The sequence below is a fragment of the Bradyrhizobium sp. LVM 105 genome (assembly GCF_003957705.1).
Classification (GTDB): Bacteria; Pseudomonadota; Alphaproteobacteria; order Rhizobiales; family Xanthobacteraceae; genus Bradyrhizobium; species Bradyrhizobium frederickii.
Genome location: NZ_QZMV01000010.1, coordinates 226,403 through 275,640 on the forward strand (window position 1 = coordinate 226,403; position 49,238 = coordinate 275,640).

Annotated in this window: 46 protein-coding genes (1 of these 46 cut by a window edge); 26 read left to right on the forward strand and 20 right to left on the reverse strand. The window is 65.1% G+C overall.

Annotation, left to right across the window (positions count from 1 at the left end):
- From D6B98_RS26060 to D6B98_RS26070, 3 genes are all read left to right on the forward strand, one after another.
- Nucleotides 1-655, forward strand: partial view of an urease accessory protein UreF gene (locus D6B98_RS26060; protein ID WP_126259811.1) — the 3' portion only. It extends 74 nt beyond the left edge of the window; the window shows 655 of its 729 coding nt (coding positions 75-729); its start codon lies beyond the left edge, outside the window; it ends in the stop codon at nucleotides 653-655.
- A gap of 42 nt (nucleotides 656-697) precedes the next feature.
- Entirely contained in the window at nucleotides 698-1,321 is a 624-nt protein-coding gene (ureG, locus tag D6B98_RS26065; protein WP_126259745.1) for an urease accessory protein UreG, read from the forward strand.
- Nucleotides 1,322-1,616: 295 nt separating this feature from the next.
- Nucleotides 1,617-3,278: a CHASE domain-containing protein gene (locus tag D6B98_RS26070; RefSeq protein WP_126259746.1), complete on the forward strand. Its 1,662-nt coding sequence runs from the start codon at nucleotides 1,617-1,619 to the stop codon at nucleotides 3,276-3,278.
- A 97-nt stretch (nucleotides 3,279-3,375) separates the two neighbouring features.
- Here the strand turns inward: D6B98_RS26070 and D6B98_RS26075 are convergent, their stop codons facing one another.
- The 5 genes from D6B98_RS26075 to D6B98_RS26095 all read right to left on the reverse strand — a co-directional run bounded on the left by D6B98_RS26075 (nucleotide 3,376) and on the right by D6B98_RS26095 (nucleotide 7,500).
- Nucleotides 3,376-3,990 carry a TetR/AcrR family transcriptional regulator gene (locus D6B98_RS26075; protein WP_126259747.1) on the reverse strand — a complete coding sequence of 205 codons (615 nt, stop codon included), beginning with the start codon at nucleotides 3,988-3,990 and terminating at the stop codon, nucleotides 3,376-3,378.
- A gap of 77 nt (nucleotides 3,991-4,067) precedes the next feature.
- Complete coding sequence (locus D6B98_RS26080) at nucleotides 4,068-5,210, reverse strand: OpgC domain-containing protein (RefSeq protein ID WP_126259748.1); 1,143 nt, start codon at nucleotides 5,208-5,210, stop codon at nucleotides 4,068-4,070.
- Nucleotides 5,211-5,387: 177 nt separating this feature from the next.
- Nucleotides 5,388-5,843, reverse strand: coding sequence for a hypothetical protein (locus tag D6B98_RS26085; protein ID WP_126259749.1), 456 nt, complete (start codon nucleotides 5,841-5,843; stop codon nucleotides 5,388-5,390).
- A 94-nt stretch (nucleotides 5,844-5,937) separates the two neighbouring features.
- The gene (locus D6B98_RS26090) at nucleotides 5,938-6,309 is read right to left on the reverse strand and encodes an ElaB/YgaM/YqjD family protein (protein WP_126259750.1); all 372 of its coding nucleotides are present in this window, start codon (nucleotides 6,307-6,309) and stop codon (nucleotides 5,938-5,940) included.
- Nucleotides 6,310-6,387: 78 nt separating this feature from the next.
- A complete protein-coding gene (locus D6B98_RS26095) occupies nucleotides 6,388-7,500 on the reverse strand; it encodes an AI-2E family transporter (protein WP_126259751.1) in 1,113 nt (370 codons plus the stop codon).
- Between the two features lie 208 nt (nucleotides 7,501-7,708).
- Here D6B98_RS26095 and D6B98_RS26100 point away from each other — a divergent pair, with 208 nt between their 5' ends.
- From D6B98_RS26100 to D6B98_RS26110, 3 genes are all read left to right on the forward strand, one after another.
- Nucleotides 7,709-8,488: a L,D-transpeptidase gene (locus tag D6B98_RS26100; RefSeq protein WP_126259752.1), complete on the forward strand. Its 780-nt coding sequence runs from the start codon at nucleotides 7,709-7,711 to the stop codon at nucleotides 8,486-8,488.
- A gap of 17 nt (nucleotides 8,489-8,505) precedes the next feature.
- Nucleotides 8,506-9,156 carry a DUF2865 domain-containing protein gene (locus D6B98_RS26105; RefSeq protein ID WP_126259753.1) on the forward strand — a complete coding sequence of 217 codons (651 nt, stop codon included), beginning with the start codon at nucleotides 8,506-8,508 and terminating at the stop codon, nucleotides 9,154-9,156.
- 214 nt (nucleotides 9,157-9,370) lie between these two features.
- The gene (locus D6B98_RS26110; RefSeq protein ID WP_007599832.1) at nucleotides 9,371-9,526 is read left to right on the forward strand and encodes a Thivi_2564 family membrane protein; all 156 of its coding nucleotides are present in this window, start codon (nucleotides 9,371-9,373) and stop codon (nucleotides 9,524-9,526) included.
- Nucleotides 9,527-9,662: 136 nt separating this feature from the next.
- On the opposite strand, the gene D6B98_RS26115 is transcribed toward D6B98_RS26110, so the two are convergent.
- From D6B98_RS26115 to cysD, 4 genes are all read right to left on the reverse strand, one after another.
- Nucleotides 9,663-9,863 carry a CsbD family protein gene (locus D6B98_RS26115; RefSeq protein WP_164718867.1) on the reverse strand — a complete coding sequence of 67 codons (201 nt, stop codon included), beginning with the start codon at nucleotides 9,861-9,863 and terminating at the stop codon, nucleotides 9,663-9,665.
- A gap of 163 nt (nucleotides 9,864-10,026) precedes the next feature.
- Complete coding sequence (locus tag D6B98_RS26120) at nucleotides 10,027-12,192, reverse strand: malate synthase G (protein ID WP_126259755.1); 2,166 nt, start codon at nucleotides 12,190-12,192, stop codon at nucleotides 10,027-10,029.
- Nucleotides 12,193-12,607: 415 nt separating this feature from the next.
- Nucleotides 12,608-14,524, reverse strand: coding sequence for an adenylyl-sulfate kinase (gene cysC, locus D6B98_RS26125; RefSeq protein ID WP_126259756.1), 1,917 nt, complete (start codon nucleotides 14,522-14,524; stop codon nucleotides 12,608-12,610).
- 21 nt (nucleotides 14,525-14,545) lie between these two features.
- Entirely contained in the window at nucleotides 14,546-15,340 is a 795-nt protein-coding gene (gene cysD / locus D6B98_RS26130; protein WP_126259757.1) for a sulfate adenylyltransferase subunit CysD, read from the reverse strand.
- Between the two features lie 245 nt (nucleotides 15,341-15,585).
- Between cysD and cysG the strand changes: the two genes are divergently transcribed.
- From cysG to D6B98_RS26190, 12 genes are all read left to right on the forward strand, one after another.
- Nucleotides 15,586-17,010, forward strand: a complete 1,425-nt coding sequence (gene cysG, locus D6B98_RS26135; protein WP_126259758.1) for a siroheme synthase CysG — start codon at nucleotides 15,586-15,588, stop codon at nucleotides 17,008-17,010.
- A complete protein-coding gene (locus D6B98_RS26140) occupies nucleotides 17,007-17,324 on the forward strand; it encodes a DUF2849 domain-containing protein (protein WP_126259759.1) in 318 nt (105 codons plus the stop codon). Before cysG ends, D6B98_RS26140 begins: the two co-directional genes overlap by 4 nt.
- A gap of 11 nt (nucleotides 17,325-17,335) precedes the next feature.
- Nucleotides 17,336-18,991, forward strand: coding sequence for a nitrite/sulfite reductase (locus D6B98_RS26145; protein WP_126259760.1), 1,656 nt, complete (start codon nucleotides 17,336-17,338; stop codon nucleotides 18,989-18,991).
- Nucleotides 18,978-19,493 (forward strand): DUF934 domain-containing protein, encoded by a 516-nt coding sequence (locus D6B98_RS26150; protein WP_126259761.1) that lies wholly within the window; start codon nucleotides 18,978-18,980, stop codon nucleotides 19,491-19,493. The genes D6B98_RS26145 and D6B98_RS26150 overlap by 14 nt, the downstream gene beginning before the upstream one ends.
- Nucleotides 19,490-20,221, forward strand: coding sequence for a phosphoadenylyl-sulfate reductase (locus tag D6B98_RS26155; RefSeq protein WP_126259762.1), 732 nt, complete (start codon nucleotides 19,490-19,492; stop codon nucleotides 20,219-20,221). Before D6B98_RS26150 ends, D6B98_RS26155 begins: the two co-directional genes overlap by 4 nt.
- A gap of 120 nt (nucleotides 20,222-20,341) precedes the next feature.
- Nucleotides 20,342-21,343: a sulfate ABC transporter substrate-binding protein gene (locus D6B98_RS26160; protein ID WP_164718868.1), complete on the forward strand. Its 1,002-nt coding sequence runs from the start codon at nucleotides 20,342-20,344 to the stop codon at nucleotides 21,341-21,343.
- Between the two features lie 37 nt (nucleotides 21,344-21,380).
- A complete protein-coding gene (gene cysT / locus D6B98_RS26165; RefSeq protein WP_164718869.1) occupies nucleotides 21,381-22,217 on the forward strand; it encodes a sulfate ABC transporter permease subunit CysT in 837 nt (278 codons plus the stop codon).
- Between the two features lie 9 nt (nucleotides 22,218-22,226).
- Nucleotides 22,227-23,150 carry a sulfate ABC transporter permease subunit CysW gene (gene cysW / locus D6B98_RS26170; protein ID WP_126259765.1) on the forward strand — a complete coding sequence of 308 codons (924 nt, stop codon included), beginning with the start codon at nucleotides 22,227-22,229 and terminating at the stop codon, nucleotides 23,148-23,150.
- Nucleotides 23,140-24,174 (forward strand): sulfate/molybdate ABC transporter ATP-binding protein, encoded by a 1,035-nt coding sequence (locus D6B98_RS26175; protein WP_126259766.1) that lies wholly within the window; start codon nucleotides 23,140-23,142, stop codon nucleotides 24,172-24,174. The genes cysW and D6B98_RS26175 overlap by 11 nt, the downstream gene beginning before the upstream one ends.
- A gap of 178 nt (nucleotides 24,175-24,352) precedes the next feature.
- Nucleotides 24,353-24,853 (forward strand): CAP domain-containing protein, encoded by a 501-nt coding sequence (locus D6B98_RS26180; protein ID WP_126259767.1) that lies wholly within the window; start codon nucleotides 24,353-24,355, stop codon nucleotides 24,851-24,853.
- A gap of 77 nt (nucleotides 24,854-24,930) precedes the next feature.
- Entirely contained in the window at nucleotides 24,931-26,115 is a 1,185-nt protein-coding gene (locus D6B98_RS26185) for a DUF3734 domain-containing protein (protein ID WP_126259768.1), read from the forward strand.
- On the forward strand, nucleotides 26,108-26,896 hold the full coding sequence (locus D6B98_RS26190; protein ID WP_126259769.1) for a 3-hydroxybutyrate dehydrogenase: 789 nt from the start codon (nucleotides 26,108-26,110) through the stop codon (nucleotides 26,894-26,896). The genes D6B98_RS26185 and D6B98_RS26190 overlap by 8 nt, the downstream gene beginning before the upstream one ends.
- A gap of 125 nt (nucleotides 26,897-27,021) precedes the next feature.
- Here the strand turns inward: D6B98_RS26190 and D6B98_RS26195 are convergent, their stop codons facing one another.
- The 3 genes from D6B98_RS26195 to D6B98_RS26205 form a co-directional block, all read right to left on the reverse strand.
- Nucleotides 27,022-27,846 carry a sulfite exporter TauE/SafE family protein gene (locus tag D6B98_RS26195; protein WP_126259770.1) on the reverse strand — a complete coding sequence of 275 codons (825 nt, stop codon included), beginning with the start codon at nucleotides 27,844-27,846 and terminating at the stop codon, nucleotides 27,022-27,024.
- 196 nt (nucleotides 27,847-28,042) lie between these two features.
- Nucleotides 28,043-29,410: an oligosaccharide flippase family protein gene (locus D6B98_RS26200; RefSeq protein WP_430644611.1), complete on the reverse strand. Its 1,368-nt coding sequence runs from the start codon at nucleotides 29,408-29,410 to the stop codon at nucleotides 28,043-28,045.
- 276 nt (nucleotides 29,411-29,686) lie between these two features.
- A complete protein-coding gene (locus D6B98_RS26205) occupies nucleotides 29,687-30,526 on the reverse strand; it encodes a protein-disulfide reductase DsbD domain-containing protein (protein ID WP_126259772.1) in 840 nt (279 codons plus the stop codon).
- A 142-nt stretch (nucleotides 30,527-30,668) separates the two neighbouring features.
- Here D6B98_RS26205 and D6B98_RS26210 point away from each other — a divergent pair, with 142 nt between their 5' ends.
- Nucleotides 30,669-31,313, forward strand: a complete 645-nt coding sequence (locus tag D6B98_RS26210; RefSeq protein ID WP_126259773.1) for a YqgE/AlgH family protein — start codon at nucleotides 30,669-30,671, stop codon at nucleotides 31,311-31,313.
- 159 nt (nucleotides 31,314-31,472) lie between these two features.
- On the opposite strand, the gene D6B98_RS26215 is transcribed toward D6B98_RS26210, so the two are convergent.
- Both D6B98_RS26215 and D6B98_RS26220 read right to left on the reverse strand, forming a co-directional pair.
- A complete protein-coding gene (locus D6B98_RS26215) occupies nucleotides 31,473-32,360 on the reverse strand; it encodes a TauD/TfdA dioxygenase family protein (RefSeq protein ID WP_126259774.1) in 888 nt (295 codons plus the stop codon).
- A gap of 98 nt (nucleotides 32,361-32,458) precedes the next feature.
- On the reverse strand, nucleotides 32,459-33,238 hold the full coding sequence (locus tag D6B98_RS26220) for an SDR family NAD(P)-dependent oxidoreductase (RefSeq protein ID WP_126259775.1): 780 nt from the start codon (nucleotides 33,236-33,238) through the stop codon (nucleotides 32,459-32,461).
- 98 nt (nucleotides 33,239-33,336) lie between these two features.
- On the opposite strand from D6B98_RS26220, the gene D6B98_RS26225 reads away from it, so the two are divergent.
- Entirely contained in the window at nucleotides 33,337-34,074 is a 738-nt protein-coding gene (locus D6B98_RS26225; protein ID WP_126259776.1) for an SDR family NAD(P)-dependent oxidoreductase, read from the forward strand.
- 83 nt (nucleotides 34,075-34,157) lie between these two features.
- The gene (locus tag D6B98_RS26230) at nucleotides 34,158-34,529 is read left to right on the forward strand and encodes a CsbD family protein (RefSeq protein ID WP_126259777.1); all 372 of its coding nucleotides are present in this window, start codon (nucleotides 34,158-34,160) and stop codon (nucleotides 34,527-34,529) included.
- Nucleotides 34,530-34,693: 164 nt separating this feature from the next.
- On the opposite strand, the gene D6B98_RS26235 is transcribed toward D6B98_RS26230, so the two are convergent.
- Both D6B98_RS26235 and D6B98_RS26240 read right to left on the reverse strand, forming a co-directional pair.
- Entirely contained in the window at nucleotides 34,694-36,400 is a 1,707-nt protein-coding gene (locus D6B98_RS26235) for an SGNH/GDSL hydrolase family protein (RefSeq protein WP_126259778.1), read from the reverse strand.
- 170 nt (nucleotides 36,401-36,570) lie between these two features.
- Entirely contained in the window at nucleotides 36,571-37,953 is a 1,383-nt protein-coding gene (locus D6B98_RS26240; protein WP_126259813.1) for a lytic murein transglycosylase, read from the reverse strand.
- Nucleotides 37,954-38,163: 210 nt separating this feature from the next.
- Here D6B98_RS26240 and D6B98_RS26245 point away from each other — a divergent pair, with 210 nt between their 5' ends.
- Entirely contained in the window at nucleotides 38,164-39,039 is an 876-nt protein-coding gene (locus D6B98_RS26245) for a UTP--glucose-1-phosphate uridylyltransferase (protein ID WP_126259780.1), read from the forward strand.
- A 107-nt stretch (nucleotides 39,040-39,146) separates the two neighbouring features.
- On the opposite strand, the gene D6B98_RS26250 is transcribed toward D6B98_RS26245, so the two are convergent.
- The gene (locus tag D6B98_RS26250) at nucleotides 39,147-40,643 is read right to left on the reverse strand and encodes a sensor domain-containing diguanylate cyclase (RefSeq protein ID WP_126259782.1); all 1,497 of its coding nucleotides are present in this window, start codon (nucleotides 40,641-40,643) and stop codon (nucleotides 39,147-39,149) included.
- 154 nt (nucleotides 40,644-40,797) lie between these two features.
- Between D6B98_RS26250 and D6B98_RS26255 the strand changes: the two genes are divergently transcribed.
- Nucleotides 40,798-41,061, forward strand: coding sequence for a DUF7662 domain-containing protein (locus D6B98_RS26255; RefSeq protein WP_126259784.1), 264 nt, complete (start codon nucleotides 40,798-40,800; stop codon nucleotides 41,059-41,061).
- Between the two features lie 179 nt (nucleotides 41,062-41,240).
- Here D6B98_RS26255 and D6B98_RS26260 read toward each other — a convergent pair whose 3' ends face one another.
- Together D6B98_RS26260 and D6B98_RS26265 are read right to left on the reverse strand one after the other, a co-directional pair.
- Nucleotides 41,241-44,117, reverse strand: a complete 2,877-nt coding sequence (locus D6B98_RS26260; RefSeq protein ID WP_164718870.1) for an EAL domain-containing protein — start codon at nucleotides 44,115-44,117, stop codon at nucleotides 41,241-41,243.
- Nucleotides 44,118-44,256: 139 nt separating this feature from the next.
- A complete protein-coding gene (locus D6B98_RS26265; RefSeq protein ID WP_126259786.1) occupies nucleotides 44,257-45,255 on the reverse strand; it encodes an NAD(P)H-quinone oxidoreductase in 999 nt (332 codons plus the stop codon).
- Between the two features lie 115 nt (nucleotides 45,256-45,370).
- Between D6B98_RS26265 and D6B98_RS26270 the strand changes: the two genes are divergently transcribed.
- Both D6B98_RS26270 and rcdA read left to right on the forward strand, forming a co-directional pair.
- Nucleotides 45,371-45,562, forward strand: coding sequence for a DUF1192 domain-containing protein (locus D6B98_RS26270; RefSeq protein WP_028138474.1), 192 nt, complete (start codon nucleotides 45,371-45,373; stop codon nucleotides 45,560-45,562).
- A gap of 545 nt (nucleotides 45,563-46,107) precedes the next feature.
- On the forward strand, nucleotides 46,108-46,617 hold the full coding sequence (gene rcdA / locus D6B98_RS26280) for a protease adaptor protein RcdA (RefSeq protein WP_126259787.1): 510 nt from the start codon (nucleotides 46,108-46,110) through the stop codon (nucleotides 46,615-46,617).
- Nucleotides 46,618-46,842: 225 nt separating this feature from the next.
- Here rcdA and rpmE read toward each other — a convergent pair whose 3' ends face one another.
- Complete coding sequence (gene rpmE / locus D6B98_RS26285) at nucleotides 46,843-47,070, reverse strand: 50S ribosomal protein L31 (RefSeq protein ID WP_011084323.1); 228 nt, start codon at nucleotides 47,068-47,070, stop codon at nucleotides 46,843-46,845.
- 197 nt (nucleotides 47,071-47,267) lie between these two features.
- Between rpmE and D6B98_RS26290 the strand changes: the two genes are divergently transcribed.
- Nucleotides 47,268-49,118: an ABC transporter ATP-binding protein/permease gene (locus tag D6B98_RS26290; protein ID WP_126259789.1), complete on the forward strand. Its 1,851-nt coding sequence runs from the start codon at nucleotides 47,268-47,270 to the stop codon at nucleotides 49,116-49,118.
- Nucleotides 49,119-49,238: the final 120 nt, after the last annotated feature.

Below are 49,238 nucleotides of genomic sequence, written 5' to 3' on the forward strand. Positions count from 1 at the left end.
GATGACCTGGCTGTCGCCGGCATTCCCGGTCGGCGGCTTTTCCTATTCCAGCGGCATCGAATGGGCGGTGGAGGCGGGCGATATCGTCGATATTGCAACGCTGGCCGACTGGCTCGACGCGATGCTCGGTGACGGTTCCGGCTTTTGCGACGCGACGTTTCTGGTCCACGCCTATCGCGCGGCGGAGGCGGGCGACCAGGCCGTTTTGAACGATATCGCCGAGCTTGCCGCGGCCTTCGTGCCCTCGCGTGAGCGGCAGCTGGAGACGAGCTCGCAAGGCCGTGCCTTCATCGACATCACCCGTGCCGCGTGGAATGCCGACGGGCTGGATGCCATGGTTGCAGCATGCCGCACGCCGATGGTCTATCCTGTCGCCGTCGGCGTCGTCGCAGCTCAGCACGGCGTTCCGCTGGCGCCGACGCTGCACGCGTTCCTGCATGCGCTGGTCTCGAACTGGATTTCTGCGGCCAGCCGGCTCATTCCGCTCGGCCAGACCGACAGCCAGCGCGTGCTGGTGAGGCTGGAAGCCGCCGTGACCGCGACTGCCGATCGCGCGCTGAACGCGACATTGGACGATCTTGGCAGCGCGACCTTCCGCGCCGATCTCGCCAGCCTGCGCCACGAGACACAATATACGCGGCTGTTCCGGTCGTGAGAGCGCGGCGTCTTTAACCCCCATCGAGAGAGAGCGAGTTGCATGTCGAAATCTCACGGCCCCTTGCGTGTCGGCGTCGGCGGTCCGGTCGGATCGGGCAAGACCCAGCTGATGGACCTGCTCTGCAAGGCCATGCGCGAGCGCTATGACATCGCCGCGATCACCAACGACATCTACACCAAATGGGATGCGGAATTCCTGGTGCGTTCGGGCTCGCTGACGCCGGACCGCATCGCCGGTGTCGAGACCGGCGGCTGTCCGCACACCGCGATTCGCGAAGATGCCTCGATGAATCTGGCTGCTGTCGCGGACATGCGCGCCAAATTTCCCGGGCTCGATCTCGTGCTGATCGAGTCCGGCGGCGACAATCTCGCTGCCACTTTTTCCCCGGAGCTGGCCGACCTCACCATTTATGTGATCGACGTCGCCGCCGGGGACAAGATCCCCTCCAAGGGCGGCCCCGGCATCACCCGGTCCGATCTTCTGGTCATCAACAAGATCGACCTCGCCCCCCATGTCGGCGCCTCCCTGGAGAAGATGGACACGGACGCCAGGCGCATGCGCGGCGAGCGTCCTTTCGTCATGACCAACCTGAAGAAGAGCCAGGGGCTCGAGCGCATCGTCGACTTCATTGAAGCCAAGGGCGGCTTGAACCGGGCTGGCTGACGGCGCGACCACTTGGCGCACGCGTTTTTCGCCGTTAACCTTGGGGTCGAGCCGCAACTACGGAACAAATTTCGGACACGGCGATTGGTTACCTCCGGCGCCCCGGGCAATCCATCCTGGCCGGACCATCGGCCGGGCCGATTAAGCTTGTCAGGCGACCTACGTTGCGTACCGATGTCTCCTCCTTCATTATCTCTGCCACTGGGGTCCACCCTGTTTCGGCACATGGCCGTTCGAGCGGCGTTCATATGCTCCCTGTTCGTTGCCGACCTCCCGCTTTGGCCTGAGTAGTCGCGTGGTCCGGCTGGGTTTCATCATCGGTTTCATCGCACTGCTTGGAGCCCTGCTCTCCGGGCTTGCAGCCTATCGCGTCCACGACCAGGAACTGGCGCTGGACCGGATCGCGCTCGCGCGCGCGATCGACGTTCATGCCAGCCTGGTCCAGGACCGGCTCACCGAGCGCGAACTGCTCGCGCGCGTCGCCTCAGGCCTGTTCCGCAGGCCGTCCGTGATCAAGCCGAACATGCTGGAGCCGCTGCGCTCGGCCATCTACGCCTTCAAGACGGATTTCGTGGTGGCCGGCTGGATCGGCCGGCTGAAGCCGGACGAGCTGACCGCGGCGCAGGAGGCCATTGAGGGCGCCGGCTTCCCGAATCCGACAATCCGCAGCTATGACGACAAGCCGATCAATCCGGCCGAGATCACCGCGCCGATCGACGTGCTGCTGGATCTCGAGCCGCGCAGCGACGAGACCAAGGCTCTGCCGGGCCGCAGTTACGACCAGGACCCGGTTCACAGCGCCATGCTGACGCGCGCCCGGACCGAGAAAAAGTCGGTGGCTTCGGACCCGCTTCCGCTGCTACACGGACACGGGCCCGTCGGCATCATCGTGGCTGCGCCCGTCATTCCCGAAGGGGCGACCGAGCCGGCCGGTTTCATCACGTTCTCCTACGAGCTGGCCTCGCTGATGTTGACCAACGACGACATGTCGTTGTTCTCGGTCGCGCTCAGGGATCCGCGCAAAGAAGGCGGCGAGCTGATCGCCAACGACCAAGGCGTGGTCTCGACGCGCAGCGTGGCGGCGGACGGACCGGCGCCGTCGGCGATGCGCACGGTGAGCTTCGGTGGCCGCGATTGGCAGCTCGGCTATTACGCCAAGACCAACTCGGTGCGCCGTGCCGAGCAGACCGCGATCATCGTGGCGGCCATCGGCTTTGCGATCACTGCGATGGTGTGCGGTCTGTTCGGCTATGTTGCCTACAACAATCTGCGGCTCAGTCGGGAAATCCAGGTCAGAATCGGCTTCGAGCGCCGACTGACGGCGGTGATCGACGAGCTCAACCACCGGGTCAAGAACATCCTGGCGGTGATCCAGTCGATCGTGACGCGGACCTTGCGCCATGGCGCGGACATCGACGTCGCCCGCGAGCTCCTGATCGGGCGCATCCACGCCATGTCCAACGTGGTCTCGCTGCTCAGCGAGAGCCAGTGGCAGGGCGTGAAGCTGAAGGGCCTGTTCGAGGCGCGTGCCATCCCGCATGCCGACCGCATCGCTGTCACCGGCCCCGATATCGCGGTCAGCGCGCGCGCGGCGCAGAGCCTGTCGCTGCTGTTCTTCGAGCTCGCCTCGCATTCCGACGAAGGCCTGTCGCTGGTTGGAAAGCATCCGCACATCACCGCGAACTGGACGGTGACGGGCGAGGGGAGCGAGGAGATCTTCCATTTTCGCTGGGAGGAGTTCAACACCAGCGAGGCGACCCGCCGCCCCGATTCCGATTTCGGCCTGATCCTGCTCGACCGTGTCGCCCCCGAGGCGCTCGGCGGCACCGCCAAGCGCTATTTCACCGACGTCTCCTACGTCTATGAGCTGACCGCGCCGATGGAGACGGTGGTCGACATGTCCGAACGCGATCGCACGGACAAGATCTCGGCTCCGGTGCGGCCTGCCCGTGGCTAAAGCATGATCCGGAAAAGTGCGCAGCGGTTTTCCGAAAAGATCATGCTTAAACAACAACCTAAAGCGCGATGACGATTCATCCTAATCGCATCGCGCTTTAAGCTTTCGGCCGCAAGATCAGATCGACCAGATTGCGCGCGTAGGTTGGCGTGATCGGCGCGATGCCGAAGACGTAGCGGTAGAACAGGCTGCCGTAGATCGCGTCGTAGAGATCCTCGGCCGGGCCTTCGGCCAGGATGCTGCCGTCGTTCTGGCCCGCCGCGATCATCTCCACCAGCGCGTCGCGACGGAATTGCAGATAGCGGGCGTAGAACAGTTCGGCCGAGCCGGTCTTGGAAATGCATTCGGAGATGACGGCGAGTTGCACCTTGCCGAACTCGCCCTGGAGCGCCTCGGCATAGGCCGCGGCATGACGGCGCGCGCGCGCCGCGGGGCTGCCGGAGCTCGCCGGGGGCAGCGGCAGCATCTGCGCCGCATGTCGAAGAAAGGCGTCGATCAAGAGCGCCTCGCGCGACGGCCACCATTTGTAGATCGTCATCTTGGAGACGCCGGAGTGGCGGGCGACGGCGTCGATGGTGGTGGCCGCAAGGCCGGTGGACGCCATCAGCGCATAGGCGCTTTCGAGAATGGCGTTGCTGGTCTCGATCGATCGCGGTCGGCCGCGCCGGGGGGCGCTGTCGGCCCCGTCACCCCCGCCATTCGCCGTCACCACGCCCGGTCTCCTCGCGCACCCGCTCCAGCTTCGGGATAGCGCAGCCGCGGCAGCCGGCCTAGGAAAATCGCGTCGCGCTAGGCCTGCTGCCGCAAGGCCTTGGGCAGGTCCTGCCACTTCGACCAGGCGACGTAATAGGCCACCGCGGTCATCGCGGCGAATCCGGCGAGGCTCACCAAGATCTGCATCGCGACCAGATTGGCGCTGGTGATCAGGATGAGATGCCCGGCAAAGGACAGGAACACTCCGACGCAGAACACGGCAAGCCATTCCTCGCCGCATCTGATGACCGCCTGGAGCGGCTTCAAACTCAGGCCGGGGTGATCGGCCGGAATGAGATGAGTCGCGAGGAAGGCGAGTGCGAGGAAGTGAACCACGCGATAGGGCGCGAGGTTTTCCTTGTCGGTCGGCGCGATGCTGTTGAGGAGAAGGTCCGGCAAGTAATGGGACAATTGCGGCGAATGGCGCAGCAAGGTGACGGCCATCGCGAATACCAGATAGGTCCCGGCGAGTATCCGTAGCCAAGGCATGTCGCGTAGCGCGCGCCCCGATGCGCCTGTCACGGCGAACCAGCCTCCGAGCACCATCAGCATCTGCCAGCAGAGCGGATTGAAGGTCCATTCCTGATCCGGATAGACCCGAAAATTCCAGTCGAACCAGCGCGCGGCAAGATACAGCGCGACCGATGCCGCCAGCGTCACGTTCGGCCGCCGCAACAGGCCCCACAGGGCGAAGGGAAAGAAGGCCATCAGCGGGATCATCAATTGCAGGAGGTCGAGGTTCAGCGGCTCCTCCTGCAGCACGAGGCCGCGGACCAGGATGCGCAGCGGGTGATCGAGGATCCCCGAGATGTTGTATTCGTGGATGATCTCCGGCGCCATCGACTGCTTGGCGACGTAGGCGATGGTATCGATGTAAAGCACGAACAGCACGACATAGGCGGCATAGAGCCGCCAGACGCGATGGAAGATGCGCGTTGCGGCGACGAGATAGCCGCGCTCCAGCGCCATCCGGCCGTGGATGACCGCGACGCCATAACCGACCACGAATACGAACAGGTCGGCGGCGCCGCTGAAGCCGAAGTTGCGCAGCGTCAGCAGGTTGACGATGTTATTCGGGATGTGGTCGACGAAAATCGACCAGTTGGCGATGCCGAGCGTCAAATACAGCCTGGCGTCATGACGGAATGCGGCAAGGTTTGCCTGGACGGACAGTTTCATTGAGTAAATTAGCTTTGAGAATCAGGTTGACGCTTTTAGCGGCAACCGGCTGCCCATCCGAGTAGCGTTTGCGTGAGTGATGGTCGGGCGCTCAAAATCATGCAAAATCGGGCAAATAAGTACCGCCGCGGGCCCGCGCCCGTCTTGCGACGAAACTTTCTTGGCGTGGTCCCGTGCTTACTCGGCCGGTTCGGCCGATACCTCGTCGGGCATGCCGCCGCGGCTCGCGAGGATGCCGAGGGCGACACCGCCGATCGCCAGGATCGGCAACAGCCGCTTGACGCCGATGGCGCGAACGATCTGGAGCCCGGTGGCGAGCAGCATGGGGTCCGCGAGCATGCTCGAGGCCGCCGACTTCGCGGCGCGCTCGGCCGCGATCTGGGCTTGCTTGCGCAGCTCGCGCTTGTAGGCCCAGTAGCTCACTGCTGCGGCCAGGGTCAGGAGGAAGAAAACGCCGGCCCCCGCGAGGCAGGCCTGCACCGGACCATATGTGTTGAGCACGGAGATGAATGCCGCCGCGCACAGGAAGCACGTGGTGATGAACAGCGCGAACGCCGCGCCTGCGGCCAGGGAGGTCAGCCGCACAGTCGTGCCCGTGGATGCGCTGATCCCGTCGATGATGCGCTGAAACATGGCCCTTGCTCCTCAAATCCCCACAAGCCTATCCGTCCACAAGCCGGCATCGGCGGCGCGGTCGCGCCGCCGTTCCAATGCCCCCTCGCGCATTCTACCGGCGCCAGGCGACGCCGATCAGGAAGCCGATCCCGAGCGCGAGTCCGACGGTCACGAGCGGCCGCTGCGTGATCGCGTCTTCGAGCGTCTCCTCGATCGATCCGTAGGCCTCCTGGGCCGCGTCCATCATTGCACTGCCGCGCTCCGACATGTCGTCCATCGCGGTGTCGACATTCTCGCGCGCCTGGCGGTAGCCGCGGCGGGCCTGCTTGCTGGTGGAATTGGCAAAGGTGTTGAGCGCGTCGGTGATCTGGTCGGTAAGGGCGGCGATATCGCTTTTCACGGCTGCTACATCCTTTTCGAGGCGTTCTCTGGTGGCTTTGTCGGTCCAGTCTTTCATCCCGGCTTCGGCACTGGTCGTGGACATCGGGAGCTCCGAACTGTTGACGGCTGCGATAGCCGGAAAACGTTTCGTCACCGGGGAAGTTCCGTTCGCGGAAACCGGTCAGTCCTGCGGCAGCTGCGGCGAATCCGCCGGCAACAGGTGCTCCTTGAGGATCAGCGCGACGATCAGGAGCGGCGACGACAGGAACGCGCCCATCGGACCCCACATCCAGGTCCAGAATGCCAGCGCGAGCAGGACTGCAAGTGCATTCAGCGCGAGCCGCCTGCCGATGATGGTCGGGGTGATGAAGTGCCCTTCCAGAAAGGTAAGCCCGCCGAAGGCCAGTGCCGCCATCAGGCCGCCGCCGATGGTCGGGAAGGCAACCAACCCGACCAGGACCAGCACCACGAACATCGCGACCGGCCCGATGATCGGGATGAAGTTGAGCGTTGCCGCGAGCGCACCGAGTCCGGCTGGATTGGGCATGCCGGTGAGCGCGCAGATGAGACCGGTGGCGACGCCGACGCCGACGTTGATGAGGGTCACGGTCAGGAGATAATTGCCGAGATGCTCCTCGATCTCGTTGAGAATCCGGAGCGTGCGAAGCCGCGCGTCATGATCGCCGAAGTTCATGATCATGGCCCGTCGCAGGTCGCGCCAGCTGGCGATGAACAGGATCAGGGTGACGAAGAACAGCAGAAATTCGGTGAAGGTCGGTGACAGGAATTCCAGCGTCGGCTGCACCCACTCGACCTTCGGCATATGGAAGCTCGGCAACCCTTCGGAGCCGCCGAGCATGGCTTGCATCTCTCGCCACAGCGAAAGCGGCCGGTCGAACACGTGCAGCTTGTCCTTCAGTCGCGCGCCGAGCTCCGGCAGGCGCGTGCTCCACTCGAATACCGGCGAGGCGATCAGCGCCACGACGAAGGCGACGACTGCGGTCCCGACGACCACGATCAGAACGGCACCGACCGCGCGCGGGACCTTGTACCGCTCCAGGAAGCCCGCCGCGGGCGACAGCATGGTGCCGGTGACAAAGGCCATCACCACAGGCAGGAAGAACGCCCTTCCGACGTAGAGCACGGTGACGACGGCAATCAGCAGCAGGCCTGCGAGCGCAAAGGCGACGAACTCGGTGCGGCGGATCACCGGCGGCAGCTCGACACGGCTGTCGGGAAGCGGGTCGCCTGCGCTGTTGCCGGGAATCAAACTTTCACTCGGAAGGACGCGCACAATCTCTCTCCCGCACGGAAGCCTCGCACCGCGCGCCCATTAGTGTCGAATAATGCGCGAGCCGTACGCCGGTTCCATCGCGGCTTCGTGAAGCGGTGCTCGCTTGACTGTGACAAGGATGCCGCGCGCCGCGCTGGAACTTGCGCCGCCCCCGCGGAGTTCAAGGGAAGGCGCATCACCCTGGTGCACACATCCCACGGGGCAGCACATGACAAAGTTCTCTGCAGTCCGTCGCAGCTCTTCGCCGCGCGTCGTCACCGCATTCGCCATCGCAACCGTTCTGCTCGGGGTGCCGTTCGGCGGCGCGAGCGCACAGACGTTCGGTTATAGCCCGATGCAGCTGCAATCGTACCCGCAGGATCAAGGCTACTCGCAGGGTTACGTCAACGAGGCGCCGCAGGCGGCCGACGACGAAGATGCCCAGCTGCCCGATCGCCTGCGCAGGCAGATCGTCGGCTTCGACCGCAGCGAGCCGGCCGGCACCATCGTGATCGACACCAATAATACCTATCTCTACTACGTGCTCGGCAACGGCCGCGCCATTCGCTATGGCGTCGGCGTCGGCCGCGAAGGCTTTACCTGGTCCGGCGTGCAGAACGTCAGCCGCAAGGCGGAGTGGCCGGACTGGCATCCGCCGGCCGAGATGATCGCGCGTCAGCCTTATCTGCCGCGCTTCGTCGCCGGCGGCCCCGGCAACCCGCTCGGGGCACGTGCGATGTATCTCGGCTCCAGCCAATACCGCATCCACGGCACCAACGATCCCTCCACGATCGGCAAGTTCGTCTCCTCCGGCTGCATCCGCATGACCAACGAGGACGTCATCGACCTGTTCAGCCGCGTCAATGTCGGCGCCAAGGTCGTGGTGCTGCCGAAGAATGCGCCGCTGATGGCCAGGGGCGGCGACCCCGTGCGCAAGCGTCCGGCCGTGACGACGCTGCCTTCGGGCAGGCACGCGCTGAATATCTCGGCGTCCTCGGCGGTGAATTAGGGCTTGAGCGAGGTGACATGAGCAGAGGTATGAACGGCAAGCTGGCTGCCGGTCTGGCAATCCTGGTGATTGCTGCCGCCGGCGTGGCTCAGACACCGTCGGCGCATGCGGAGGATTTCTTCTCGGCCCTGTTCGGCGGCTTCCGGATGCGGCCGCCGCCCGAGATCCGGATGCCGTTCCCGAACGACGACATGCCGCGCTATGACGCACCGCGCCAGCGCGCCTTCTATGGTGGCGGCACAGCCTATTGCGTGCGCGCTTGCGATGGTCGCTACTTCCCGGCGCAAGGCAATGATGCCGAGAGCAAGGCGCAATCCTGCAAGAGCTTCTGCCCGGCGTCCGAGACCTCGCTGGTCTATGGCGGCAACATCGACGACGCCACCACCGACAAGGGAAAATCCTATTCCGAATTGCCCAATGCGTACCGCTATCGCAACGAGATCGTCTCCGGCTGCACCTGCAACGGCAAGGATTCCGTCGGGCTGGCGCAGGTCAAGGTCGAGGACGATCCGACGCTGCGCAAGGGCGACATCGTTGCCGGCGCCGATGGTCTCGTGGTCGCCAGCCGCAACGCCAACGACCGCCGCGGCGTCGCGATGAACTTCTCGCCGCTGCCGGACTCGGTGCGCGCCAGATTTCGCCAGGTGCCGGTTGTGGCGAAGGAGTAGGCGGGACGGTGGCGCGCCGAAGCCTGGCGCCGCTCCAGCACGGTGGCGATCGGCGCGGCGATTTCGTTGACCTCGCCGATGATGTGGTGGATCGCGCCGAAGCTAGCGGGGAGGTGCATATTTTCTAGAAATTACAACGGGTTGCACAGATGGAACCAGCGCAAGGGTCAGGCGTTAGGATACTGGTCGCAATTTGCCTGAAGGGGGTCTCGCGATGCTGGTGGGCGTGCTCGTCACTTTTCTCGTCGTCATTCTCGTCCTTTATCTCATCAACATGCTGCCGATGGATGGTCGCGCCAAGCAGATTGCGCGCGTGGTCGTCATCATCATCGGCATCGTGTCCTTGTTGAAATATCTCGCGGTATTCTAGCCAAGGTATCGTAGCCCGGATGAGCGGAGCGATATCCGGGAAGGCGCAACAAAGGTCCCGGATATCGCTTCGCTCATCCGGGCTACACCTCAAAACAAAAGCCCCGGCGTGAGCCGGGGCTTCGTTTGCGTCCGCTTCAGTGCAGCGATTTGAGCCAGTCGTCGACGTCCTGCCGAACCTGGTCCTTGGCCTTGCCGTAGCGTTCCTGGAGCCGGCCCTCGAGCTGCTCGCGGCGGCCCTCGATCAAGCTGAGGTCGTCGTCAGTGAGCTTGCCCCATTTCTCCTTGGCCGAGCCCTTGAACTGCTTCCAGTTTCCTTCGATCCGATTCCAGTCCATGACCATCTCCCGTGGGGTTGATGGCCTGACAACGCGGGCGCCGCGCGGCCTGTTCCGCGGCCCGCCGCGACGTTTCGCCCGACAAAAAAGCCCCGGCGAGGCCGGGGCTTTTGACGCTTCTGTGACTTCGCTCAGCCGCGCGCCTTGTTATCCAAGAGCCTTGTTATCCAAGCGCCTTGGCCTCGCGGCGGCGCGCGGTGAGGATGTATTCGGTGTAGCCGTTCGGCTGCTCGCGCCCCTTGAAGATGAGGTCGCATGCGGCTTTGAAGGCGACGCCGTCGAAGGCGGGCGCCATCGGCCTGTAGATCGGATCGCCGGCGTTCTGCTTGTCGACGACGACTGCCATGCGCTTCAGCGATTCCATCACCTGCGCCTCGGTGATCACGCCCTGGTGCAGCCAGTTGGCGAGATGCTGGCTGGAGATGCGCAAGGTGGCGCGGTCCTCCATCAGCCCGACATCGTGGATGTCGGGGACCTTGGAGCAGCCGACGCCCTGATCGATCCAGCGCACGACATAACCGAGAATGCCCTGGCAGTTGTTGTCGATCTCCTGCTTGACGTCGTCGGGTGCCCAGTTCGACTTCGACACCGGAATGGTGAGGATGTCCGAGAGCTTTGCGCGCGGCCCGCCCTTGGTAAGCTCCTCCTGCCGCGCGGTCACGTTGACCTGGTGGTAGTGCAGCGCGTGCAGCGTCGCAGCGGTCGGCGAGGGTACCCAGGCGGTGGTGGCGCCGGCCTGCGGATGGCCAAGCTTCTGCGCCAGCATGTCCGCCATCTTGTCGGGCGCGGCCCACATGCCCTTGCCGATCTGGGCATGGCCGGGCAGGCCGCAGGTCAGACCCATGTCGACGTTCCAGTCCTCATAGGCCTTGATCCAGGCCTGCGCCTTCATCTCGTTCTTGCGGATCATCGGGCCCGCTTCCATCGAGGTATGGATCTCGTCGCCGGTGCGGTCGAGGAAGCCGGTGTTGATGAACATGATGCGCTTGGAAGCGCGCTGGATGCAGGCCTTGAGGTTGACGGTGGTGCGCCGCTCCTCGTCCATGATGCCGACCTTGAGCGTGTTCTCGGGCAGGCCCAGCATCTTCTCGACGCGGTCGAAGATCTCGCAGGTCAGCGACACCTCGTCCGGGCCGTGCATCTTCGGCTTGACGATATAGGCCGAGCCGGTGCGGCTGTTCTTGACCTTGGAATTGCCCTTGAGGTCGTGGATGGCGAGCAGGCCGGAGACGGCGGCATCGAGCAGGCCTTCCGGAATCTCCTCGCCCTTCTCGTCCAGCACCGCGTCGGTGAACATGTGGTGACCGCAATTGCGCATCAACAGCAGGCTGCGGCCGTGCAGCTTGAGCTCACCCTTGCCGTCGGGCGTCTTGTACAGGCGGTCGGCGTTGAGCGAGCGCGTCAGCGTCTTGCCGCCCTTCTCGAAGTCGGCCGACAGCGTGCCGTTCATCAGGCCCAGCGTATTGCGATAGACCAGCACCTTGTCCTCGGCATCGACAGCGGCAACTGAGTCCTCCATGTCGAGGATGGTGGAGACCGCGGCCTCCATGATCATGTCGGCGACGCCGGCCGGATCGTCCTTGCCGATCGCGCTGCTGCGGTCGATCCTGACCTCGACATGCAGGCCGTTGTTGACGAGCAGCACCGCGCTCGGGGAAGCCGCATCGCCCTGGAAGCCGGCGAACTGCGCGGCGTTCTTCAGCGCGGTGGCGTTGCCGCTCTTCAGCTTCACCGCGAGCTGGCCCGCGACGACGCTGTAGGCGGTGACGTCGGTGTGGCTGCCGGTCGCGAGCGGCACGGCGGTGTCGAGGAACGCCTTGGCCTTGGCGATCACCTTGTCGCCGCGCGCCTTGTTGTAGCCCTTGCCGCCTTCGGACGGATCGTGCGGGATCGCGTCGGTGCCGTAGAAGGCGTCATAGAGCGAGCCCCAGCGCGCGTTTGCAGCGTTCAGCGCATAGCGCGCATTGGTGAGCGGCACGACGAGCTGCGGGCCGCAGATCTTGCCGATCTCCTCGTCGACATTGGCGGTCTCGACCGTCTGGGTCGCCGGCTCCGGGACGAGATAGCCGATCTCCTTCAGGAAAGCGGTATAGGCGTTGAGGTCGAAAGCCTTGCCCTTGTTGGCGCGGTGCCAGTCGTCGATCTTGGCCTGCAGCGTGTCGCGGACCGCGAGCAGCGCACGGTTCTTCGGCCCCAGGTCCCTGACGATGGCGGCAAGTCCGGCCCAGAACGCATCCGGTGCGATCCCCGTTTTCGGGGCCGCTTCCTTGGCGATGAAATCAAACAGGACAGGGGCGATCTTCAATCCGTGGGCATCGACGCGTTTCATGATGGGCTTTCTTGTTGGAAATGGCTGTTTTTGGCTGCTTTTGACCCGACAGCAGCAAAATGCGCCCACCAGGGGCGGCTTTCGGGGCCCTATTAGCCCCAAAACCGGGGCGGTGAGAAGACCCCAAGGCGTTTGTCAAAATGTCAAGAAGGTCGGTGGTATGCCGCGTTTGACGAACCGATCGAGCCCCGCTTCACGCCGCGCGCGCAACTGCGCTCCCTCCCCCCCTTGCGGGGGAGGGCGGGGGAGAGCGGGGGAGAGGGGTGGCCCAGGAAAAGGTGTGTGGGAATGACGTTGGGATCAGCGGGAGAGATTCCCCGTGTGAACCCCTCTCCCTAACCCCCCCCCCCGCAAGGGGGGAGGGAATGCACTGTCTGCGTGGTGACAGGGAGCGCGCCAACAAACAGCTTACGCTTCAAATATTCGCGGCGAGGTCTAGGGCCTCGTCGAACAGCACGCCTGTCCTCTTCAGCATCTGCTCGATCTCATCCGCCGCTTCCGCAACCGTCCGCTTCGAGGTGTCAATCACCAGCTCGGCCGCTTGCGGCGCCTCGTAGTCGTTGCCGATGCCGGTGAACGAGGCCAGCGCGCCGGCGCGCGCCTTCTTGTAATGGCCCTTGGGATCGCGCTCCTCGCATACTTGGGCAGGCGTCGCGACGTGGATCTCGCGGAAGACGGTGTCGGCGATGCGGCGCGCGGTCGCGCGGTCCTCGCGGGCCGGCGAGACCGCGGCGACGATGGCGATGTGGCCGTTACGCGCCAGATGCGTCGCGACTTCCGCGAGGCGGCGGATGTTCTCGCTGCGGTCCGTGGCAGAGAAGCCGAGATCGCTGTTGAGGCCGGCGCGCAGCGTGTCGCCGTCGAGCAGGATCGGCGAGCCGCCATTGCTGAACAGCCGCCGCTCCAGTGCCTTGGCGAGCGTCGACTTGCCGGAAGCGGGCAGGCCGGTGAGCCAGACCACGGCACCATTGTGCTGATAGCGCGCGGAGCGTTCGTCGGGACGCAGGGCCGATTCCACCGGCACGATGTCGACGGGCACGGCGCGCTGGCCGGCATCGACCGACAGCACCAGGCCGCCGCCGGCGATGCGGCCGGACACCTCGATCACGAGCCGCCCGGTGCGCGGATTCTCGGTGTAGGGATCGGTGGCAATCGAATTCGATAGAGAAATATCGATCTCGCCGACATGGTTGCGGCCGATCGCCTTGTTCTCGGTGCTCGACAGCTCGCCCGGATCGACCGCCTTCTCGATCGCCACCACGGTGGCGCGGCTTTCCTTGGGCCCGCAGCGAACCAGCAGCTGGTCGCCCTTGGCGAGCGGCTTGTCGTGCAGCCAGAAGATGCGCGCGCGCAGCCGCCGCGTCTCGCGCGGGGCGCTGCCGGCATGCGCGACGATGTCGCCGCGCTCGATGAACAATTCGCGGTCGAGCGTGATGCCGACCGAACGGCCGGCGCCTTGTCGGCCGGTGACCGGCGTCACCGGCCAGCTCTCGACCGTCCTGATCTTGGCGATCTTGCCTGCCGGCATGATCACGATCTCGTCGCCGGCCTTGAGGCTGCCGGACTCGATGCGGCCGGCCACGATGCGGCGGTCGTCGAACTTGTAGATCGCCTGCACCGGCAGGCGCAGCGCCAGCGCTTCCAGCGCCCGCGCCGGCTCGAGCCTGTCAAGCGCCTCGACCACGGTCGGGCCCTTGTACCAGCCGATCCGGTCGGTCCGCTCGGCGACGCCGTCGCCGTCGCGGGCGGAAATCGGAATCACCGCGGTAGGCGTCACGCCGAGGCCGCTCAGATGCGCGGAAATCTCGTCGCTGATCTCCTTGAAGCGATCGGCGGAAAAGTCGACGCGGTCCATCTTGTTGACGACGATCGCGACCTGCTTCACGCCGAGCAGATGCAGCAGATAACCGTGCCGTCGCGTCTGGTCGCGCACGCCTTCCAGCGCGTCGATGATCAGCACCGCGCCGTCGGCCTGCGAGGCGCCGGTGATCATGTTGCGCAGGAATTCGGCGTGGCCGGGCGCGTCGATCAGCACGATGTCGCGCGAATTGGTGCGGAAGCGAATCTGCGTGGTGTCGATGGTGATGCCCTGGTCGCGCTCCGTCTGCAGCGCATCGAGCAGGAACGACCATTCGAACGGCATGCCGCGCCGCGCGCTGACGGCTTTCAGCATGTCCAGCTTGCCGTCGGGCAGGCTGCCGGTCTCGTGCAAGAGGCGGCCGACCAGCGTCGACTTGCCGTGGTCGACATGGCCGACGATGACGATGCGCACTTGCGGACGGGTGGTGCCGTTCGGGGTCGCAGGCGAAGCGGGGGTGACGAGCATGTTCATGACCGCGATGCGTCCTTGAGGTCAGAGATAGCCGGCGACACGAAGGCGCTCGAAGGCGTCCTCGGTCTCGTGGTCGAGCGCGCGCCCCGAGCGCTCCGGGACCTTGGTCTGCTCGAGCTCGATCAGGATCTCGTCGATGGTCGACGCCGTCGAGTTCACGGGGTTGGTGATGTCCTGATCGCCCAGCGAGCGGTAGCGCTTGCCGTCTTTCGACAGATAGAGCGGGATGATCGGGATGTTCTCACGCTTGGTGTAGGCCCAGATATCGGCCTCGGTCCAATGCAGGATCGGATGGATGCGCAAATGCGCGCCTTGCGGCGGCGAGGCGTTGAAATGATCCCAGAACTCCGGCGGCTGGTCGCGCACGTCCCAATTGCCTTCAAGGCCGCGCGGCGAGAACACGCGCTCCTTGGCGCGGGTCGCTTCCTCGTCGCGGCGGATGCCGGCGATCAGGCCGTCGAAGCCATACTTGGCGAGCGCCATCTTCAGGCCTTCAGTCTTGCGCGCGGCGGAGCGGGCGGCCGGCGGCAAAGTCGGATCGACGGCATCGATCGGCGGGCAGGGCTCGACGCGCAGATCGAGATCCCACTCTTTGCCGTAATGATCGCGGAAGCGGTACATCTCCGGAAACTTCTTGCCGGTGTCGACATGAAGGGCCGGGAACGGCATCTTGCCGAAGAACGCCTTCCGCGCCAGCCAGATCATGACGTTGGAGTCCTTGCCGAGCGACCACAGCAGCGCGATCTTCTTCAGCCGGGCGAAGGCCTCGCGGAAGATGTAGATGCTCTGCGCCTCGAGCTGGTCGAGATGGTCCATGCTCGGCGCGACATCGGCAGAAAATTCTTGCGAGCCCGCACGTGCGACGGGGGCTTTGCTGCTTACTCCGACAGAAGCGGAATCGTCCTTGAGAAGATGCATCTCTGCCACTTTGCGTTTGGAGGCGAAAATTCTATAGTTGCGATGCAGAAGAGAAGAAAAAATTTTCTCTTTGCGCGCTTGAAACGACACATATATAGAAAACAATTCCAGTCAACCCCGGATGTGGGGGAAGCGGGTATCGTATGCGGTTCTTGCCGGTATTCCTCGATCTCAAGGCCGGTCCGGTGGTTCTCATCGGCGCGGGCGAGCTTTTGCGCGCCAAGCTGCGCGTGCTCGCCGCCGCCGGCGCGCGCATCCGCGTGCATGCGATCGACGGCAATCAGGATCTCGGCCTCGGCGCGGAAGATGCGGCGCGTATCGAAATCCTGACGGGCGATCCGCTCACCGCCGATCTCTCGGGCGTCATCGCCGTCGTCTGCGCAGGCGCCGGCGATGTCGGCGTGGCGATGTCGGGTCGCGCCAAGGCGCTCGGCCTGCCCGTCAACGTCATGGACGATCTCGATCATTCGAGCTTCATCTTTCCGGCGATCGTCGATCGCGGCGATGTCGTGGTCGCGGTCGGCACCGGCGGCACCTCGCCAGTTGTGGCGCGGCGCGTGCGCGAGAAGATCGAGGCGCTGCTTCCGGCGCGCATCGGCGAACTCGCCGAGTTCATCGGCAGCTTCCGCAAATCCATCAACGAACGTATCGCCGAGTTTCCGCTGCGTCGCCGCTTCTGGGAGCGCGTGATCGACGGTCCGATCGGTGCCGCCGTGCTCGCCGGCCGCAAGGGCGAAGCGGATGCATCGCTCAAGGCTATCTCCGACCCCTCCGAATTCGCGCGCGCCGACAAGCCGGAAGGCTCGGTCGCGCTGGTCGGCGCCGGCCCCGGCGATCCCGATCTTCTCACCATCAAGGCGCTGCGCGCCTTGCAGGATGCCGACATCGTCTTCCATGACGAGCTGGTCTCGCCCGAGATCCTCGACCGCATCCGCCGCGACACCACGCGCGTTGCCGTTGGTCGCCGCGTCGGCAAGCCCGGCATCGGCCAGGACGCCATCAATCAGCGCATGATCGAGGCCGCGCAAGCCGGCCAGCGGGTGGTGCGGCTGAAGGGCGGCGATCCGTTCGTGTTCGGGCGCGGCGGCGAAGAGATCGAAGCGCTGCGCGCCGCAGGTGTTCTCTATTCGATCATTCCCGGCATCACCGCAGGCCTCGGCGGCGCCGCCGATTTCGAGGTGCCGCTCACCTACCGTCATGAAGCGACCCGCATCACCTTCCTCACCGCGCACAAGGCGCGCGACGCGGAAGCCGTCGACTGGTCGACGCTGACCGACACCAGGATGACCGTCGTCGTCTACATGGGCGTGTCCGCGGCACCCGCCGTGCGCGCGGGCCTGCTCGCGGCGGGCCGTTCGCCGGAGACGCCGGTCGGCGTGTTCGCCCGCGTCACGCGACCCGATGCGCAAGGCGCGATCGGCACGCTTCGCGAACTTCCCGAACTCGCACGGCGGGCCCATGGCGGTCCGGCCATTCTCATCATCGGCGAGGTGGTCCGGCATGCCGGTTCGCTTCGCCGCCAGACACCCAACCAAATCATCTCTGACCTATTGGATGCAGCCGAATGACCTCCCCGCTCGAACAGAAGAAGATCAAGATCGCCGGCCCCTCGATCGTGACCGCCAACCGCACCTGGGACGGCATCGTGGTCTACCGCACCGCCGCCAAGAGCTGGTCCGCGGACCTCTCGGAAGCTGCGATCGTGCGCAACTCCGATGAGGCCAAGGCGTTGCTTGCGGAGTCCATCGCCGATGACGTCGGCGCGATCGGCCCCTATATCGCCCCGGTGCAGGTCGGCGCGGACGGCAAGATCGAACCCGGCAATCTGCGCGAACAGATTCGCCGCACCGGTGTGACCATCGGACAGTCGGCCCAGGCTTAAGGCATCTTCTTATGTATGCTTACGACGAAATCGACCGCACGCTCGTCAACGAGCGCGTCTCGGAGTTCCGCGACCAGGTGAAGCGGCGCCTCTCCGGCGAGCTCACCGAGGACGAGTTCAAGATCCTGCGGCTTCAGAACGGCGTCTATCTGCAACTGCACGCCTACATGTTCCGCGTCGCGATCCCCTACGGCACGCTGGCGACCAACCAGCTGCGGGCGCTCGCCCATGTCGCGCGCAAATACGACCGCGGCTACGGCCATTTCACGACGCGGCAGAACATCCAGTTCAACTGGATCAAGCTCGCCGAGCTGCCGGACGCGCTCGAAGATCTCGCCAAGGTCGGCATCCACGCGATGCAGACCTCGGGCAACAACATGCGCAACGTCACCTCGGACCAGTGGGCCGGCGTCGCGCCCGGTGAGATCGAGGATCCCCGCATCTGGTCGGAGCTGATCCGCCAGCACACCACGCTGCATCCGGAATTCTCGTTCCTGCCGCGCAAGTTCAAGATCGCGATCACCGCCTCGGACCACGACCGCGCCGCGATCAAGATCCACGACATCGGCCTGCGCCTGATCAAGAACGAGAAGGGCGAGACCGGCTTCGAGGTGCTGGTCGGCGGCGGTCTCGGCCGCACGCCGTTCATCGCCAAGACCATCAAGCACTTCGTGCACGGCCGCGACATCCTCAGCTACATCGAGGCGATCCTGCGCGTCTACAATCAGTACGGCCGCCGCGACAACATCTACAAGGCGCGCATCAAGATCCTGGTGCACGAACTCGGCATCGAGAAGTTCTCGCGCGAGGTCGAGGACGAGTGGCAGCACATCCGCAATTCCTCGCTCCAGATCGACGACGAGGTGATCGAGGACATCCGCTCGCGCTTCACCTATCCGGCGTACGAGAAGCTGCCGCACATGCCGGACGAGCTGCGCCAGGCCGCGGCCGATCCCGACTTCGAGGCGTGGCGCAAGAACTCGGTGGCCCCGCACAAGGTGCAGGGCTATTCCATCGTCACGATCTCGCTGAAGCCGACCGGCGGGCCTCCGGGCGATGCCACCGCCGAGCAGATGGACGCGCTCGCCGAACTCGCCGACAAATATTCCTTCGGTGAGATCCGCGTCGGCCATGAGCAGAACCTGGCGCTGCCGCATGTCGCCAAGCGCGATCTGCCGGCGCTGTGGAAGGCGCTCGACAAGCTCGGGCTCGCAACGCCCAACGTCAATCTGATCACCGACATCATCGCCTGCCCCGGGCTCGATTATTGCTCGCTGGCGAATGCGCGCTCGATCCCGATCGCGCAGGAATTGACCCGGCGCTTCGCCAATCACGAGCTCGCCAATCTGATCGGCCGGCTCCACATCAACATCTCCGGCTGCATCAATGCCTGCGGCCATCACCATGTCGGCCATATCGGCATTCTCGGCGTCGAGAAGAACGGCGAGGAAGTCTACCAGATCACCATCGGCGGCCGTGCCGACGAGAACGCCGCGCTTGGCACTTTGATCGGTCCGGGCGTCAAGTTCGACGAGGTCGCCGACGTCGTCGAGGACATCGTGGAAGCCTATCTGGCGCTGCGCGAGCGGCCCGAAGAGCTGTTCATGGACACCGTGAAGCGCCTCGGCGTCGAACCCTTCAAGGAGCGCGTCTATGCCACTCGTTAAAGGCGGAAAGATCACGGGCGACAGCTTCGTCAAGCTCGCCGTCGACACGCCGCTGCCCGAGGGCGGCGACATCCTGGTGCCGGCCGAGCGCTTCCTGGGCGAGGCCGACAACCTGCTCAATCGTTCGGGCAAGGTCGGCGTGATCTGGCCCAACAACCGCGACATCGGCGAGCTCGTGCCCTATCTCGGCAAGATCGCCGCAGTCGCGCTGGTGTTCCCGACCTTCCGGGACGGACGCGCCTACAGCCAGGCCCGCCTGCTGCGCGAGCGCTATAATTATCGCGGCGAACTGCGTGCCACCGGCCAAGTGCTGCGCGACCAGTTCGTGTTCATGCTGCGCGCCGGCTTCGATGCCTTCGAGGTCAAGAAGCAGGCCGACGCGGAAGCCTTCATGCAGACCGCCAAGCGCTACTCGGTGTTTTACCAGCCGACCGGCGATGGCCGTATCACCGCGCTGCACCGGCGCATGCAGCTGCGTCATTCCGAGGGGGTCGGCACGTGAACGTCGTTGCGTCTCAGCTCGCTCAGGCCTCCGTTTCTGCGCTGCCTTCCGCGGAGGAGCTCGATCGTGCCCTGCGCGATGCCTCGCCCGCGGAGATCGTCGCTGCGGCGCTGAAGACGGTCGGGCGCGAGAAGCTGGCGCTGGTGTCGTCCTTCGGCACGGGATCGGCCACGCTGCTGAAGGTCATGGCGGATGTCGACCCGGCGATCCCCGTGATCTTCCTCGACACCGGCTGGCTGTTCGAGGAGACGCTGGCCTATCGCGACACGCTGATCGCGGCGCTGGGTCTGAAGGATGTCCGCTCGATCAAGCCGGCCGAGGAGACCCTGTCGCGCGAGGATCCCGACCGCGACCTCTGGTTCTCCGATCCGGACGCCTGCTGCCGCATCCGCAAGGTGGAGCCGCTGGCGCGTGCGCTGAAGCCCTTTGATGCCTGGCTCAACGGCCGCAAGCGCTTCCAGGGCGATGCACGCACCGATATTCCGGTCGTCGAGGACGACGGTGTGCGGTTGAAGTTCAATCCGTTCGCCAACGTCTCGCGCCAGGAACTCGAGGCGATTTTCGTCCGCGCCAAATTGCCGCGTCATCCCCTGGTCTCCTCCGGTTTCCGGTCGGTTGGGTGTATGCCTTGCACGAGCAGAACGGCCGAAGGCGAGGATGAACGCGCCGGTCGCTGGCGCGGCCGAGCCAAGACAGAATGCGGCATCCACACGATGAAGACTTCGTAGCACAGCCACGTCGTCACGCTGCGAACAAGAAAATCCGGTTTCGTTGACTTAAGCGCTTTTCGCCGCGAGTTTCGCCTGCCTTCGCCGACATCGACGTCAGTGAAGTGAATGGAGATGGACATGATGCGCCGTATCGTTCCGCTCGCTGCAGGCCTCGTCTTGACGGGTTTCTTGGCAAGCTCGGCTCTCGCCGCTGACATCAACCTGTTGAACGTGTCGTACGATCCGACGCGCGAGCTCTATGCCGAGTTCAACAAGGCATTTGCGAATGCCTATCAGAAGGAGGCCGGCAAGAGCGTCGAGATAAAGCAGTCGCATGGCGGCAGCGGCTCGCAGGCCCGCGCCGTGATCGACGGCTTGCAGGCCGACGTGGTGACGCTCGCGCTTGCCTACGACATCGATGCGATCGCGGCCAAAGGTCTTACCGCGGCCGACTGGCAGAAGCGGCTGCCGCAGAATTCATCACCGTATACCTCGACCATCGTGTTCCTGGTGCGCAAGGGCAATCCCAAGGCGGTCAAGGACTGGGACGATCTGGTCAAGCCGGGCGTCGCCGTGATCACGCCGAACCCGAAGACATCGGGCGGTGCGCGCTGGAATTATCTTGCGGCCTGGGGTTTTGCGCAGAAGAAATACGGCTCGGCCGACAAGGCCAAGGATTTCATCGGAAAGCTCTACCAGCAGGTGCCGGTGCTCGATACCGGAGCGCGCGGCGCGACCGTGACGTTCGTCGAGCGCGGCGTCGGCGACGTGCTGCTCGCCTGGGAGAACGAGGCGTTCCTCGCGCTGAAGGAGTTCGGCGTCAACAAGTTCGAGATCGTCGCGCCGCCGCAATCCATCCTCGCCGAACCGCCGGTCGCCATCGTCGACAAGGTTGCCGATAAAAAAGGCACCCGAAACGCCGCCGACGCCTATCTCCAGTACTGGTACACCAAGGAGGGGCAGGAGATCGCGGCGCGCAACTTCTACCGTCCACGCGATGCCGAGATCGCCAAAAAATACGAAAACGCTTTCGCCAAGGTCGAACTATTTACGATCGACGACGTTTTTGGTGGTTGGACCAAGGCGCAGAAGGAACATTTCGCCGACGGCGGCATCTTCGACCAGATCTACAAGAACTGATCGGGCGCCGTCTTAAGACGCTTTAGCAGGGGGCCTGGTGAGCGCAATCGCAGCACGACGCCGGACATTGCCGGGCTTCGGTCTCACGATGGGACTGACGCTGTCCTGGCTGTCCGTCATTATCCTCATTCCGCTCGCCGGGCTGTTCCTGAAGTCGCTCGAGCTCAGTCCCGAGCAGTTCTGGAATATCCTCTCCAGCCGCCGCACCTTGAATGCCCTGCGCGTCTCCTTCGGCCTCGCCTTCGCGGCGGCCTGCGTCAATCTCGTCATGGGCAGCATCATCGTCTGGGCGCTGGTGCGCTACCGCTTTCCCGGCCGCCGGCTGTTCGACGCCATCGTCGACGTGCCCTTCGCGCTGCCGACCGCGGTCGCGGGCGTCGCGCTGACGGCGCTGTTCGCCGAGAAGGGCTGGCTGGGGGCGCCGCTCGCGGCGCTCGGCATCAAGGTGGCGTTCACGCCGGTCGGCATCTTCGTCGCCATGATCTTCATCGGAATTCCTTTCGTGGTGCGCACGGTGCAGCCGGTGCTGCAGGATCTCGATCCCGAGATCGAGGAAGCCGCGGGCAGCCTGGGAGCCAACCGCTGGCAGACCATCATCCGCGTGATCCTGCCCTCGCTCGCGCCGGCTCTGCTCACCGGGCTTGCGCTCGCCTTCGCCCGCGCCGTCGGCGAATACGGCTCGGTGATCTTCATCGCCGGCAATCTGCCCAACGTGTCCGAGATCGCGCCGCTCTTGATCGTGATCCGGCTGTCCGAGTACCGCTATGCCGACGCGACCGCCATCGCGGTGGTCATGCTCGTGGTGTCCTTTGTCGTCATCTTGGCCGTCAACCGGCTCCAGCGCTGGGCGCAGAGCCGGATGCCGGCGCGTTGAGGGCGAACCATGACGATGCAGATGGCAGATTCCGTTTCGCTCGCGGCCCCCGACGCCGAGGCCCGGGCAAAGGCACGGGCGCATGCGGAAGCCGCGCGGGACAACCTGCGCACCGAACCGCGACCGGTGCGCATCATCATCATCGCGCTGGCGATGATCTTTCTTTCAATCTTCGTCGTGCTGCCGCTGGTGGTCGTGTTCGCGCAGGCCTTCTCCAAGGGGATCGCCGCCTATTTCGTCGCACTCGCCGAGCCGGAAGCGCTGGCCGCCATCAAGCTGACGTTGATCGTCGCGGCGATCTCGGTCGGCCTCAACCTCGTCTTCGGTCTCGTCGCGGCCTGGGCGATTGCAAAGTTCGATTTCCCCGGCAAGACCTTTCTGATCACGCTGATCGACCTGCCGTTCTCGGTGAGCCCGGTGATCTCCGGCCTCGTCTTCGTGCTGCTGTTCGGCGCGCAGGGCTATTTCGGCAGCTGGCTGAGGGATCACGATATCCAGATCCTGTTCGCGGTGCCCGGCATCGCGCTTGCCACCACCTTCGTGACCTTCCCGTTCGTGGCGCGCGCGCTGATCCCCCTGATGCAGGAGCAGGGCACGCAGGAGGAGGAGGCCGCGATCTCGCTCGGCGCCTCAGGCCTGCAGACCTTCTTCCGCGTCACGCTGCCCAACATCAAATGGGGCGTGCTCTACGGCGTCCTGCTCTGCAACGCGCGCGCGATGGGCGAGTTCGGCGCGGTCTCGGTCGTCTCCGGCCATATCCGCGGCGAGACCAACACCATGCCGCTTCTTGTCGAGATCCTCTACAACGAGTACCAGTTCGTCGCCGCCTTCGCGATCGCCTCGCTGCTGGCGATGCTGGCGCTGATCACGCTGGTCGCCAAGACCGTTCTCGAACGCCATCTGGACGAAGGACAAGACCCAAGTGACCATTGAAGTCAGGAATCTCGTCAAGACGTTCGGCAGCTTCAAAGCCCTCGACGGCGTCGACCTCAAGGTCAATGACGGCGAGCTGCTGGCGCTGCTCGGCCCATCCGGATCCGGCAAGACCACGCTGCTGCGGATCATCGCCGGGCTCGACTGGCCGGACTCGGGCGAGCTCTTGTTCAACGGCGAGGATGCGCTGGCGCAGGGCGCGCGCGAGCGGCATGTCGGCTTCGTGTTCCAGCATTACGCGCTGTTCCGCCACATGACGGTGTTCGAGAACGTCGCCTTCGGCCTGCGCGTGCAGCCGCGCGCAATCCGCAAGGACGAAGCGATCATCCGCGCGCGCGTCAAGGAGCTGCTGGATCTCGTGCAGCTCGACTGGCTTTCCGGCCGCTATCCGAGCCAGCTCTCCGGCGGCCAGCGCCAGCGCATCGCGCTCGCCCGCGCGCTCGCGATCGAGCCGCGGATCCTGCTGCTCGACGAGCCGTTCGGCGCGCTCGATGCCAAGGTGCGCAAGGAGCTGCGCAGGTGGCTGCGCTCGCTGCACCACGAGATCAACGTTACCTCGATCTTCGTCACCCACGACCAGGAGGAGGCGCTGGAAGTCGCCAACCGCGTCGTTGTCATGGACAAGGGCAGGATCGAGCAGATCGGCTCGCCCGACGACGTCTATGAAAGCCCGGCAAGCGCCTTCGTTCACGGTTTCATCGGCGAATCCATCGAGCTCCCGGTTCAGGTCGAGGGCGGCGTCGTCAGGCTCGGCGAGCGGCCGCTCGCCCTTGCGGCGGACGGGCTCGCGCCTGGCGCGTCAAGACTGTTCGTGCGGCGACACGACATGCTGGTCGGCCCGCCCGGCAGCGGCACCTTCGAGGGCGCCGTGCAGCATGTCCGCAATTTCGGTCCCGTGCAGAGGGCCGAAGTCGCATTGTCAGGCGGCAAGACCATCGAGATTGACGCCCCCCGCGACAAGGAACTGCGTGCCGGTGATACGATCGGCCTCGAGCCACGCCGTTACCGGATATTTGCGGGCTAGAAACCCCCCGTCATTCCGGGGCGATGCGAAGCATCGAACCCGGAATCCCGAGATTGTAGCGCGAGATTCCGGGTTCGCGCTGACGCGCGCCCCGGAATGACAGCTACGATTTTCCTCAAAATTCACCTTTCAGCCATTGTTGATATGCAACAACGGCCCCTCATTCGGGGGCACCTTCATGCGCGCTGCGGCCGCAATTCTCATCACTTTGCTGCTCGCCGGCTGTGCCGGCAACGAGACACCGGTCCAGCAGCCGTCGATGTATGCCGACATGGCGGTCCCGGGCTCCAAGCTCGATGCGCAGGCGGCCGCGATCATGATCTCGCAATACCGCCAGAACAACATGCTCGGCACGGTCGTGGTCGACCCCGATCTGATGCGGCTTGCGGAATCCCAATCCCAGGCCATGGCCGCCGCCAACAAGATGGACCATGACGTCCGCGCGCCCTTGGCCAAGCGCCTCGCCACCGGCGGCTACCCCGCGACCGTGGCCGTCGAGAACGTCTCGGCCGGCTATCACACGCTGGCGGAAGCCTTTTCCGGCTGGCGCGACTCGCCTCCGCACCGCGCCAACATGCTCAAGAGCGGTGTCACAAAATTGGGCATCGCGGCGAGCTATGCTCCCGGCACCAAGTACAAGGTGTTCTGGACCATGATCCTGGCCTCGACGGAGCGATAAGCCAGACTTGATCCCGGCATGCATTGACGCGGTCGTGGAGTGTCGCCACGGTGGCGCGCCATTGCTATTGTTCCCCCATGACAGATCATAGCCCGGAATCCACCTGCATCCCCGCGAATGCGCAACGCGTCCTGGTTCTGCAGGGCGGCGGCGCGCTCGGCTCCTACCAGGCCGGTGCCTATCAGGCGCTGTGCGGCGCCGGCTTCGAGCCGGAATGGGTCGCCGGCATCTCGATCGGCGCCGTCAACGCCGCCATCATCGCCGGCAACGAGGGGCAGACCCGCGTCAAACGGCTCAAGGAATTCTGGGAGATGGTTTCCGCGCCGGTGCCGTGGAAGCCGATCGGCAAGAGCGACCACAGCCGCGAGCTGTTCAACTCGACCAGTGCCGCGCTGATCGCCACCTTCGGCGTGCCCGGCTTCTTCGTCCCGCGCGTCCCGCCGGCGCCGCTGTGGCCGCCGGGGCATCCCGAAGCCGAGAGCTATTACGACACATCGCCGCTGAAGAAGACGCTGGAGCGTCTCGTCGATTTCGACCGCATCAACGACCTGAAGACCCGTCTGTCGGTCGGCGCGGTCGGCGTCACCTCCGGCAACTTCAAATATTTCGACAATTACGAGTTGAAGAAGCTCGGCAAGAGAATCGGCCCGGAGCACATCATGGCCTCCGGCGCGCTGCCGCCCGGCTTTCCCTCCGTGATCATCGACGGCGAGCATTATTGGGACGGCGGCATCGCTTCCAACACCCCGCTCGACTACGTGCTCGACGCCGAGGTCGAGCGCGACATGCTGATCTTCCAGGTCGACTTGTTTTCCGCGCGCGGCGATCTGCCGACCTCGCTGCTGGAGGCCGCCGAGCGCGAGAAGGACATCCGCTATTCCAGCCGTACGCGGATGAACACCGACAAGAACAAGCAGCTGCACAACGCCCGCAAGGCCGTGCGCGACCTGATCGGCAAATTGCCGGATTATCTGAAGACCGATCCTTCCGTCGAATTCCTCACGAAGGTGTCGCGCGAAAGCACCGTCACCGTGGTGCATCTGATCTACCGCAGCAAGAACTACGAGTCCTCGTCGAAGGACTACGATTTCTCTCACGTCGCCATGGTCGAGCATTGGGATGCCGGCGTGAACGACGTGCATCTGTCGATGCGCCACAAGGACTGGCTCGAGCGGCCGCAGTCCGGCGAGACCATGGTGACCTACGATCTCACGGGGGACGTCTCCGCGCCCCCGGCAAAAAGGAGTGAATCAAATGGGTAGTCTGTCAGGCAAGAACGCCGTCGTGACCGGGTCCACCAGCGGCATCGGGCTCGCTTATGCGCGTGCCTTCGCCGGCGCCGGCGCCAACGTCGTCATCAACGGCTTCGGCACGCCGGAGGACATCGAGAAAGAGCGCGCCAAGATCGAACAGGAGTTCAAGGTCAAGGCGATCTATTCGCCGGCCGACATGACCAAGCCCGCCGAGATCGCCGGCATGATCGCGCTCGGCGAGACAACGTTCGGCTCGGTCGATATCCTCGTCAACAATGCCGGCATCCAGTTCGTGTCGCCGATCGAGGAGTTTCCGATCGAGAAGTGGGACCAGATCATCGCGATCAACCTGTCCTCGGCCTTCCATGCCATCCGTGCCGCCGTCCCCGGCATGAAGAAGAAGGGCTGGGGCCGCATCATCAACACGGCGTCCGCCCACTCGCTGGTGGCCTCGCCCTTCAAGTCGGCCTACGTCTCGGCCAAGCACGGCATCGCCGGTCTCACCAAGACCGTGGCGCTGGAGGTTGCGACCCACAAGATCACCTGCAACTGCATCAGCCCCGGCTACGTCTGGACGCCGCTGGTCGAGAAGCAGATCCCCGACACGATGAAGGCGCGCAATTTGACGCGCGAGCAGGTCATCAACGACGTGCTGCTCGACGCGCAGCCGACCAAGGAGTTCGTCACGTCCGAGCAGGTCGCCGCACTGGCGCTGTTCCTGTGCAGCGACGACGCCGCCCAGATCACCGGCACCAATCTCTCGATCGATGGCGGCTGGACGGCGGCGTAGAGCGCTCAGTGTTGTAGGGTGGGCAAAGGCGCGTCAGCGCCGTGCCCACCATCTTTCGGTGATTGAGACAAGTGGTGGGCACGCTATCGCTTTGCCCACCCTACGATTCTGTCGCCCGGGCGGGCCTAATGCGTCCACGCCAACGCCGTCACGAACGCCGAGGACAGGTGCAGCTCCGCAAACATGATCTTGCCGGCGACGACGAACAGCACGCAGGCAAGCGTCAGCCGCAACACCGTCTCGGGCACGCGCGTGGCACTGTAGCTGCCGACGATGATGCCGGGCAGCGAGCCCACCAGCAGCACGCCCATCAAGGCCCAATCCACGTCGCCGAGCGCCCAGTGCCCCATGCCGGCGACCAGCGTCAGCGGCACTGCATGGGCGATATCGGAGCCGACGATGGTCACCATCGGCAGGCGCGGATAAAGCAGCAGCAGCACGGTGACGCCGACTGCACCCGCGCCGACCGACGAGATCGAAACCAGCACGCCGAGGACGATGCCGGTCACGACGGTCGCAATCGCGGTGGTGCGATCGTCGACGCGCTCCAGCCGGCTGCGATAGCGCTCCATGATCGACTTGCGGAAGATCAGCGAGGTCGCGGTCAGCAGCAGCGCGAAGCACAGCACCAGATTGACCAGGCTGCGCTCGGAATCGCTTTTGAGGTCGAGTTTCCACAGCACGAGCAGCGTGAGCGCGCTCGCTGGAATGCTGCCGCAGGCGAGCCGCAGCACCGCCGGCCAGTGCACGCTGCGCGACCAGCCATGCACCAAGCTGCCGCCGGTCTTGGTCGCGGCGGCATAGAGCAGGTCGGTTCCGACCGCCGTGGCGGGATGAACACCGAACAGCAGGATCAAGAGCGGCGTCATCAACGAGCCGCCGCCGACGCCGGTCATCCCGACAAGCAGGCCGACGCCGAATCCAGAGGCGACGTAGAGTGGATCGAACATGTCAGGGGAATCTTAGGTTGATCTCGTCGGTTAGGCAATACGACGTAGAATAAAGTTTCCCCAATGCGCAACCGTCTGGGCAGAATAAGAAGAATTTTGCATCAGGTTGAAGAAGCGGAGGCGTTTTGCCTCGTTCGCGCGCGTACGCTGACAGTGCCGTTCCCCCGAAAGCGCTGAGCATTGAGGCGCGCAGCGCCTATTTGCCGAACGCCAGCACGTGCAGGCCAAGGCGTTGCCGTACGATCCAGAACAACAGCACCGTCTCGAAGGTGAGGGAGATCGAGGTCGCGGCGGCGGCGCCGTGGCCGCCATAGCGCGGTACCAGCGCGATGCAGAGCACGAGGTTCATCACGAAGGCCAGCGCGTAAGCGAGCGCGCAGATCTTCTGCTGACCGAGCATGTTGAGCAGCCGCTCGACCGGCCCGATCGCAGCGCGCACCACGAGCCCGATCGCGGCGACGAACATGATGTCGTAGCCGACCACGAATTGCGGCCCGAACAACCAGAGCAGCGGCTTGCCGAGCGCGAGCAGCACGATGGTCGCCGCCAGCGACGGCCAGAACGTCCAGTTGATCGCATGCGCCACATAGGCCGACAGCCGCGCCTTGTCGCCGCTTGCGTTGTATTCGGCGAAGCGATGCGCCGTCGTCGCCGACATCGCGTAGTGGATGAACGAGACCAGCGCCAGCGTCTTCACCACCGCAAAGTAGACGCCGACCTCGTCGGAGGGACGGAACTGCTGCAGCACCAGCACGTCGGTATAGGACAGCAGCAAATAGAAGCTCTCGACCAGGAGGATCGGCAACGAGACGGCAAGCCAGCCGCGGATGTCGTAAGCGCTGGGACCGGGCTCGATGTGATCGGCGAGCTTGCGGTTCAGCACCAGCATCTGTCCGGTCATCGCGATCCACACCGCCCCCGCGCTTGCGGCCATCGCGGCGACGGCGCCGAGATGGTAGCCGAGCAGGAAGGCTGCGCCGGTGAAGCCGATGATCAGCGCCTGGCGGATGATGAATTGCGGCATCAGGCCGAGCTGCATCCAGTCATGCGAGCGCGCGATGCCGTCCTGGGTGTTGGCGACCACGAAGGCGGGGAGAGTCATGCAGCCGATATAGAGCGGCAGCTCCTCCGCCGGCTCGATCCAGGGCGACAGCAGCCTGACGATGCCGGCGAGGCCGAGCGACACCAGCGTCGACACGGCAAAAGTCAGCCAGCGGCTGCCGGAGAGAAAGCCGCGGAGTAGCGCCTGCTCACCGCTGGCGCGATATTCCGGAATGATCTTCTGTGCCGAGGCCGAGATGCCGAAATCCATCATGCTGCCGAGCAGCAGCACCCAGGTCCAGACATAGACATAGACGCCGTAATCGGACGTGCCCATCCAGCGCGCCAGCAGCACCTGCGAGACATAAGCGAGCCCGGCGCTGATGACGCGGATGACGAAGATGGTGCCGGCAAGCCGCCGCGTCAGCGAGGCCTCGCTGGGCCCGCCCGTCAGCCTGGCCCGCAGCCGCGCGATCAGCCCGGCCGGTCCGGTCGTTGCGGGTTCTGCATCCATCACGGCCAATTCGAAGATCCCTCAGGTCGCCCGGCATGCTGTGGCAGGTGAGGGATTAGCAACCATTCGTTAAGATTGGGTTGGGTGGCGTTCCATCCTCGGTGTCATCCCGGACAAGCGCGCCTCAAGCGCGCGCAGATCCGGGATCCATAACCCCAGGGAGAAGTTTCGACGCGCGCTGGCAACGACGAGCCTTCGCCAAACCACTCCCTGGGGCTATGGGTCGCGGCTCTGCGTTTCGCTTGTCCGGGACGACAGCTGAATGTGGAGCGTCGGCAGCGCAACTCACTCCAAGTTCGTATTGAACTCGTACGATTTCTCCGGCCCGACCAGCGTGAATTTCAGCGCCGCACCCTCCGGCTTGGCGCCCGGCGGCAGGCCGTCGAGCTCGAAGGAAAACCGCATCACCCCGGGCGGGCTGTGCTGCACCGGGGCCGGAATCGGCAGCGCCCAATCCGGCGTCGGGCCTTCCACGAACAGATTGACGTTGCGGCTGTCAGGCGTGACCACGTCGACGACCACGTTCTTCGGCCCGTCGCGCTTGACGTCGCGGATGGTGAGCGGATTGGGATCGCCGATATTGGCGGGCTTGGGCACGGTGTCGAGCGCGGCACGCAAATTGGCGTCCTCGGTCGAGGCGACGCTGTTGAAGCCGAGCTCGGCCTTGGCCTCGACCGGAATGCAGAGCTTCTCGCACACGGCGTAATTGATCTCGGCACGCAAGGTCACGGGCTTGTCGGCCGCCTTGGCGACGATGCGCAAGGGCAGCACGATCTGGTCGTGATAGCCGATCGAATGGCCACCGGCGCCGTCGTCGAATTTCAGCGGTGCCGGCCACATCACCGTCACCGCCTCGACATTGTCCGATTTCGAGAAGTCGAACCGCGGCGGAACGCCGGAATCGCCGGGGGTACGCCAGTAGGTCTTCCACCCATGCTGGAGCTGGAAGGCGATACCGCCGAGCAGGACGGCGCCGCTGCGTGATCCCGCCAACAGCCGCACCGCGGAATGTCCGTCGCGCTGCCACGGCGAAGCGTCATCGGCGCGGACTGCGATGGCGAGCGACGACGCAAGCAGGGTTGTCGCGACGCCAATCGCCGCACGCAGGGGAACTCTTGTGAGCATGGCACGTCTTTACAGGGTCGCCCCGGGGCAAACCATTGAATTGCTTGTGATGGATGCATCTGTATGGCGTCTGCGCAAGCCTTGATTTGACAGCGGCCCGGGCCGACATCAGGATAGGAATTGAAACCGGAGTGCTTTACCGATGGCTCCCACAGGAAAGAGAACGGGCGAAAGCACCCGCGGCGCGGGTCCGGCGCTTCCCAATTCGGCCGGTTATCTCGACGGCCGGCTGCTGATCGCGATGCCCGTGATGGGCGATTCCCGTTTCGAGCGCTCGGTGATCTATCTCTGCGCCCATTCGGCGGAGGGGGCGATGGGCATCATCGTGAACCACCCGGCCGGCAGCATCGACTTCCCCGAGCTGTTGCAGCAGCTCGGCATCATCAAGAAGGGCGAGCACATCAAGCTGCCGGAGAATGCCGAAAGCATGAAGGTGCTGCGTGGCGGCCCGGTCGATACCGGCCGCGGCTTCGTGCTGCATTCCAGCGACTTCTACATCGAGAACGCGACGCTGCGGATCGACGACGGCGTCTGCCTCACGGCGACCGTCGACATCCTGCGCGCCATCGCCAGCGGCTCCGGCCCCAAGCACGCCATTCTCGCGCTCGGCTATGCCGGCTGGGCGCCGGGCCAGCTCGAGACCGAGATCCAGAGCAACGGCTGGCTGCATTGCGATGCGGATGCGGATTTGATCTTCGGCGACGACGTCGACGACAAATACAACCGCGCCCTGCAGAAGATCGGCATCGATCCCGGGATGCTCTCGAACGAGGCGGGACACGCGTAGCTGGCGCCGTCGTCCCACCTCCGCTGTCATGCCCCGGCTTGACCGGGGCATCCAGTACGCCGCGGCGGATGTGGTGAGAACGATTCCTCAAATGCAGGCCTCTGGAATACTGGATCGCCCGGTCGAGCCGGGCGATGACACCCGTTGCTGAGCAAACGCCTACTCCGCCGCCTGCTGCTGCACCGTCGGCTCTGTCCCCGCCACCGTCGCACGGCGCATGTCGCGGGGCTGCGACTGGTCGTAGCGGCGGACGCGGTGCATGGTCTGGCGGTTGTCCCACATCACGAGGTCATGCAGCTTCCATTTGTGGACGTAGACGAATTCTGCTTGCGTCGCGTGCTCGTTGAGATCGCGCAGCAGCAGGCGGCCTTCAGGCACGCTCATGCCGACGATCTTGCCGGCGTGCGACGACAGATACAGCGACTTACGCCGATGCACGGGATGGGTCCGCACCAGCCGTTGCAGCACCGGCTTGAACATCTCCTTCTCCTCGTCGGTGTATTCGGTGAAGCCGAGCGATCCCCGTGAATACATCAGCGAATGCTCGCAGACGAGGTCTTCGATCTCCGCCTTGGTCTCGTCGTCGAGCGCGTCATAGGCGGCGCGCATGTCGGCGAACTCGGTGTTGCCGCCCTTCGGGTTCACCACGCGCGCCGACAGCAGCGAGAACTTTGCCGGGATCGGGCGGAACGAGCTGTCGGAGTGCCACAGGCAATTGCCGAGATTGAACAGATTGGCGCGGCTGTCCTTCGGCAGCGGCTTGCCGTCCTTGCCGAGGTTGGACACGTCGTTCAGGCCCGAGGTGAGGCGGTATTCATCGGCCTTGGTGATGTTGCCGCCGCGGGCGTCCTCGCGCTGACCGAAGTTCAGGGCGAAGGCCATCTGCTGCTCGTCGGTGATGTCCTGGTCGTGGAACACCAGCACCGCGTATTTGTCCATGGCGGCCTCGACCTCGCGCGCCTCATCCGGTGTGAGCGGCTTGCGCAGATCGAGGCCGGACACCTCGCCGACAAAATGCTTCTGAAGCTGCCGGATGGCGATCGTCATGACGTTCTCTCCCGCGTGTCGCGAGCGGTTGGTCCCGCTCTGTCGACGAAAAAGCTACTCCCGCGCTCGCACTTGTCAACGCGCGGCGCGCATGCCTCTCACGCGTTCCGCGCCATCAGCCCGCCGTCGACCGGGATCACCGCGCCGGTGAGAAAGGACGCCGCCGGCAGGCACAGGCTCAAGGTCATATGCGCGACCTCCTCGGGGTCGCCGTAACGGCCGAGTGCGGTGCGGCGCCTGGCGTAGATCGTCTTGTGCTCCTCCGAGATGCGGTCGGTGATCCCAGTGCGGATCGGGCCCGGGCAGATGCAATTGACGGTGATGCCCTCGCGGCCGAGCTCCACGGCGAGCGAGCGGGTCAGGCTGGCGACGCCGCCCTTCGCCGCCGAATAGGGGCTGTGCAATGCGGTGGCGCCGAGCGCCTCGGTCGAGGCGATGTTGACGATGCGCGGGCACCTCGACTTGCGCAAATGCGGCAGCGCGGCGCGGATGATGCGCGGATGCGCCGTCAGCATCACGGCGATGCCCTTGGCCCAGGCGTCCTCATAGCCCTCGTCGTCGATCGCAACGCGCACGGAGATGCCGGCGTTGTTGACGATGATGTCGAGCCCGCCGAAATGCGCCGCGACCTCATTCACCACACGCTTGATCTCGCCACCGTCGGCAACGTCGAGATTCCACGCTTTTCCTGCGCCACCGCTCGCGGCAATCTCCTCGGCCACCGCCTGCGCGCCCTGCGCGTCGTAATCGGTGACGGCGACGTTGGCGCCTTCGCTTGCGAACACGTGCGCGGTCGCGCGCCCCATGCCGCTGGCCGCGCCGGTGACGAGAACGGTCAGGCCCTTGACGGACCGGCTGAGCTCTTTGAACCCGGACATGTTTGTTTCCTCGGAACGCTGCTTGTTCTTGTTATGATTGACAAGGCTGGCATCGATCCGCAGACAGGTCAAACAAGCAAGACAAAAGGGAGGCCGCGATGGCGAACGAGCTCGATTGCTCAGGCAAGCAGGTGCTGGTCGTCGGCGGCTCGAGCGGGATCGGCAACGGCATCGCGCAGGCTTTTCGCACGCGGGGCGCGCAGGTCGCGGTGTGCGGCACGCGGGCTCGCGCAACGGAATATTCAGCCGAAGAAGGCTCCGATCTCACGGGTCTTTCCTACGCGCAGCTCGACGTCAGCAACCCCGGTGCGATCGAGGCGTTCAAGCCATCCTTCGACCGGCTCGACGTGCTCGTGCTGGCGCAAGGCGCGGTGCTCTATCGCCGCGGCGAATTCGAGATGAGCGGCTTCCGCAAGGTGGTCGAAGTCAACCTGATGAGCCTGATGGCCTGTGCGACGCGGTTTCATTCCATGTTGCGGGATGCCAAGGGCGCGCTGATCATGGTGTCATCGACTGCGGCCTATCATTCCACCATGGGAAATCCCGCCTATAACGCGTCGAAGACCGGCGCGGTCGGATTGACGCGAACGCTGGGCGAGGCCTGGGCCGAAGACGGCATCCGCGTCAACGGCATCGCACCCGGGCTCGTCGACACCAAGATGACGAAGGTGACGACCGACAATCCGAAGCGGCTCGAAGGTGCGCTCGCGCGCATCCCGCTGCGGCGATTGGGCACGCCGGCCGATATGGCAGGCGCGGCGCTGTTCCTGGCCTCGCCGTTGTCGTCCTACATCATTGGCCAGACTTTGGTCGTCGATGGCGGGTTGATTTTATAGCCATCCGGGCAACACTTTCGTCATCGCTTGGAACTGCGCTGCTCCTGATCGGTTACTTGGGCTGACCCCCGAGGAGGAGCATCATGGACACGGATCGGATTGTTGGATCGGCCAAGGAATATGCCGGACGCGCGGAAGGCGCGATCGGAGACATGGCAGGCGATGCCAAGACGCAGGCATCGGGCAAGGCGCGCGAGGCTGCGGGCACGGTGCAGAATCTCTACGGCCAGGCCAAGGATGCCGTGCGCGATGCCGCGGACACCGCGACCAGCTACGCCAAGGACGCCTATGAGAACAGCGGCGACACCTTCCGCGACGGCACGCAGGCGCTGTCGAAGAAGGTGCAGGACAATCCGCTCGGCGCCCTGATGGTGGCCGGCGGCATCGGCTTTGCGCTCGCGCTGCTGATGTCGCGCCCCGCCCGCCGTCCGCCGCCGCCGCGCTGGCGCTATTAACGGCTGAGTACAAACACGCACTCGCGCCCCGGACGCGCAGCGCAGCACGTAGTGTTGCGCTGCTGAGCCGGGGCCCATTCTTTGTGAATGTCGCCGGGCTGGGTCCCGGCTCTGCGTCGCATCACCCCAGGGGGTGCTGCGCCGCGTCCGGGACACGACAGTAATTACCGGAACATCTCGGCGGAGCGACCGACGTTGCCCGGCGGACGCGGGATCCCCGGATTGGGATTCGGATTGCGCGGCCCGGGCGCCGGCGCCAGTTGACGCGGCGGCGCTGGCTGCGGCGAGCCGAAGCCGAAGAAATCGCGGAACGTGGGCGTCGCCTGTGCCGGCTGCTGCGATGGCAGCGGCGGCTTCTTCGGCGCTAGTTTCGGCGGCGCGATCGCGGCGGCGGCTCCCGGCGCGTTGGGATTGGCGGCGTTGCCCTCAGGCGTCGTCGCGGCCATCGGCGTATCGCCCTTGGCCTGCTCGCGGCCGACTTCGCGGCGCGGCCAGGCATAATCGTCGGCGCGGCCGGCCGGCGCCGCCAACGGCTCGCCCTTCACCATCGTCCTGGCAGCCAGCGCATCGACGGTGGCGGGACGCGAGCCCGGCCCGCCCAGCAATTGATCGGTCGAGATCGAGGCCGCGACCAGCGGCACGATCGGCCCCGCCAGCGGCCGCGGCGCGGGCTTGCCGGGCTCGGCGCTGGTGTCGGGAGTCGCCGGCTCGCTCGGCAGCGCGATCGGGCCGGAGCGTCCTGCCAACAGGCGCGTGATCTCGCGCTCGACATAATGCGCGAGCTTGCGCGCGCCGGCCTTGGTGAAATAGACGCCGTCAGAGCTGCGCAGCTGGCGGATCTGGCCTTCGAAGTCCGGGCCCTTCTGCAGGAAGCGGCCGGCTTCGTCGACGAAACCGTCCCAGACGTCGACATAGGTGATGCCGGCCTTGGCCGCGCCCTCGCGATAGAGCGAATCCAGGAACAGCGTATCCGCGGTGCCCTTGGGTCCGCGAACCGCGGGCAGGCCGACCCAGAGCACCGGCACGCCCTTGGATTTGAGGACGCCCGCGAGCTCCTCGATCTTCTTGCCGTAGAGCTCGATCCAGCGCTCGTCGCGGAATTCGTAGAGGCCGTTCGGATTGCGCGCCGTCTTTTCCGGCGCGGTCGCAGGCGTGTCGGCGTTGTCGGCGTCGTCCTGCGGCAGGTCGGCATCGGCAGGCTTGTCGTCGGGTTTGGCAGCCGTGTCGCTGCCGGGCTTGGTCTCGCCGGGCTTTGCCGGCGGCTTGCCGCGCGCGCCCTTGTCGTTCTTCTTGTCCTTATCCTTGTCCTTATCGGTAGCCTTCTCCGCCACAGGTTCGCGGATCGCGGCGCGGTCGTTGAGGCCGAGCATGACGACGATCACATCGGGCTTTTCGGTCTCGAGGATGCTTCTTGCCGCCGCCGCCCAGTCCGAGGGCTCACCCTTCGGCTGGTACTTGATCAGTCCGGAAACGGTCTTGTGCTTGCGGATCACGCCCATGTCGGGCTGCTCGGCATAGGCGTCTTCCAGGCCGTAAGCGAGCCAGTCGGCCATGGCATCGCCGAGCACCAGCACGTTCTTCTCGGGAATGGTGTCGCGCTTGGCCGGCGCCGGGGCGCGCGAAAAATCCTGCCGTGGCGCCTGCTGCTGTTGCTGCTGGAACGGTGTAAAGAAGTCGCCGCCAAACCAGCCGCCGCCTCCACCCCGTTGTGGTGGCGGCGCCGAACGCTGCGGGGGGCCGCCGAAGCCGGGGAAGTTGAAGAACTGCGCCGAGGCAGGCCCCGCGACCGTCGCCAGGATCGCAAGCGCCGTCCCCAGCGCGATCAACGGGCCGGTCTCGGTCAGTGCCTTGAACAGGGACTTCTTGGACATGCGATCTCGGGCACGCGCAACGGGTATCGGGAGTGACTTAATATAGTAACGGAATCGGGCGCCAAACGGGCAAATTCCGTTGCAGATTCTTGCCCCATACATCGGGGAACAGCCGCCTGCGTCAAGCGCGGCGGGCGAAATCCCTGTTCAGGGTTACTTTCGGGGCGATTTTACCGTCCGCGCAGCCGATCCAGCACGTCGGAGGAGGCAAATCCGTCGGCGGGCACCCCGATCGAGGCCTGGAAGTTGCGCAGCGCCTCCCTTGTCTGGCCGCCGAACTGGCCGTCCGGGGTGCCCTTGTACAGGCCGCGCTGGGCCAGCAGCTGCTGCAGCTCCAGCCGCTCGGTGCGCGACAGTTCGCGCTCCTGCCGCGGCCAGGGCTGCACGAAGGGCTGCCCGCCACGCAGGCGGTCGGCGAAATGGCCGATCGCCAGCGCATAGGCCTCGGCCGGGTTGTACTTCATGATGACGCGGTAATTCTGCAGCATCAGGAAGCCGGGCCCCTGCGCGCCCGCCGGCGCCAGCAGATAGGCCTTCTCGCCCGGATTCGGGAACGGCTGGCCCGTCGCCCGCTTCAGCCCGAGCTTCTCCCATTGCGCGATCGGCATCGCCTTGGCGCGGTCGGCCAGCATGTAGTTGAAGCCTTGGGGCACCACGACCTCGAAGCCCCAGGTCTGGCCGGCCTGCCAGCCGTCCTTCTTCAGATTGTTGGCCGTCGAGGCGATCAGATCGGTGGGATTGTCGACGACGTCGCGCCGTCCGTCACCGTCGCCATCGATGGCAAAGCGCTTGAACGCGGTCGGCATGAACTGGGTCGGACCGAAGGCGCCGGCCCAGGAGCCGCGCATCTGCTCCGGCCTGAGATCGCCGCGGTTGAGGATCTCCAGCGCCGACAGGAATTCGTCCTTGAAATAGGCCTGACGGCGGCCGATGCAGGCGAGCGTCGCGGTCGATTGCAGCACGCTGCGGTCGCCCATCTGCGTCGAGTAGTTGGACTCGATGCCCCAGATCGAGGCGATGGTGTAGCGATCGACGCCGGTCGCCTTCTCGGTGGCGTCGAACTGTGCCTTGTATTTGGCGAGGATCTCGCGGCCTTTGGCGAGGCGGTTGTCGTTCACGAGGATGTCGAGATAGTCCCAGATCGATTTGGTGAACTCGGGCTGCGAATCCATGAGGTCCATGATGCGCAGATCGGGGCTGAGGCCAGCCGTGAAGCGCTGGAAGTTTTCCAGCGTCACGCCGCGCCGTGCGGCATCGGGCCACATGCCGGCGACGCAATTGGTGAAGTTGCCGGCGGCCTCGCGGATCGCCGCGGCCGTCATCAAGGGATGGCCGGAGGCGCCGTCCTCGCCGCTCCAGGGCAGGGGGCCGCCGGGTCCCGGCGGGGCTTGCGATGGCGCCGCGTTGGGGCCCGAGAAGATGCCGCCGAACAGGTTGGAGAGGCCGTTCTGCGCCTGCGCCTGCGCGCCGGCAGGCAGCAGCAAAGCGGCCGCAACCATCATCGCGCCGGTCGCGGATACCGTCCGTCTTGCCTGCCCTGCCACCGATCGCATCATGTCCCACCCGTCGGGCTTTCAAAAATCCGCCATCAGGAGGCCTGGTTACGGTTGCCAATAGCTTAACAAAGGTGAAATTTTGGTGGCGGCCTTTTTCTTAACTCTGACCGGGCGAGGCCCCACATCCGCCTTTGTTGGCGGCTGCAAACAGGCTAGCAAGAAGCCATTGCTCCCGTCACATGTGCCCCCAGGTATTCGATCAATCACATGAGAATTCGCAAAGCTGTATTCCCCGTTGCCGGCCTCGGCACCCGCGTCCTGCCTGCCACCAAGGCGATGCCGAAGGAAATGCTGACCATCGTCGACAAGCCGCTGATCCAGTACGTCTATGACGAGGCGAGGGAGGCCGGCATCGAGCACTTCGTCTTCGTCACCGGCCGCAACAAGAACGTCATCGAAGATCATTTCGACCGGATGTACGAGCTCGACGCGACGCTTGCGGCACGCGGCAAGAAGACCGAGCAGGACATCCTGGCGCAGAACCAGCCGGAAGCCGGCGCCGTCAGCTTCACCCGCCAGCAGGCGCCGCTCGGCCTCGGCCACGCGGTCTGGTGCGCGCGCGACATCGTCGGCAACGAGCCGTTCGCGGTCGTGCTGCCCGACGAACTCGTGCTCAACACGCCCGGCTGCCTCAAGCAGATGATCGAGATGGCATCATCGCTCGGCGAGAAATCCAATCTGGTCGCGGTCGAGGCGGTGCCGGACCATCTCACGCATCAATACGGCATCTGCGGCGTCGGAAAACGCAATGGCAAGATGTTCGAGGTCGACGGCATGGTCGAGAAGCCGGCCAAGGGCACCGCGCCCTCCAACCTCTCCATCACCGGCCGCTACATCCTGCAGCCGGAGATCTTCAAGATTCTGGAGACGCAGGAGCGCGGCGCCGGCGGCGAGATCCAGCTCACCGACGCCATGATCGGCCTTGCCAGATCGCAGAAGTTCTACGGCGTCGAGTTCGAGGGCGAGCGCCACGATTGCGGCTCCAAGCCCGGCTTCCTGCGCGCCAACATCGCCTACGGCCTGAAGCGCCCGGAGCTGCGTGACGGCTTGATCGCGGAGATGAAGAAGTATCTGGGGCAGTAGCGCGCCTCGTCATTGCGAGCGAAGCGAAGCAATCCAGAATTTTTCCACGGAGACAGCCTGGATTGCTTCGTCGCAAGAGCTCCTCGCAATGACGAGGAGAGAGCTCGTCACGCCACCAGCGACAGCTGCGGCAGGCTCGCAATGACTGACTGGTTGCGGCCGCCAGCTTTCGCGGCGTAGAGCGCCTTGTCGGCGGCGGCGACCAGGACCGACCAGTCCATGCCGGCGGTGGGAACCAGGCTGGCGACGCCGCAGGACGCTGTCAAAATCACCTGCTCATCGGACCAGCCCTGCACCTTGGTCCGGATCGCCTCGGCGACCTTGAAGGCGTCGGTGGCCGATGTGTTCGGCAGCAGCACGGCGAATTCCTCGCCGCCGTAGCGCGCGGCACAGTCGCCGGCCCGGCTCACCGAATCGGAAATGCAAATGGCGATGCCGACCAGCACCTGGTCCCCTGCCTGATGACCGAACGTGTCGTTGTAGGCCTTGAAGTGATCGGCATCGATCATCACCAGCGCGATCGGCGTCTTCTGGCGCATGGCGCGCCGCCATTCGACGTCGATGACGGAATCGAACTTGCGGCGGTTCTTCAGGCCGGTGAGCGCGTCGGTCGTCGCCATCTCCTCCAGCTTGCTCTCGGCCTCGGCGCGCCGGACGATCTCGCGCGCCAGCACGAGCGTCGATCCCAGCACGAACAGCGCGAGCGCCAGCACCACGGCGCCGATGCGGAACGCCTCCTTCTGCCAGAGCGCGAATACGGCGGCCAGGGGTTTGCCCGCCACCACGAACAGCGGTCCGCTGTCGCCGCTGCGGACATAGAGCCGCGGCGTCGGGTCGACCGGGCCCTGTCCCGAATAGGCGGCGCCGATTCGGAGATTGTCGGCCTTCCAGCTCCGGCGATCGTTCAGGTTGGTGCCGATGATGTCGAGATCGAACGGCCGCCGCATCATGATGGTGCGATCGCGCTTGAGGATGGTGATGGTGTCTTCGGGATCGAGTTTCAGCTGATCGAAGAATTCGTGGAAATAGCTGAAGCGGATCGAGCCGGCGACGACGCCGAGGAATCCGCCGTCGGTGTCGCTGATGCGCCGGCTCAGCACGATCGCGTAAGCGCCGCGAAACAGCATGGGGCGGCTGATGAACAGCCCGATGTCGGGCTTGTCGCGATGAACCCTGAAGTAATCCTCCTCGCTCCGGTTCTCGGGAAGGGGATCGAGCGTGGAGGCGTCGATGGTCAGCCGGCCCTCGGCATCGAACACCTGGATGGCGCCGAAATGCCTGGCCGTCGTCGCGTGGTCGAACAGGATCAGGTGACGGATCGACTTCGACACCGTCGCGAGCTCGGGCAGCAGCATGTTGCTGGCGACCGCCTTCAGCGACAAATCGTAGATCTCGACGTTGCGGCTGACGTCGGACTGGATGGTGGTCGCGAGGTTCTCCAGCGTCTGGCGGGCGAGCGCCTCCTCGCCCCGGCGCATGTCGAGCATCACGTTGACGCAAATGGCGGAAAAGCCGATCACCGTCACTACGGACGAGATGATCAGCAGTTTCGCCGAAATCCGCCACGGCCGGCGGCCCATGGCGTCGCGCCATCCAGATAGCATCGCTTGCTCCCGACATAATTGGATGCGCCCGAAAGCTTGCGCGATGTTTAAGGCGGGACGGCGCTGCCGTAGTGAGTTAAGAATCGGTTTACGCAGCTCACGGTTTTGTGCAGACCCCGTGTGAGCAGACCCGCTTTGCGACGAGAGGACAATTGTGAACGACTACGACGCGTTGCGCGACTATCTGATGCGGCAGAAGCAGGACGAGCTGGTGCTGAGCTTCGAGCAGATCGAGGAGATCATCGGCGCGGCCCTGCCGCGCGCGGCCAATCGTGCCTCGTGGTGGGACAGCCTGCGCAGCCCCGACATCCAGATGCCGCAGCGCGAAGCCTGCCTCGCCGCGGGCTTCGTCGCGACACGGATGCCTGATGGTGCGAGCGTGCGGTTCAGGAAGCAGAAAAGCGATCGACGGCGGTGATGCCGAGGCGCGTTCTTCCCTCTCCCTTGTGGGAGAGGGTGGCTCGCCGCGAAGCGGCGAGACGGGTGAGGGGTTCTCTCCGCGCTCTAGTCTCGCGCATTTGAATTCGCGGAACGAACCCCTCATCCGGCGCTTCGCGCCACCTTCTCCCACAAGGGGAGAAGGAAAGACGAGAGCCGTCAGCTCGCCGCTTCGAGCCGCACTTCCGTTAGCAGCCGCATCGCGGCATCGGCGTCCATAGGCTCGCCGAAGGCGAAGCCCTGGGCGTATTCGCAGCCCATCTGGTAGAGCTCGACCGCGTCCGAATCGGTCTCGGCGCCCTCGGCCACCACGTCCATGCCGAGGTCGTGCGCGAGCGCGATGATCGACTTCAGGATCACCGGTCGGGTGCCGCGGTTGGTGGTGCGCACGAAGGACTGGTCGATCTTGATGGTGTCGAACGGGAAGCGCTGCAGATAGGCCAGCGAGGAATGGCCGGTGCCGAAATCGTCGAGCGAGAGCCCGGTGCCGAGCTCGCGGATCCGCGTCAGCATCTGCGCGGCGTGCTCCGGGTTCTCCATCACCAGCGATTCCGTCAACTCGAGCTTGAGCGTGCCGCGCGCCACCGAGGAGCGCGACAGCACGGTGCGGATGTCGTGGATCAGATCATGGCGCAGCAATTGCCGTGACGAGACGTTGACGGAGGCGAAGATCGGCTCGCGCGAGCGCATCGCGCGCTGCCACACCGAAAGCTGCTTGGCGGTCTGGTCGAGCACGAACATGCCGAGGTCGACGATCAGGCCGGTCTCTTCCGCGATGGAGATGAATTCCGACGGCGCCATGCGTCCGAGCTTCGGGTGATCCCAGCGCACCAGCGCTTCGAAGCCGGCGACGGAGCGATCCTCCAGCCGCACGATCGGCTGGTACAGGATCGTCAGCTCCTGGCGCTCGATGGCGCGGCGCAGCTCGCTCTCCAGCGTCAGGCGATCGGTCTTCCGCGCCCGCATCGCCGGCTTGTAGACGTCGATGCGGTCGCCGCCGATGCGCTTGGAATGATACATCGCAAGCTCGGCGTCCTTGATGATCTCGTCGGTGAGCTGGGTTTGCGGATCGGAGAGCGCAAGGCCGATCGACGCCGTGAGGAAGATCTCGCGGTCGTTGAAGGCGATCGGCGCGCGGATGGTCTTGCGGATGGTCTCGGCGAAGGCGGTGATGCGGGCCGGGTCCTGCTCCGACAGCAGGATCAGGCCGAACTGATCGCCGGCCATGCGGGCCAGCGTGTCCTGCGGCTTCAGGATGCGGGTGAGGCGGCGGGCGAGGGTGAGCAGGATGGAATCGCCGACCGCGATGCCGACGGAATCGTTGACCTGCTTGAAGCGGTCGAGGTCGATCACCATCAGCGTCGGCCGCAGCGTCGGCATGGTCTTGGCGAAATTCGCGACGGCGCCCAGCCGGTCCATGAACAGTTTGCGGTTGGGCAGGCCGGTGAGGTTGTCATGCACGGAATCGTGCAGCAGGCGCTCCTCGGCGTTGCGCAGTTCGGTGACGTCGGTGAGCGTGCCGACGACGCGCGAGACCTCGCCGTCCGAGCCGACTACCGGGCGCGCTTTCAGCGCGAACCACATGAAATGGCCGTCCGGGGTACGCAGGCGGAAATCCTGCACCAGGCGGCCGCGGCGCTGGTCGAGCACGCTGTCGAGCGCGGCGCGGAAACGGTCCTGATCGAGCGGATGCAGCACTTCGAGCCACGAGGCCGCGGGCCCTTCCAGCGTGCCGCGCTTGAGGCCGAGCAGGGCCTCGGTCTCGGGGCTGGTGAAAACCTTGTCGGCGGAGACGTCCCAGTCCCAGATCAGGTCGCCCGAGCCGGCCAGCGCCAGCGCGCGCCGCTCGATGTCGGAGACGACGCCGGTGGTGGCGCCGCCGCCGGCGAAGGCGTGCTGCATCACCGTGAAGCCGATCAGCATCACGATCAGCACGAGGCCGCCGAGCAGGGCCGGGCCGACGATGTCGTTGGTCACGGAGCCCGCAACCGTCATGCCGGCCGCGACCACCCAGACGACAAGGAGGAACCAGGTCGGGATCAGGAGAACGGCGCGGTCGAAGCCGTGGGTGGAGAGATAGACGATCAGCGCGAAGCCGGCGAAGGCGATCAGCACCAGCGAGATGCGCGCGATGCCGGAGGCCACCGCCGGATCGAACAAGGCAAGCGCGACCAGCGATCCCAGGAAGGCGAGCCAGCCCACTGTGATGTGCGAATAGCGCACATGCCATCGGCTGAGGTTGAGATAGGCGAACAGGAACACCAGGAGCGTTGCCGCCAGGATCGCCTCACCCGCCGCGCGCCAGATGCGCTCGGCGTTGTTCGACATGTCGAGCACCTTGCCCCAGAAGCCGAAGTCGACGCCGATATAGACCAGCACCGCCCAGGCCAGCGCCGCGGCGGCCGGGAACATGATGCTGCCTTTGACCACGAACAGAATGGTCAGCACCAGCGCGAGCAAGCCGGAGATGCCGATCACGATGCCCTGGTACAGCGTGAACGAGTTGACCTTGTCCTTGTAGGCTTCCGGCTCCCACAGATAGAGCTGCGGCAGCTTGTCGGTGCGCAGCTCCGCGACGAAGGTGATGACGGCGCCGGGGTCGAGCGTGACGCGGAACACGTCGGCGGTCGGGCTTTCCTGCCGCTCCGGCCGGTCGCCGGTCGAGGGCGTGATGGTGGCGATGCGCGACAGGCCGAGGTCCGGCCACAAAAGCCCTGAGGAGACGATGCGGTAATGCGGGGCGACGATCAGGCGGTCGAGCTGGTCGTCGGTGTTGTTGGCGAGCGCGAAAACCACCCAGTTCTGGCCGCCTTCGCGGGCGCGCACCTCGATGCGGCGGACGATGCCGTCGGTGCCGGGCGCGGTGGAGACCTGGATGCGATCGGCATCGCTGCGCTGATGCTCGAGCACGCCGGTGAGGTCGATCGCAGGCGCGTCACTACGCACGCTGACAGCGTCGAGCGCGCGTGCAGGGGACGCGGCAACGAGCATCATGAGGCCCAGCGCGATGGGCGCGAGGCACCTGATCAGACGCAAGGTCAGTTCTCCGCGTTCGACGCAAACTCTGAGTAGAAGATGATTTCAGACCGGACCGAAGGGGCTCGGTGCGTCGCGATAGATGCCACGAAAGCGAGGAAAATCAAAGGGTTTCCGGCTCGCCCTGTAGGTCAGCGGCCTAGACCTCCAACACAATTTTGCCAATATGTGCGCTCGTCTCCATGCGCCGATGCGCGTCGGCGGCCTTTTCCAGCGGGAAAGTGCTGTCCATCAGCGGTTTGACGCGGCCTTCGCGCAAAAGCGGCATCACTTTCTGCTCGATTGCGGCCACCATCGCCGCTTTATCCGCATTCGTACGGGGGCGCAGGGTCGAGCCGGTATGGGTGAGGCGCTTGACCATCACCTTGGCGATGTTGACGGTGATCTTGGGCCCGTTGAGGGTTGCGATCTGCACGATCCGGCCGTCGACCGCGGCGGCATCATAGTTGCGGTCGACATAGTCGCCGGCGACCATGTCGAGGATCAGGTTGACGCCTTGCTTGTTGGTCTCTTCCTTGACCACGGCGACGAAGTCCTCGTTCCGGTAGTTGATGGCGCGGTCGGCGCCTAACTTGAGGCAGGCGTCGATCTTGTCCTGCGATCCCACGGTGACGAACACCTTGGCGCCGAACGCCTTCGCCAGCTGAATCGCCATGGTGCCGATGCCGGAGGAGCCGCCATGGATCAGCAGAGTCTCGCCGGCCTTGAGCCCACCACGCTCGAACACGTTGTGCCAGACCGTCATCAGGGTTTCCGGCAGCGCGCCGGCTTCCTTGATCGACAGTGCCGGCGGCACGCTCATGGCCTGGGCGTCCTGGGCGATGCAGTACTGCGCATAGCCGCCACCGGCGACCAGCGACATCACCTTGTCGCCGATCTTGTGCCGCTTGGCGTTGCTGCCGACCGCCACGACTTCACCGGCGATCTCGAGGCCGGGCAGGTCGCTGGCGCCGGGCGGCGGCGGATAGGCGCCGGAGCGCTGCGCAACGTCGGGCCGGTTGACGCCGGCGGCCATCACCTTGACCAGGATCTCGTCCGGGCCGGGCTGCGGCACGGCGCGCTGTTCCGGGATCAGCACCTCCGGTCCGCCAGGCTTGGAGATGGCGACCACGGTCATTTGCGCGGGCAGCTTGTCCATGATGTGTCCTTGAGCAAAGGTGCGGGGATGAATCAGGCTCTTGCTTAGCCAGCGCGATCCGGGCTGGCAACCGCCTCAGCGTTGTGAGCCGGCGTGAACTTTGGGAGGAACGAGGATGGCGACGGAAGACGACGACCGCCCGCGCAGGAAGATCACACATGAGATCGGACAGGATCTCTCACTGTTGTCGGTCGAGGAACTGACTGAGCGCGTCCTCCTGCTCAAGACCGAGATCGCAAGATTGGAAGAAGCCGCCACCAAGAAGCGCGCCTCGCGCGATGCGGCGGATCATTTTTTCAAGAAGTAGCCGGCCGCATCAACGGCGGTCGTCCCGGACGATCGCGCCTCGTCTCGTCATTCCGGGGCGGCGCGACGCGCCGAGCCCGGAATCCATAACCACAAGCCGCTGAAACTGGCAGGCGAGCCACTCCGTCTTCCTGGGGGTATGGATTCCGGGCTCGCGACTTCGTCGCGCCCCGGAATGACAAAGAACTTCGTTCCGCACCCCGCTCGGCCACTGGCCGATATGGCTAACGAACCTTCAAAAAAATCGCTCGTTTACTCCAGATTAAGCTTTCGCGTTTATGACTGGAACTGTCCTCGTTTGGACACCGAGTGGCTCCTGTCCACTCTGTTTGACGCCTCCCTGTTATCAACTTTCAAAGCCGCCGGTCTCCGGCGGCTCTTTTTTTGTTGTTTTGCATCGCGTTGCGGTTGAATTCCTGAGAATGACCCGCGGAAACCATATCCGCGCTTGTCGCTGGACTCCGCGTCTCGCCCGCGCAATGATTTGTTCATCATAAGCCGGCGCCAAAGCCGGACAGTCAAACAGTTGCGTAAGAGGCGTTAACCATGGAACGTTTGCAGGCCGACGGCGCTCTCGTTCAACTCAGCGAGCGGTTCACCAATTCTGCGGCGTTCGGCGTCCTGTTCCGCGAGGGCATGGATCTGGTCGAAGAGACCGCCGCCTATCTCGACGGTGCCGGCCGCACCGAGGCCAAGGCGCTCGACCGTGCCGTCAGCCTCACCTACGCGACCGAGAGCATGCGCCTCACCACCCGCCTGATGCAGCTCGCCTCGTGGCTGCTGCTGCACCGCGCGGTGAAGGAAGGCGAGATGACGCTGAGCCAGGCCAATCGCGAGAAGACCAAGGTCAAGCTCAGCGCCGCCGATCCCGGCCCCGCCGACACCATCGAGAAGCTGCCCGCGCAGCTCCAGGACCTGATCCATCGCTCGATGAGCCTGCAGACCCGGGTGCGCCGCCTCGACACCACCATCCACACGCCGCCGGCCGAGCACGTCGCAATCGGCAATCCGCTGGTGCCGCACCTCAACGCGCTGAAGGCCGCGTTCGAACGGTAGGCCAAGGTGCCGTAGGGGTCGCTGCCGTAGGGCACGCTGCCGTAGGGTGGGCAAAGCGAAGCGTGCCCACGAAACCCCTGTTTGGTCCCAAGTGAGACATGGTGGGCACGGCGCTGTGCGCCTTTGCCCACCCTACGAAATCTCGGCCTTGGTAAGGGACGCTCCAAAACAAAAACGCCCCCGGTTTTCCGGGGGCGTTTTTCGTCTCCAGCCTTGCGGGCTGGATCAATCCTTTTTCAGGAAGCCCGAAAACTTCTTCTGGAAGCGCGAGACGCGGCCGCCGCGGTCCATGATCTGAGCGTTGCCACCGGTCCAGGCCGGGTGCGACTTCGGGTCGATGTCGAGGTTCAGCGTGTCGCCTTCCTTGCCCCAGGTCGAGCGGGTCAGGTACTCGGTCCCGTCGGTCATCACGACCTTAATCGTATGATAATCCGGATGAATTTCGGCTTTCATGGCAAATTCCTCGGCGCCCGGCGCCTGTTCTGGTGGCTCGCGAATGACGGATTTGGCCGGCTCTATACCTCACGATATCAGGCAAAACAAGCCATGCTGCAGGGGTGAACCGGGTTTGCCCCTAAGGGACATCCCGGATTTGCCACTACTCTTGCACCGGCCTATTGGGAGCAAACGAATGCAATGGGCCAGATCTCATGAGCGCAGTGGAACGGCTTGATGACCAATATGTCGATCAGCCCGGAATGAACGCCGCGGACACCCCCTCGATCGAAGCCGAGCTGCTCGAAGAGCCGGCCAAGGGTCGCGCCAAGCTGCGGCCGCTGCTCGCGCTGGCGCCCTATGTCAGCCGCTATCGAGGCCGGGCGGCGCTGGCCTTCGTCGCACTCACGGTCGCGGCCCTGACCACGCTGCTGGTGCCCATCGCGGTGCGCCGGATGATCGATTTCGGCCTGACGCCCGAGGGCATCGAGCTGATCAACAGCTACTTCTCGGTGATGCTCGCGGTGGTCGGCGTGCTCGCGCTCGCCAGCGCCGCGCGCTATTACCTCGTGATGACGATCGGCGAGCGCATCGTCGCCGACCTCAGGCGCGACGTCTTCGCTCATCTGCTCTCGCTCTCCCCCGCCTTCTTCGATTCCGCGCGCAGCGGCGAGTTGATCTCGCGGCTCACCGCCGACACCACCCAGCTGAAATCGGCCGTCGGCGCCTCGGTGTCGATCGCGCTGCGCAATCTGATGATGTTCCTGGGCGCCACGGCGATGATGGTGATCACGAGCCCGAAGCTGTCGGGCTTCGTGCTGCTGGCCATCCCCTTGATCGTGCTGCCGCTGGTCGCGTTCGGGCGCTGGGTGCGGCGGCTGTCGCGCAATGCGCAGGACACGCTCGCCGAGGCCTCGGCCTATGCGGGCGAGCTGGTCGGCTCGATCCGCACCGTGCAGGCCTATACCAGCGAAGGGTTCGCCGAGAAGCGTTTCGGCGGCGAGGTCGAGCAGGCCTATGAGGCCGCGCGCACCTCGACCCAGGCGCGCGCCGTGCTCACCGCCATCATCATCTTCATCGTGTTCGCCAGCGTGGTCGCGATCCTCTGGATCGGGTCGCATGACGTGCTCACCGGCGCGATTTCGCCGGGGCGGCTCGGTCAGTTCGTGCTGTATGCGGTGTTCGCCGCGGCAGGCCTCGGCCAGCTCAGCGAGGTCTGGGGCGAGGTCTCGGCGGCATCCGGCGCGGCCGAGCGCCTGTTCGAGATCCTGCATGTGCAGCCGGACATCACCGCGCCCGCCTCAGTGCGCGCGCTACCGGTGCCGGCACGCGGCGAGGTCGGCTTCGATCAGGTCAGCTTTGCCTATCCGGCGCGGCGCGACACCAATGTGCTCGATGCCGTGTCATTCACCGTGCGCCCCGGCGAGAAGGTCGCGATCGTCGGTCCGTCCGGCGCCGGCAAGAGCACGATCTTTCACCTCTTGCTGCGCTTCTACGACCCGCGCAGCGGCACGATCTCGCTCGACGGCGTGCCGGTCAAATCCGCCGATCCCCGGGATTTCCGCGCGCGCATCGCACTGGTGCCGCAGGAATCCGTGGTGTTCGCCGCCAGCGCCCGCGAGAACATCCGCTTCGGCCGGCCCGATGCGACCGATGCCGAGGTCGAACGCGCCGCCGAGCTCGCCCATGCCGCCGAATTCATCCGCCGCCTGCCCGAAGGTTTCGACACCCCGCTCGGCGAGCGCGGCGTGACGCTGTCAGGCGGCCAGCGCCAGCGCATCGCGATCGCACGCGCCATCCTGCGCGATGCGCCGCTGCTGCTGCTCGATGAGGCCACCTCCGCCCTCGATGCCGAAAGCGAGACGCTGGTGCAGACCGCGCTGGAAGAGCTGATGCGCCACCGCACCACGCTGGTGATCGCGCACCGCCTCGCCACCGTGCTGTCCTGCGACCGCATCCTGGTGATGGACCAGGGCAGGATCGTCGAGCAGGGCACGCATGCCGAGCTCGTCGCCGCGAACGGACTTTATGCGCGGCTGGCGAGATTGCAGTTCGAGGGCGCGTGAGGGGCTTCGCTCGCCGTCACACGCACAATGTCATCGCCCGCGCAGTGTTTAGTCCGGGGACATGGCTGACACCTGTTCGGACACATCACTGACAGGTTGGCCGTTGGTCAAGTCGATTGA

What these genes read in the sequence shown, in the direction of transcription:
- ureG (WP_126259745.1), top strand. Translation starts at nt 698, where the DNA reads ATGTCGAAATCTCACGGCCCCTTGCGTGTCGGCGTCGGCGGTCCGGTC.
- D6B98_RS26080 (WP_126259748.1), bottom strand. Translation starts at nt 5,210, where the DNA reads ATGAAACTGTCCGTCCAGGCAAACCTTGCCGCATTCCGTCATGACGCC.
- D6B98_RS26085 (WP_126259749.1), bottom strand. Translation starts at nt 5,843, where the DNA reads ATGTTTCAGCGCATCATCGACGGGATCAGCGCATCCACGGGCACGACT.
- D6B98_RS26090 (WP_126259750.1), bottom strand. Translation starts at nt 6,309, where the DNA reads ATGTCCACGACCAGTGCCGAAGCCGGGATGAAAGACTGGACCGACAAA.
- D6B98_RS26100 (WP_126259752.1), top strand. Translation starts at nt 7,709, where the DNA reads ATGACAAAGTTCTCTGCAGTCCGTCGCAGCTCTTCGCCGCGCGTCGTC.
- D6B98_RS26105 (WP_126259753.1), top strand. Translation starts at nt 8,506, where the DNA reads ATGAGCAGAGGTATGAACGGCAAGCTGGCTGCCGGTCTGGCAATCCTG.
- D6B98_RS26110 (WP_007599832.1), top strand. Translation starts at nt 9,371, where the DNA reads ATGCTGGTGGGCGTGCTCGTCACTTTTCTCGTCGTCATTCTCGTCCTT.
- D6B98_RS26115 (WP_164718867.1), bottom strand. Translation starts at nt 9,863, where the DNA reads ATGGACTGGAATCGGATCGAAGGAAACTGGAAGCAGTTCAAGGGCTCG.
- D6B98_RS26120 (WP_126259755.1), bottom strand. Translation starts at nt 12,192, where the DNA reads ATGAAACGCGTCGATGCCCACGGATTGAAGATCGCCCCTGTCCTGTTT.
- cysC (WP_126259756.1), bottom strand. Translation starts at nt 14,524, where the DNA reads ATGAACATGCTCGTCACCCCCGCTTCGCCTGCGACCCCGAACGGCACC.
- cysD (WP_126259757.1), bottom strand. Translation starts at nt 15,340, where the DNA reads ATGGACCATCTCGACCAGCTCGAGGCGCAGAGCATCTACATCTTCCGC.
- cysG (WP_126259758.1), top strand. Translation starts at nt 15,586, where the DNA reads ATGCGGTTCTTGCCGGTATTCCTCGATCTCAAGGCCGGTCCGGTGGTT.
- D6B98_RS26140 (WP_126259759.1), top strand. Translation starts at nt 17,007, where the DNA reads ATGACCTCCCCGCTCGAACAGAAGAAGATCAAGATCGCCGGCCCCTCG.
- D6B98_RS26145 (WP_126259760.1), top strand. Translation starts at nt 17,336, where the DNA reads ATGTATGCTTACGACGAAATCGACCGCACGCTCGTCAACGAGCGCGTC.
- D6B98_RS26150 (WP_126259761.1), top strand. Translation starts at nt 18,978, where the DNA reads ATGCCACTCGTTAAAGGCGGAAAGATCACGGGCGACAGCTTCGTCAAG.
- D6B98_RS26160 (WP_164718868.1), top strand. Translation starts at nt 20,342, where the DNA reads ATGATGCGCCGTATCGTTCCGCTCGCTGCAGGCCTCGTCTTGACGGGT.
- cysW (WP_126259765.1), top strand. Translation starts at nt 22,227, where the DNA reads ATGACGATGCAGATGGCAGATTCCGTTTCGCTCGCGGCCCCCGACGCC.
- D6B98_RS26180 (WP_126259767.1), top strand. Translation starts at nt 24,353, where the DNA reads ATGCGCGCTGCGGCCGCAATTCTCATCACTTTGCTGCTCGCCGGCTGT.
- D6B98_RS26185 (WP_126259768.1), top strand. Translation starts at nt 24,931, where the DNA reads ATGACAGATCATAGCCCGGAATCCACCTGCATCCCCGCGAATGCGCAA.
- D6B98_RS26190 (WP_126259769.1), top strand. Translation starts at nt 26,108, where the DNA reads ATGGGTAGTCTGTCAGGCAAGAACGCCGTCGTGACCGGGTCCACCAGC.
- D6B98_RS26195 (WP_126259770.1), bottom strand. Translation starts at nt 27,846, where the DNA reads ATGTTCGATCCACTCTACGTCGCCTCTGGATTCGGCGTCGGCCTGCTT.
- D6B98_RS26205 (WP_126259772.1), bottom strand. Translation starts at nt 30,526, where the DNA reads ATGCTCACAAGAGTTCCCCTGCGTGCGGCGATTGGCGTCGCGACAACC.
- D6B98_RS26210 (WP_126259773.1), top strand. Translation starts at nt 30,669, where the DNA reads ATGGCTCCCACAGGAAAGAGAACGGGCGAAAGCACCCGCGGCGCGGGT.
- D6B98_RS26215 (WP_126259774.1), bottom strand. Translation starts at nt 32,360, where the DNA reads ATGACGATCGCCATCCGGCAGCTTCAGAAGCATTTTGTCGGCGAGGTG.
- D6B98_RS26220 (WP_126259775.1), bottom strand. Translation starts at nt 33,238, where the DNA reads ATGTCCGGGTTCAAAGAGCTCAGCCGGTCCGTCAAGGGCCTGACCGTT.
- D6B98_RS26225 (WP_126259776.1), top strand. Translation starts at nt 33,337, where the DNA reads ATGGCGAACGAGCTCGATTGCTCAGGCAAGCAGGTGCTGGTCGTCGGC.
- D6B98_RS26230 (WP_126259777.1), top strand. Translation starts at nt 34,158, where the DNA reads ATGGACACGGATCGGATTGTTGGATCGGCCAAGGAATATGCCGGACGC.
- D6B98_RS26235 (WP_126259778.1), bottom strand. Translation starts at nt 36,400, where the DNA reads ATGTCCAAGAAGTCCCTGTTCAAGGCACTGACCGAGACCGGCCCGTTG.
- D6B98_RS26240 (WP_126259813.1), bottom strand. Translation starts at nt 37,953, where the DNA reads ATGCGATCGGTGGCAGGGCAGGCAAGACGGACGGTATCCGCGACCGGC.
- D6B98_RS26245 (WP_126259780.1), top strand. Translation starts at nt 38,164, where the DNA reads ATGAGAATTCGCAAAGCTGTATTCCCCGTTGCCGGCCTCGGCACCCGC.
- D6B98_RS26250 (WP_126259782.1), bottom strand. Translation starts at nt 40,643, where the DNA reads ATGCTATCTGGATGGCGCGACGCCATGGGCCGCCGGCCGTGGCGGATT.
- D6B98_RS26265 (WP_126259786.1), bottom strand. Translation starts at nt 45,255, where the DNA reads ATGGACAAGCTGCCCGCGCAAATGACCGTGGTCGCCATCTCCAAGCCT.
- D6B98_RS26270 (WP_028138474.1), top strand. Translation starts at nt 45,371, where the DNA reads ATGGCGACGGAAGACGACGACCGCCCGCGCAGGAAGATCACACATGAG.
- rcdA (WP_126259787.1), top strand. Translation starts at nt 46,108, where the DNA reads ATGGAACGTTTGCAGGCCGACGGCGCTCTCGTTCAACTCAGCGAGCGG.
- rpmE (WP_011084323.1), bottom strand. Translation starts at nt 47,070, where the DNA reads ATGAAAGCCGAAATTCATCCGGATTATCATACGATTAAGGTCGTGATG.
- D6B98_RS26290 (WP_126259789.1), top strand. Translation starts at nt 47,268, where the DNA reads ATGAGCGCAGTGGAACGGCTTGATGACCAATATGTCGATCAGCCCGGA.